This is a genomic window from Stenotrophomonas sp. SAM-B (assembly GCF_013387485.1).
In the GTDB taxonomy this organism is placed as follows: Bacteria; Pseudomonadota; Gammaproteobacteria; order Xanthomonadales; family Xanthomonadaceae; genus Stenotrophomonas; species Stenotrophomonas maltophilia_AA.
This window is the reverse complement of record NZ_JABBXB010000009.1, coordinates 1-57,671: the sequence shown is the minus strand read 5'-3', so window position 1 is coordinate 57,671 and position 57,671 is coordinate 1. Positions and strand designations below refer to the sequence as shown.

At 68.5% G+C, this 57,671-nt stretch carries 41 protein-coding genes and 1 riboswitch (1 of these 42 running past the window's edge); of the genes, 21 read left to right on the top strand and 20 right to left on the bottom strand.

From position 1 onward, the window contains the following. From HH110_RS16025 to HH110_RS16010, 4 genes are all read right to left on the bottom strand, one after another. On the bottom strand, nucleotides 1–600 hold the 5' portion of the coding sequence (locus tag HH110_RS16025) for an AsmA family protein (RefSeq protein WP_176990597.1). Its footprint begins 1,383 nt before the window's first position; the window shows 600 of its 1,983 coding nt (coding positions 1–600); its start codon is at nucleotides 598–600; its stop codon lies off the left edge, out of view. Between the two features lie 485 nt (nucleotides 601–1,085). Continuing rightward, nucleotides 1,086–1,727, bottom strand: coding sequence for a hemolysin III family protein (locus tag HH110_RS16020; protein ID WP_172407499.1), 642 nt, complete (start codon nucleotides 1,725–1,727; stop codon nucleotides 1,086–1,088). A gap of 100 nt (nucleotides 1,728–1,827) precedes the next feature. Then, the gene (locus tag HH110_RS16015; protein WP_123730457.1) at nucleotides 1,828–3,432 is read right to left on the bottom strand and encodes a peptide chain release factor 3; all 1,605 of its coding nucleotides are present in this window, start codon (nucleotides 3,430–3,432) and stop codon (nucleotides 1,828–1,830) included. Nucleotides 3,433–3,507: 75 nt separating this feature from the next. Continuing rightward, the gene (locus tag HH110_RS16010) at nucleotides 3,508–4,410 is read right to left on the bottom strand and encodes a M23 family metallopeptidase (protein ID WP_176990596.1); all 903 of its coding nucleotides are present in this window, start codon (nucleotides 4,408–4,410) and stop codon (nucleotides 3,508–3,510) included. Nucleotides 4,411–4,527: 117 nt separating this feature from the next. Continuing rightward, nucleotides 4,528–4,648: riboswitch (SAM riboswitch) on the top strand. Between the two features lie 77 nt (nucleotides 4,649–4,725). Between HH110_RS16010 and HH110_RS16005 the strand changes: the two genes are divergently transcribed. The 3 genes from HH110_RS16005 to HH110_RS15995 are packed head-to-tail and all read left to right on the top strand — an operon-like array spanning nucleotide 4,726 to nucleotide 8,062. Next, complete coding sequence (locus tag HH110_RS16005) at nucleotides 4,726–5,757, top strand: homoserine O-succinyltransferase (protein ID WP_176990595.1); 1,032 nt, start codon at nucleotides 4,726–4,728, stop codon at nucleotides 5,755–5,757. Beyond that, nucleotides 5,754–6,998: an O-succinylhomoserine (thiol)-lyase gene (locus HH110_RS16000; RefSeq protein WP_176990594.1), complete on the top strand. Its 1,245-nt coding sequence runs from the start codon at nucleotides 5,754–5,756 to the stop codon at nucleotides 6,996–6,998. The genes HH110_RS16005 and HH110_RS16000 overlap by 4 nt, the downstream gene beginning before the upstream one ends. Then, a complete protein-coding gene (locus HH110_RS15995) occupies nucleotides 6,995–8,062 on the top strand; it encodes a homoserine dehydrogenase (RefSeq protein ID WP_176990593.1) in 1,068 nt (355 codons plus the stop codon). Before HH110_RS16000 ends, HH110_RS15995 begins: the two co-directional genes overlap by 4 nt. 115 nt (nucleotides 8,063–8,177) lie before the next feature. Here HH110_RS15995 and HH110_RS15990 read toward each other — a convergent pair whose 3' ends face one another. Both HH110_RS15990 and HH110_RS15985 read right to left on the bottom strand, forming a co-directional pair. Beyond that, nucleotides 8,178–9,179: an alpha/beta fold hydrolase gene (locus HH110_RS15990; protein ID WP_176990592.1), complete on the bottom strand. Its 1,002-nt coding sequence runs from the start codon at nucleotides 9,177–9,179 to the stop codon at nucleotides 8,178–8,180. A 114-nt stretch (nucleotides 9,180–9,293) separates the two neighbouring features. After that, the gene (locus tag HH110_RS15985; RefSeq protein ID WP_123730460.1) at nucleotides 9,294–10,676 is read right to left on the bottom strand and encodes an L-serine ammonia-lyase; all 1,383 of its coding nucleotides are present in this window, start codon (nucleotides 10,674–10,676) and stop codon (nucleotides 9,294–9,296) included. 97 nt (nucleotides 10,677–10,773) lie between these two features. On the opposite strand from HH110_RS15985, the gene HH110_RS15980 reads away from it, so the two are divergent. Next, nucleotides 10,774–10,992, top strand: a complete 219-nt coding sequence (locus HH110_RS15980) for a glutaredoxin family protein (RefSeq protein WP_176990626.1) — start codon at nucleotides 10,774–10,776, stop codon at nucleotides 10,990–10,992. 205 nt (nucleotides 10,993–11,197) lie between these two features. On the opposite strand, the gene HH110_RS15975 is transcribed toward HH110_RS15980, so the two are convergent. Genes HH110_RS15975 through HH110_RS15965 form a run of 3 tightly spaced genes read right to left on the bottom strand, consistent with a single transcriptional unit; the run spans nucleotide 11,198 to nucleotide 13,049 of the window. Continuing rightward, entirely contained in the window at nucleotides 11,198–11,764 is a 567-nt protein-coding gene (locus HH110_RS15975; protein WP_176990591.1) for a YceI family protein, read from the bottom strand. A gap of 2 nt (nucleotides 11,765–11,766) precedes the next feature. Continuing rightward, complete coding sequence (locus HH110_RS15970) at nucleotides 11,767–12,339, bottom strand: cytochrome b (protein WP_176990590.1); 573 nt, start codon at nucleotides 12,337–12,339, stop codon at nucleotides 11,767–11,769. Continuing rightward, nucleotides 12,336–13,049, bottom strand: a complete 714-nt coding sequence (locus HH110_RS15965; protein ID WP_176990589.1) for a YceI family protein — start codon at nucleotides 13,047–13,049, stop codon at nucleotides 12,336–12,338. Before HH110_RS15965 ends, HH110_RS15970 begins: the two co-directional genes overlap by 4 nt. Before the next feature lie 150 nt (nucleotides 13,050–13,199). Between HH110_RS15965 and HH110_RS15960 the strand changes: the two genes are divergently transcribed. The 4 genes from HH110_RS15960 to HH110_RS15945 all read left to right on the top strand — a co-directional run bounded on the left by HH110_RS15960 (nucleotide 13,200) and on the right by HH110_RS15945 (nucleotide 27,523). After that, nucleotides 13,200–16,748, top strand: a complete 3,549-nt coding sequence (locus HH110_RS15960; protein ID WP_176990588.1) for an ATP-binding protein — start codon at nucleotides 13,200–13,202, stop codon at nucleotides 16,746–16,748. A gap of 219 nt (nucleotides 16,749–16,967) precedes the next feature. Then, on the top strand, nucleotides 16,968–20,441 hold the full coding sequence (locus tag HH110_RS15955; RefSeq protein WP_176990587.1) for a sensor histidine kinase: 3,474 nt from the start codon (nucleotides 16,968–16,970) through the stop codon (nucleotides 20,439–20,441). Continuing rightward, nucleotides 20,438–23,917 carry a two-component regulator propeller domain-containing protein gene (locus tag HH110_RS15950; RefSeq protein WP_176990586.1) on the top strand — a complete coding sequence of 1,160 codons (3,480 nt, stop codon included), beginning with the start codon at nucleotides 20,438–20,440 and terminating at the stop codon, nucleotides 23,915–23,917. Before HH110_RS15955 ends, HH110_RS15950 begins: the two co-directional genes overlap by 4 nt. Before the next feature lie 60 nt (nucleotides 23,918–23,977). Continuing rightward, nucleotides 23,978–27,523 carry an ATP-binding protein gene (locus HH110_RS15945; protein ID WP_176990625.1) on the top strand — a complete coding sequence of 1,182 codons (3,546 nt, stop codon included), beginning with the start codon at nucleotides 23,978–23,980 and terminating at the stop codon, nucleotides 27,521–27,523. A 52-nt stretch (nucleotides 27,524–27,575) separates the two neighbouring features. Here HH110_RS15945 and mdtD read toward each other — a convergent pair whose 3' ends face one another. From mdtD to HH110_RS15920, 5 genes are all read right to left on the bottom strand, one after another. Continuing rightward, on the bottom strand, nucleotides 27,576–28,979 hold the full coding sequence (mdtD, locus tag HH110_RS15940; RefSeq protein WP_176990585.1) for a multidrug transporter subunit MdtD: 1,404 nt from the start codon (nucleotides 28,977–28,979) through the stop codon (nucleotides 27,576–27,578). A gap of 545 nt (nucleotides 28,980–29,524) precedes the next feature. Next, nucleotides 29,525–30,598, bottom strand: coding sequence for a uroporphyrinogen decarboxylase (gene hemE / locus HH110_RS15935; protein WP_176990584.1), 1,074 nt, complete (start codon nucleotides 30,596–30,598; stop codon nucleotides 29,525–29,527). Between the two features lie 60 nt (nucleotides 30,599–30,658). Continuing rightward, the gene (locus HH110_RS15930; RefSeq protein ID WP_176990583.1) at nucleotides 30,659–30,910 is read right to left on the bottom strand and encodes a WGR domain-containing protein; all 252 of its coding nucleotides are present in this window, start codon (nucleotides 30,908–30,910) and stop codon (nucleotides 30,659–30,661) included. Nucleotides 30,911–30,981: 71 nt separating this feature from the next. Continuing rightward, a complete protein-coding gene (gene aroB, locus HH110_RS15925; RefSeq protein ID WP_176990582.1) occupies nucleotides 30,982–32,091 on the bottom strand; it encodes a 3-dehydroquinate synthase in 1,110 nt (369 codons plus the stop codon). Beyond that, the gene (locus HH110_RS15920; RefSeq protein ID WP_176990581.1) at nucleotides 32,088–32,630 is read right to left on the bottom strand and encodes a shikimate kinase; all 543 of its coding nucleotides are present in this window, start codon (nucleotides 32,628–32,630) and stop codon (nucleotides 32,088–32,090) included. The genes aroB and HH110_RS15920 overlap by 4 nt, the downstream gene beginning before the upstream one ends. Before the next feature lie 95 nt (nucleotides 32,631–32,725). On the opposite strand from HH110_RS15920, the gene HH110_RS15915 reads away from it, so the two are divergent. Further along, the gene (locus HH110_RS15915) at nucleotides 32,726–32,929 is read left to right on the top strand and encodes a dodecin family protein (RefSeq protein WP_121038908.1); all 204 of its coding nucleotides are present in this window, start codon (nucleotides 32,726–32,728) and stop codon (nucleotides 32,927–32,929) included. 26 nt (nucleotides 32,930–32,955) lie between these two features. Here the strand turns inward: HH110_RS15915 and HH110_RS15910 are convergent, their stop codons facing one another. Then, entirely contained in the window at nucleotides 32,956–33,783 is an 828-nt protein-coding gene (locus HH110_RS15910; RefSeq protein ID WP_176990580.1) for a kinase, read from the bottom strand. Nucleotides 33,784–33,824: 41 nt separating this feature from the next. Here HH110_RS15910 and pdxH point away from each other — a divergent pair, with 41 nt between their 5' ends. After that, the gene (gene pdxH / locus HH110_RS15905; protein ID WP_176990579.1) at nucleotides 33,825–34,424 is read left to right on the top strand and encodes a pyridoxamine 5'-phosphate oxidase; all 600 of its coding nucleotides are present in this window, start codon (nucleotides 33,825–33,827) and stop codon (nucleotides 34,422–34,424) included. On the opposite strand, the gene prpR is transcribed toward pdxH, so the two are convergent. Beyond that, entirely contained in the window at nucleotides 34,425–36,047 is a 1,623-nt protein-coding gene (gene prpR, locus HH110_RS15900; protein ID WP_176990578.1) for a propionate catabolism operon regulatory protein PrpR, read from the bottom strand. 157 nt (nucleotides 36,048–36,204) lie between these two features. On the opposite strand from prpR, the gene prpB reads away from it, so the two are divergent. The 7 genes from prpB (at nucleotide 36,205) to pbpC (ending at nucleotide 51,234) form a co-directional block, all read left to right on the top strand. Further along, the gene (prpB, locus tag HH110_RS15895; protein ID WP_176990577.1) at nucleotides 36,205–37,095 is read left to right on the top strand and encodes a methylisocitrate lyase; all 891 of its coding nucleotides are present in this window, start codon (nucleotides 36,205–36,207) and stop codon (nucleotides 37,093–37,095) included. Nucleotides 37,096–37,122: 27 nt separating this feature from the next. Then, on the top strand, nucleotides 37,123–38,280 hold the full coding sequence (gene prpC, locus HH110_RS15890; RefSeq protein WP_123730477.1) for a 2-methylcitrate synthase: 1,158 nt from the start codon (nucleotides 37,123–37,125) through the stop codon (nucleotides 38,278–38,280). A gap of 139 nt (nucleotides 38,281–38,419) precedes the next feature. Next, entirely contained in the window at nucleotides 38,420–41,035 is a 2,616-nt protein-coding gene (gene acnD, locus HH110_RS15885; RefSeq protein ID WP_176990576.1) for a Fe/S-dependent 2-methylisocitrate dehydratase AcnD, read from the top strand. Between the two features lie 56 nt (nucleotides 41,036–41,091). Next, nucleotides 41,092–42,276: a 2-methylaconitate cis-trans isomerase PrpF gene (prpF, locus tag HH110_RS15880; RefSeq protein ID WP_176990575.1), complete on the top strand. Its 1,185-nt coding sequence runs from the start codon at nucleotides 41,092–41,094 to the stop codon at nucleotides 42,274–42,276. 20 nt (nucleotides 42,277–42,296) lie between these two features. Beyond that, nucleotides 42,297–43,754 carry a bifunctional 2-methylcitrate dehydratase/aconitate hydratase gene (locus HH110_RS15875; RefSeq protein WP_176990574.1) on the top strand — a complete coding sequence of 486 codons (1,458 nt, stop codon included), beginning with the start codon at nucleotides 42,297–42,299 and terminating at the stop codon, nucleotides 43,752–43,754. A gap of 131 nt (nucleotides 43,755–43,885) precedes the next feature. After that, nucleotides 43,886–48,805 (top strand): alpha-2-macroglobulin, encoded by a 4,920-nt coding sequence (locus tag HH110_RS15870; RefSeq protein ID WP_176990573.1) that lies wholly within the window; start codon nucleotides 43,886–43,888, stop codon nucleotides 48,803–48,805. Nucleotides 48,806–48,858: 53 nt separating this feature from the next. Next, nucleotides 48,859–51,234 carry a penicillin-binding protein 1C gene (gene pbpC / locus HH110_RS15865; RefSeq protein WP_176990572.1) on the top strand — a complete coding sequence of 792 codons (2,376 nt, stop codon included), beginning with the start codon at nucleotides 48,859–48,861 and terminating at the stop codon, nucleotides 51,232–51,234. Between the two features lie 73 nt (nucleotides 51,235–51,307). Here the strand turns inward: pbpC and HH110_RS15860 are convergent, their stop codons facing one another. Continuing rightward, complete coding sequence (locus HH110_RS15860; RefSeq protein WP_176990571.1) at nucleotides 51,308–51,892, bottom strand: bacterioferritin; 585 nt, start codon at nucleotides 51,890–51,892, stop codon at nucleotides 51,308–51,310. Nucleotides 51,893–51,921: 29 nt separating this feature from the next. Beyond that, the gene (locus tag HH110_RS15855; protein WP_176990570.1) at nucleotides 51,922–52,404 is read right to left on the bottom strand and encodes a peroxiredoxin; all 483 of its coding nucleotides are present in this window, start codon (nucleotides 52,402–52,404) and stop codon (nucleotides 51,922–51,924) included. 251 nt (nucleotides 52,405–52,655) lie between these two features. On the opposite strand from HH110_RS15855, the gene HH110_RS15850 reads away from it, so the two are divergent. Beyond that, nucleotides 52,656–53,552, top strand: coding sequence for a DnaJ C-terminal domain-containing protein (locus tag HH110_RS15850; protein ID WP_176990569.1), 897 nt, complete (start codon nucleotides 52,656–52,658; stop codon nucleotides 53,550–53,552). A 124-nt stretch (nucleotides 53,553–53,676) separates the two neighbouring features. On the opposite strand, the gene pilH is transcribed toward HH110_RS15850, so the two are convergent. Together pilH and HH110_RS15840 are read right to left on the bottom strand one after the other, a co-directional pair. After that, nucleotides 53,677–54,060: a twitching motility response regulator PilH gene (pilH, locus tag HH110_RS15845; RefSeq protein WP_176990568.1), complete on the bottom strand. Its 384-nt coding sequence runs from the start codon at nucleotides 54,058–54,060 to the stop codon at nucleotides 53,677–53,679. Nucleotides 54,061–54,149: 89 nt separating this feature from the next. Next, on the bottom strand, nucleotides 54,150–55,145 hold the full coding sequence (locus HH110_RS15840) for a YhdH/YhfP family quinone oxidoreductase (protein ID WP_176990567.1): 996 nt from the start codon (nucleotides 55,143–55,145) through the stop codon (nucleotides 54,150–54,152). A 221-nt stretch (nucleotides 55,146–55,366) separates the two neighbouring features. On the opposite strand from HH110_RS15840, the gene hflK reads away from it, so the two are divergent. The 3 genes from hflK (at nucleotide 55,367) to HH110_RS15825 (ending at nucleotide 57,603) form a co-directional block, all read left to right on the top strand. Further along, nucleotides 55,367–56,488 carry an FtsH protease activity modulator HflK gene (gene hflK, locus HH110_RS15835; protein WP_121038866.1) on the top strand — a complete coding sequence of 374 codons (1,122 nt, stop codon included), beginning with the start codon at nucleotides 55,367–55,369 and terminating at the stop codon, nucleotides 56,486–56,488. Beyond that, nucleotides 56,485–57,348 carry a protease modulator HflC gene (gene hflC / locus HH110_RS15830; RefSeq protein ID WP_019186091.1) on the top strand — a complete coding sequence of 288 codons (864 nt, stop codon included), beginning with the start codon at nucleotides 56,485–56,487 and terminating at the stop codon, nucleotides 57,346–57,348. The genes hflK and hflC overlap by 4 nt, the downstream gene beginning before the upstream one ends. Before the next feature lie 69 nt (nucleotides 57,349–57,417). Further along, nucleotides 57,418–57,603, top strand: a complete 186-nt coding sequence (locus HH110_RS15825; RefSeq protein ID WP_088432982.1) for a DUF2065 family protein — start codon at nucleotides 57,418–57,420, stop codon at nucleotides 57,601–57,603. Nucleotides 57,604–57,671 lie beyond the last annotated feature (68 nt).

Below are 57,671 nucleotides of genomic sequence, written 5' to 3'. Positions count from 1 at the left end.
CGGCGGACCACTGTCGCGATCACGCGGCTTGCCGCTGTTGAGCGAGACCAGCACATCCGTCCTGCCTGCCGCGTCCTGGAACTGCAGGCGGCCATCCTCGATCAGCAACCGCTGCAGCACCGGCGGATCGCCATCGCTGGGGCCCAGGAAATCCCAGTTGCCCGGCTGATTCTTCTCCGGCGCCGTCTCCAGCAGCAGGTCCGGCCGCGTCAACCGGATTTCCGGAATCCGCACCTGCCCCCGCAGCAGCGGCCACACCCGCAGATCGATCTCCGCCCGATCCGCCGTCGCCATCTGCGGCTGCTTGGCCCACGTCGCATTGGCAAACGTCAGCCCATCACCGCGCACCGTCGTGACCCGACCGAGGTCCACATCCAGATCCCCGGTGATATGGAACTCACGCCCGGTCTTCGCCTGCACCGCCCGCTCCACCGGGCCCTTGAACCAGTTCCAATCCCACAGCGCGATCAGGATCAACAGCGCCGCAAACAGGAACACCAGAATGGCCAACCATCGCTGCCCCCGCTTGCCGGGACGACGCCAGCGCCAGCGGGAACGGAGAGGAGCATCGGACGGAGCAGGGGACGGGACAGTATTCACATCCCCATGGTTGCCCTTGCATCGTGCAGGCAACGCGAAGCATTGGTAAGCGTAGTGTCAGGGTGGCGTGTCGGCCGTCGGCGTCGCCGTTGCAGATGCCTTCGGGAGGCGCGGCGCGGTCACCATGCGCGGCCAGGCTCGGCACCCGATCCAGCCAAAGATCTTGACCTTCCCATGCGCACCAGCCAACCGTGAGCGGGGCGGTGCGGGTGGGTTGGCGGGACCATGAGCGCCATGGATGGCGCGACATGAGCCTCCAGGGGTGAGGGCGCATTGCTTGCGAGGCACTGCCTCGCATGCGACTGAACGCCCAGCCGCCAGCGGCTGGGCCGGGCCGCGGAGCGGGATTCACGGCGTGTCCCGCCAACCCACCCGTGCCGACCCAGCCTGGCGCATCCCTGAAGCCCCAGCCGCTCTCGCTGTTGCTGTTGCTGTCGCTATTGCGGGTGCCGTCGCCGATGCCCTTACCGGCAGGAAAACAGCACTCAAAGAATCTGCGCAGTCACCGCAACGAAGTGGCACACACTCCCGCCGATCACGAACAGATGCCAGATCGCATGCGAATACGGCACCGACTCCCGGTGATAGAACACCGTCCCCAACGTATAGAACACGCCGCCGGCCAACAGCCAGCCCAGCGTCCACGCATCCAGCGAATGCCACATCGGCTTGATCGCCACCATCACCATCCAGCCCATCGCGATATAGATGATCGTCGACAACAGCTTGAAACGGCCCGTATAGAACAACTTGAACACCACCCCGAACAACGCCAGCGCCCAGATCGCCGTGAACATCCCCCAGCCCCACGGACCCCCGCGCAGCCCGATCAGCGTGAACGGCGTATACGTACCGGCGATCAACAGATAGATCGCACAGTGATCGAACACCTTCAACCGGCCCTTCGCGACCGGATGCTGGATCGCGTGATAGAGCGTCGAGGCCGTATACAACAGCAGCAGGGCCACCCCGAACACGATCGCGCTGGCCAACTGCCAGCCGTCGCCATAGATGGCGGCCAACGTGATCAACACGGCGCTGCCAGCCAGGGCAGCGACGGCGCCAAGCCCGTGGGTCAAGGCGCTGGCGATTTCTTCTCGAACGGAAACGACAGAGGTCATGGCGATGATCGGTTGTGCGGGGAGGGGGAGCCCGCTCCCCCCTATCATCGCCAAGATGGGCCGCGCATGCACGCGCGGCCGTTCAGCCGACAGATCGGCCGAAGGATCAGCTGACCGACACGCTGTGCGCGGCCTCGCGCGTGGCCGCGAAGCGCACGTCCGGCGCGCGTTCCTGCGCCAGTTGCAGATTGACGCGCGTCGGTGCCAGGTACACCAGCTGGCCGGCGGCATCGATGCTGAGGTTGCCCGCGTTCTTCTCGCGGAACTCCTCCAGCTTCTTCTCGTTGCTGCAGGTCACCCAGCGTGCCGTGGTCACGCTGACCGGCTCGAAGGTCGCTTCCACGCCGTACTCGTCCTTCAGGCGGTAGGCGGCCACATCGAACTGCAGCACACCCACGGCGCCCAGGATCAGGTCGTTGCTCATCAACGGGCGGAAGAACTGCGTCGCGCCCTCTTCGGACAGCTGTGCCAGGCCCTTCTGCAGCTGCTTGAGCTTCAGCGGATCGCGCAGGCGTGCGCGGCGGAACAGCTCGGGCGCGAAGTTCGGAATGCCGGTGAAGCTGACCGCTTCGCCCTCGGTGAAGGTGTCACCGATGGAGATCGTGCCGTGGTTGTGGATGCCGATCACATCGCCCGGCCACGCTTCGGCGGCGATCTCGCGGTCGCTGGCCATGAAGGTCAGCGCATTGGCCAGCTTCATTTCCTTGCCGGTGCGCACATGGAAGGTCTTCATGCCGGCCACGAAGCGGCCCGAACACACCCGCATGAACGCCACGCGGTCGCGGTGCTGCGGGTCCATGTTCGCCTGGATCTTGAACACGAAGCCGGTCAGCTTGTTTTCCTGCGGCGCGATGACGCGGCCGGTGGTTGCACGCGGCTGCGGCGACGGCGCATGTTCGACGAAGAAGTCCAGCAGCGGCTGCACGCCGAAGTTGTTCACGCCCGAGCCGAAGAACACCGGGGTCTGCTTGCCGGCCAGGTAGGCCTCCACGTCGAACGGATGGCTGGCGCCCTGCACCAGCTCCAGCTCGTCGCGCAGGTCGGCCAGCATGCGCTCGCCGATCTTCTCGGCCAGCCCCGGTGAATCGATCGACGGGAAGATGGTCGAATCCTGGCGGGTGAAGTTGCGGCCCTGCTCGTACAGGTGCACCTCACCGCTGATCAGATGCACCACGCCCTTCAGGCGCTGGCCCATGCCGATCGGCCAGGTGACGGGCGCGCACTGGATGCCGAGCACGCTTTCCACTTCATCCAGCAGGTCGATGGGCTCCTTGCCCTCGCGATCGAGCTTGTTGATGAAGGTCATGATCGGGGTGTCGCGCAGGCGGCACACTTCCATCAGCTTGATGGTGCGTTCTTCCACGCCCTTGGCCACGTCGATCACCATCAGCGCCGAGTCCACCGCGGTGAGCACGCGGTAGGTGTCCTCGCCGAAGTCGGCGTGGCCGGGGGTGTCGAGCAGGTTGACGATCTTGCCTTCGTACGGGAACTGCATCACCGAGGAGGTGACCGAGATCCCGCGCTCCTTTTCCAGCGCCATCCAGTCGGAGGTCGCATGACGCGCGGCCTTGCGACCCTTGACCGAACCGGCCATCTGGATCGCACCGCCGAACAGCAGCAGCTTTTCGGTCAGCGTGGTCTTGCCGGCGTCAGGGTGGGAAATGATGGCGAAGGTGCGGCGGCGCGCAGCTTCGGTAGCGACTTCGGACATGGCGTGACGCGCCCGCCCGGGGCGCTTTTCATGGAGATAAGCCGCTCAGTATAGCGGGGGCGGGCGGGGCCGGGGTCAGGGCAGGGCGGATGGGCCGGCCTCGTCCCTGGTCCGGGCGAAACGCAGCTCGCCCTGCGGGCTGACGATGCGGGCCGGGATCGAGCGCAGCCGCATGCCCGCATTGACCTGCACCGCGAAGTGCAGATGCGGGGCCGCGCTGAAGCCGGTATTGCCCGACAGCCCAATGCGCTGCCCCGCCTGCACCGGCTCGCCCGGGCGCACCAGCACGCCGTTGTGCTGCAGATGGGCATATACCGCCATGCTGCCGTCCTCATGCAGCACCCGCACCAGGTTGGCCCGGCCCAGATCGTGGTCGCGGTCCTGTCCATTGCCCTGATACCCGGCCTGCACCTGCATGACGGTGCCCGCCCGCGCCGCGAGCACGGGGGTGCCTTCGGGCAGCGCGAAGTCGATGGCGTCGCGGTTCTCCGGGTCGGTGTGGCTGTACTGGCCTTGCGGGGCCTGGCTGACCTGGATGCGGGCGGCATCGAAGGGGAGCAGATAGGCCACATCGCGTGGGCGCGCCGCCGGATCCCCCGGGACGGCGGTCATGTCCAGCCGGATCGCGGTCGCACCTGCGGGGGGCTGCAGGCGGGTGACCACCACGCTGGCCGCGCCGGCGATCACCGTCTGCAGGGGCAGACCCGGCATCGCCGGGGTGCCCGCGGGGGGCCGCACCGAGACCTGGACCGGACCGGCCAGGCGGTTGTCGACCCGCGCCTGCCAGCGCTCGCCGGCGCCTTCCAGGGTCAGCACGGCGAGTCCGGGCCCCGCCGCCACCGGGGCGGGGCGGGCAGGGCTGGCGGTCGCCGGGCGGTCGATCCGCCAGCCGTTGCGCCAGTCACTGGCCGGCGCGGCGCCGGCGTTCAGCGCCGGGGCCAGGACGAGGATCAGGGTGGGCAGACGTAGGCAGCGCAAGGCTCTGGCCGATTGGGAAGGTGCCCCGAGTATGCGTGACTGATGATCATCTGGAATATATATCGCTTCATGCCGATGAAGGGATTGACATGACCCGGAAGCACTGGCATCGTGGCTCCACCATCGAGACCGGCAGAGGGACAGGCCCTTTGAAGCCGGGGCAGCCCGCAGACGCGAAAGCGACCTGCGTAGGTGCCAAATCCTGCGGAGACCGTTGGTGTCTTCCGAAAGATGGTTCGAACCGTGCACCGTGCGTGCGCTTCGAACGCGAGCTCCGCGAAAGCTCGATGGCCGCCTCCTACTTTGGATACCGCCATGAGTTTCGCCACCGCCGCCCCTGTCGCCACCGACTCTTTCGCACCGCTCAGCGTCCCCGTCGACGCCGGGCTGAACGCCGTGCGCGGCGATATCGCGGCGGTGCTGTCGATGCGTCACGGCGGGCCGCGGCCGGTGCGCCTGCGCTACGAATGCGTCGGTCGCGCCGATGCGCCGGTGGTGGTGCTGGCCGGCGGCATCTCCGCGCATCGCCACGTGGCGGCCAATGCCGAATTCCCCGAAAAGGGCTGGGCCGAAGGCCTGGTCGCCGCGGGCCGCGCGCTGGATCCGGCCTCGCTGCGCATCCTGGCGTTCGATTTCATCGGCGCCGACGGTGCGCTCGACCTGCCGATCGATACCGCCGACCAGGCCGATGCGCTGGCCTTGCTGCTGGATCATCTCGGCATCGCCCGCCTGCAGTGCTTCGTGGGCTACTCCTACGGCGCGCTGGTCGGCCAGCAGTTCGCGATCCGTCACCGCCAGCGCGTGCAGAAGCTGATCGCGGTGAGCGGTGCGCATCGCCCGCATCCGTATGCCGCGGCTTGGCGTGCGCTGCAGCGCCGTGCGGTTGCGCTCGGCCAGCTTCAGTGCGCCGAGAGCCACGGGCTGTCGCTGGCGCGCCAGTTCGCCATGCTCAGCTACCGCACGCCGGAAGAATTCGGCGAACGCTTCGACGCCGCGCCGGAAGTGGTCAACGGCCGCGTGCGCGTTGCCGCCGAAGACTATCTGGATGCCGCCGGTGCGCAGTACGTCGCCCGCACCCCGGTCGATGCCTACCTGCGCCTGTCCGAATCGATCGACCTGCATCGCATCGACCCGGCCGCCATCCTGGTGCCGACCGTCGTCGTTGCCGTGGAGGGTGACCGCCTGGTCCCGCTGGCCGACTGTGTCGGCCTGGTCGAAGGGCTGGGCCCGCGCGGCAGCCTGCGCGTGCTGCGCTCGCCGTATGGCCACGACGCCTTCCTGAAAGAAACCGATCGCATCGACGCGATCCTCGCCACCGCTTTTCGATCCCCCGGAGAAACCGCATGAGCCGTTCCGCTGGTACCGAGCCGTCCTGTAGCCGCGTCACCGCCGCCGTGCGTGCCGGCATCGACCGTGACACCGCCCACGGCGCGGTGACCCCGCCGATCGTGCTGTCCTCGAACTTCAGCTTCGATGGCTTCGGCAACAAACGCCAGTACGACTACACGCGCAGCGGCAACCCGACCCGGGACCTCCTCGGTGAAGCGCTGGCCGAACTGGAAGGCGGCGCGGGCGGGGTAATCACCTCCACCGGCATGGGCGCGATCAACCTGGTGCTCAATGCGCTGCTGCAGCCCGGCGATACGCTGGTGGTGCCGCACGATGCGTACGGCGGCAGCTGGCGGCTGTTCAACGCACTGGCGAAAAAGGGCCACTTCGGCCTGATCACCGCCGACCTGACCGACCCGCGTTCGCTGGCCGACGCGCTGGCGCAGTCGCCCACGCTGGTGTTGATCGAAACCCCGTCCAACCCGCTGCTGCGCATCACCGACCTGCGCTTCGTCATCGATGCCGCGCACAAGGCCGGTGCCAAGGTGGTGGTCGACAACACCTTCCTGTCACCGGCGCTGCAGCAGCCGATCAGTTTTGGTGCCGATCTGGTGCTGCACTCCACCACCAAGTACATCAACGGCCACAGCGATGTGGTCGGCGGGGCGGTGATCGCGCGCGATCCGGCAGTGCACGAACAGCTGGTGTGGTGGGCCAACGCGCTGGGCCTGACCGGTTCGCCGTTCGATGCGTTCCTGACGTTGCGCGGTCTGCGTACGCTCGGTGCGCGCCTGCGTGCGCACCAGGAAAACACAGCGGCCGTGGTCGAGCTGCTGGCCGCCAGCGATGCGGTCGCCAGCGTGTACTACCCGGGCCTGGCCGATCATCCCGGCCATGCCATCGCGGCCCGCCAGCAGAGCGGTTTCGGCGCGATGCTCTCGTTCGAACTGGCCTCGTGCCCGGGCGATGATCCGCATGCGGCGGTGCGCGCGTTCGTGGATGGCCTGCGCTGCTTCACCCTGGCCGAGTCGCTGGGCGGCGTCGAGAGCCTGGTCGCGCATCCGGCGACCATGACCCACGCTGCGATGACCCCGGAAGCGCGTGCGCATGCCGGGATCAGCGAAGGGCTGCTGCGCCTCTCGGTCGGCATCGAGTCGCCGGAAGATCTGGTGGCCGATCTGCAGGGCGGGCTGGAGCGCGCGCAGGTGGTGATCGATCAGCATCGTGACGTGCAGCAGCGCAAACAGGTGGATGCATGAGCGCGGTCCTGACCCTGCCATTGGCCGCCCATCGAAAGCTGGCGCTGCTCGGCACCGGGACGGTCGGCACCGCCTTCGTCCAGCGCTATGCCTCGCTGCAGGACCGCGGTGTCACCCTGCCGTCGTTCTCGTGGCTGGCCAATTCGCGTACGGCGCGGGCCTGCGAACAGACCCCCGCGCACGAGCTTGCACAGGCCAACCTGGCGGCGCGCGGCGCGGTGGCGCTGCAGCCCTGGGCGGAAGCCGAAGGCCTGCAGCGCGGCGACGTGGTGGTCGATGCGACCGCCAGTGACGACGTAGCCAATTGGCACGAACAGTGGCTGGCGCGTGGCGTGCACGTGGTGACCGCCAACAAGCTCGGCCAGGGCGCACAGCTGGCCCGTGCCCAGGCCATCGCCGACAGCGGACAGCAGGGTGCTGCGCATTACGGCGACAGTGCAACGGTGGGTGCAGGCCTGCCGCTGCTGAGCAGCCTGCGCGCGCTGGTCGCCGGTGGCGACCGCATCCATCGCGTGGAGGGCGTACTGTCCGGTTCGCTGGCCTGGCTGTTCCATCACTACGATGGCCAGCGCCCGTTTTCCGCGTGGGTGCGCGAGGCGGCCGAGGCGGGCTACACCGAGCCGGATCCGCGCGTGGATCTCTCCGGCGAGGACGTGCGTCGCAAACTGCTGATCCTGGCGCGGGCCAGCGGCATCGCGCTGCGCGCCGAGCAGGTACAGGTCGCCTCGCTGGTACCGGAGGCGCTCGCCGCGCAGTCAGCGGCGGGTACATTGGGCCAGCTTTCGTTGCTGGACGCGCCGCTGCAGGCGTACTGGCAGCAGGCGCAGGAACAAGGAGGGTGTCTACGTTTCGTCGGTGGTTTCGATCACGACGGGGCCTCGGTCGGGCTGCGTGTACTGCCGCGCGACCATCCGCTGGCCGGCGGTGCGCAGACCGACAACCGGGTGGCGATCCACAGCGACCGGTATCACGCCCAGCCGCTGCTGATCCAGGGGCCGGGCGCCGGCGCGGACGTCACCGCCGCCGCGTTGCTGGACGACGTGCTGGCGATCGTGCGGCGCTGATTGCCGCGCGATCCCACCCAGGCACACGGTAGCGCCAGGGTGGGCTGGCTGCGTCGGCGGAGAACGCTGAGGACGACCGCTGCCACGCATGGCGTGGCACTACCGGTGTGTCGACTCAGTCGTGTTGTGAGAGCGCCTTCAGCAATGCCGCATTGAACCGGGCTGGATCCTGCACCTGCGGCGAGTGGCCCAGATCCTCGAAGGTCACCAGGGTGGCGCCCGGAATCGCCGCCGCCGCCGCCTTGCCCAGTGCCGGGTAATTGCCCAGCGTGGCTTTCAGCGCCGGCGGCGCCAGATCACGGCCGATCGCGGTGCGGTCGGTCTGGCCGATGAACAACGTGGTCGGCACGGCCAGCGTCGGCAACTCATAAACGACCGGCTGGTTGAACACCATGTCCGAGGTCAGCGCCTGGCTCCACGCCACCGCCTGTTTGCCGGGGCCGTCGTACATGCGCGACTGCATGCGCACCCACTGCTCGTACTCGGGCTTCCACTGGCCGTTGTAGTAGACGTCGAGCTGGTACTTCCTGATGCTGTCGAAGCTGGTCTTCAGCTCGCCCGCGTACCAGGCATCGATACTGCGCCACGGCACGCCCTTGGCCTTCCAGTCTTCCAGTCCGATCGGGTTGACCAGCGACAGGCTGAGCAATCGCTGGGGATACATCAACGCGAAGCGCGCCGCCACCATGCCGCCCATTGAATGGCCGACGATGTGCAGCTTGCCTTCGCCATAGCCCAGATGCTCCAGCAGCGCTTCCGTATTGGCCGCCAGCTGGCCGAAGGAGTACTGGTAGCGCTCGGGCTTGCTCGATTTGCAGAAGCCGACCTGGTCCGGCGCGATCACCCGGTAGCTGGCCGCGCTCAGTGCCGCGATGGTGTCCTTCCAGGTGGCCGCGCAGAAGTTCTTGCCGTGCAGCAGCACGACCGTCCCGGCGAAGCCTTTGCCACCGGCGGGCACGTCGATGTAGGCCATCTCCAGCGGCTGGCGCTGGGATTCGAAGCGGAAGATCTTGACCGGGTACGGGTAGTCGAAGCCTTCCAGCCGCGGGCCGTAGGTCTCGGCGGCGAGGGTGGTCAGCGGCAGGCAGGCGAGCAGGGCGGCGGCCAGGATGCGCATGGCAGTCTCCGGAACAGGGGAGTCCTGACTGTACCGGAGCGGCCGTGCAGGCGGGCCGATGATGCGAACGGCAGCAGCCGACCCACGGTCGGCTCTACCGTCGGAGGCGGTCGATCAGCACTCGATGACGTTGACCGCCAGCCCGCCGCGGCTGGTTTCCTTGTACTTGTCCTGCATGTCACGCCCGGTGTCGCGCATGGTCTTGATGACCTTGTCGAGCGACACTTTGTGCTTGCCATCGCCGCGCATCGCCATGCGCGAGGCGTTGATCGCCTTGACCGCGCCCATCGCGTTGCGTTCGATGCAGGGGATCTGGACCAGGCCACCGATCGGGTCGCAGGTCAGACCGAGGTTGTGTTCCATGCCGATCTCGGCGGCGTTCTCGATCTGGCTCGGATTGCCGCCCAACGCGGCGACCAGGCCGCCGGCCGCCATCGAGCAGGCCACGCCCACTTCGCCCTGGCAGCCGACTTCGGCACCGGAGATCGAGGCGTTTTCCTTGTACAGAATGCCGATCGCCGCCGAGGTCAGCAGGAAATCGAACACGCGCTGTTCGTTGGCGCCGGGGCAGAAGCGGTCGAAATAGTGCAGCACCGCCGGCAGTACGCCGGCTGCGCCGTTGGTCGGCGCGGTGACCACGCGGCCGCCGGCGGCGTTTTCTTCGTTCACCGCCAGCGCGTACAGGTTGACCCAGTCCAGCGTGGTCAACGGATCGCGCATCGCCGCTTCCGGCTTGGAGGACAGTTCGCGGTACAACGCCGGTGCGCGGCGCGAGACATGCAGGCCGCCGGGCAGGGTGCCCTCCTGGCGGATGCCGCGCTCCACGCAGGCCTGCATGGCGCTCCAGATTTCGCGCAGGCTGTCGCGGATCTCGTCCTCGGTGCGCCAGCACTTCTCGTTCTCGAACATCATCTGGGCGATGCTCAACCCGCTGCGGGCGGTCTGCGCAAGCAGTTCGTCGCCGCTCTTGAAGGGGTAGGGCAGCGGGGTTTCATCGGGCACGATGCGGTCATCGGCCGCATCGTCCTGGTTGACCACGAAGCCGCCGCCGACGGAGTAGTAGTCGCGCGTGGCGATCACCTGCTCATCGGCGCCATAGGCGGTGAAGCGCATGCCGTTGGTGTGGTACGGCAGCTTCTGGCGCTTGTTCAGGCCCAGGTCGCGCTTCTCGTCGAAGGCGATCTCGTGCTGCCCCATCAGGCGGATGCGCTTGCTGCTTCGGATGCGCTCGAGCGTCTCCGGGATGATGTCGGGGTCGATCAGGTTCGGGCGCTGGCCCTCCAGCCCGAGCAGCACGGCCTTGTCGGTGCCATGGCCGCGGCCGGTCAGCGCCAGCGAGCCGTAGACATCCGCGCGGATGCGCACCACGTCCTGCAGGTGGCCCGGATCGAGCAGCCAGCGGTGCACGAAACGTTCGGCAGCCTTCATCGGTCCCACGGTGTGCGAAGAACTCGGGCCAATGCCGATCTTGAAAACGTCGAACGTGCTGACAGCCATGATTGCCAAACTGCGGGTATCGGATGGAGCGCTATTCTATGCGCTTCGTGCCGTCGGCTCTGGCTGCGGCGCAACATTTCCCAAGGCGGGTGGGCCGGTGTTTACCTTGTACCAGCGTGATGACTGCCATTTGTGCGACCAGGCCCTGGCGGTGCTGGCCCAGGCCCGGGTGGCCGATCTGGACAGTGTGTTCATCGATGACGATGCCGCGCTGGAGGCCCGCTACGGGCTGCGGGTGCCGGTATTGCGCGACGCGCAGGGGCGGGAGCTGGAGTGGCCGTTCGATGTGGCGGGACTGCGGGCCTGGATCGGCTGAGACCAAGCGTGCCAACGGGCGCCTGACGTCGGTCGTCGGTGCCCGATGCCGCTCGGCGGTGCCTGAGTCGGTAGTGCCGGCCGCTGGCCGGCTCCCCGGCGTCGATCACCGCGCGAGGAGGCGGCCAGCGGCCGGCACTACCGATGATGTGCGCGAGTCGATCAACGCGCGAGATGCCGGCCAGCGGCCGGCACTACCGATGGCATTACTTCGCTTTCAGGACCACTTTGGTGCTGATCGCGGTCTCGTTCGGGATCGTTTTGGTGTCGGCCCAGTCGCCGCCGCCCACGCCGAAGTCGAGGCGCTTGACCGTGGCCTTGCCGGCCAGCACGGGCTGCGCGCCCGGGGTCCAGGTGAAGGTCAGGGTGACCGGCTTGCTCACGCCGCGCAGTTCCAGCGTGCCGTCGGCGGCGTACTGGTTGTTGCCGAGCGAGCGGAACTTGGTGGCGCTGTACTTGGCCTGGGCGAACTTGCCCACGTTGAAGAAGTCCGCGCCCTGCAGGGTCGAATCGCGGTCGCTGTTGCCGCTCTTGGCGCCGGCCAGCGGGATGGTCACTTCCAGCTTGGCATCGTCCAGCTTGGCCGGATCGAAGCTGATCTTGGTATCGAAGCCCGGGAAGGTGCCGGTGAACACTTCGCCGTCGTACTTGGTGGCAAACGCCAGTACCGAGCCAGGCGCCTGCACGTAATCGGCGGCCAGGACCGGGGCGGTGGCCAGCAGGCCGGCCAGGGCGGCGGCGACCGCGGCGGGGGAGGTGAGCTTGATGTTCATGGTCAATCCTTCTGGGGGGAGGCAAGCCAGCGCTGCGGGAGCATGCGCGCAAGCGTGGCATCGCGTTGGTAAAAATGGTGATAAAGCGCGGCACCGGCATGGGCCACGACCACGGCGATCAGCAGCCAGAAGCCCCACTCATGGATGGCGTGCGAGATCTGGGTGACGCGTTCGTCCGGTGGGCTCAGCTTCGGCACATCGACCAGGCCGAACCAGCGGAACGGGCGCAGGCCGCTGGCCGAGTCGTACAGCCAGCCCGACAGCGGAATGCCGAACATCAGCACGTACAGCAGCCAATGCGTGGCCGAGGCGATGCGCTCCTGCCAGGTCGGCGTGCCCGGCACCGGATGGGGTGCGCCGGCGTACAGGCGCCACAGCAGGCGGGTCACGACCAGCGCCAGCACGGTGATGCCGATCGATTTGTGCATGGTGTAGACCCAGAAGTACTTCGGGGTCTTGGGCAGTTCGCCCATGGTCAGCCCGACGATGCCCAGGGCGAGGATCAGCACGGCGATCAGCCAGTGCAGGGTCTGGCTGACGCCGCCCCAGCGGGTTGGAGTGTTCTTGGCGGTCATGGCGTGGTCTCCTGGACCGGCTGTGGGGTATCTGAGTCGATGGGCGCGGCGGGAGTTCCCGGCGCATCGGTGGGCGCGGCATCGGCCGGATCGTCGGCGTTGCGATCACGCACGGCTTCGGCCTCGATCCGCAGCTGCACCTCGTCGCCGATCATCGAGGCCCAGCCATCCACGCCGAAAGCACTGCGGCTGAGCGTAGCGGTGGCCGAGAAGCCGGCGGTACGGCGGAACGGTGGCAGCGGGTGGCGTTTGAGCGCATTGAGGGTCACCGCCAGGGTGACTTCGCGGGTGACGCCATGCACGGTGAGCTGGCCGATGACGTTGGCGTGGGTCGGATCGATCGGTTCGACCCGGGTCGAGACGAACCGCGCTTCGGGGAAGCGCTCGCCATCGAGCAGGTTGCGCGCGAGCGTGGCCGTATTCCATTTGGCGTCGCCGAGGTCCAGGCGCTGGATCGGCACGGTGACGTCCAGACGCGCCGTGCGCCAGTCGTCCGGATCGAACACCAGCACGCCTTCGCTGCCGGACACGGTGCCGAGTGCATGCGAGAAGCCGGCATGTTCGACCGCGAACAGCACGCGGGTGTGCACCGGATCAAGTCGATAGCGGTCTGGGGCGGCGATGGCCAGCAGCGGGGTGGCCGCCAGCAGCAGGGCAAGGGTCAGGCGCGTGAGCAAGGCGCTGGCTCCGTCAGGGTCTGGGGCGATCATACGCACAGCCGTGTGCCGGGATGCAGCGCATGGCTGCAACAGATCGTGGTGCGGCCGACAACAGCCGTTCCATCCACGACAGCCCGCCCAGAATGCGGACACCGTCCTGATCGCTGTGTGACAATCCGCACCAACAGGGAGACCGGATCGATGAGCACGCGCCGCTGGGGTGCAGGCATCGTGCTGTTGGGGCTGTGGTTGTGCGCAGTGCCGTCAGTGTTGGAAGCCGCAGGGACATCGGCAGAAACGCCACGCTTGCGCCGCCTTGGCGCGGCCGAGGGCATGCCCTCGCGCATGGTGCTGGCCTTGGCCCAGGATCGGCAGGGGTATATCTGGGCCGGGACCGATGATGGCCTGGCCCGCGTGGATGGCGTGGGCCTGCGGGTCTGGCGGAATGATCCGGCCGACCCGGGTTCGCTGCCTGGCAACGAGGTGGAAACGCTGCTGATCGATCCACTGGATCGCGTCTGGGTGGGCAGCAACGGGGTCGGCCTGAGCATGCTCGGTCCCGACCGCACCGCGTTCACCCGCTTTCCTGCGTTGGGCGAGGCCTGCGAAGGCCAGTTCTGGTCGCTGGCATATGCCTCGCAATCGTTGTGGATCGGCACCAATCAGCACGGCATCTGCCGGCGCGGCGAGGACGGCACCCTGGTCAGGTACCAGGCCGTCCCGGATGATCCGCGCAGCCTGCCCGACAACACCATCTACAGTCTGTTGGCCGATCCGCAGGGACGGGTCTGGGTGGGCACCTCCAACGGCGTGGCCCGCTGGGATGGCGATGGCTTCACCCGCATCGCGCCGGCGCTGCTCGGCGGCAAGAGCGTGTTCCGCCTCACCCGTGAGCCCGACGGCACGGTCTGGGCGGGAACCGAAGGCGGCCTGTTCCGGATCGATGCCGATGACCAGGTCCGGCCCGCGCCCTGGACGCTCAGTGCGGACGTGCGCGCGGCCACCGTCATCCACGATCGCAACGGCGGCTACTGGCTGGGGACGGCCGATGGCCTGTACCGCGGGGATGCGCGCACGGCACGCTTGCTTGCGGGCGATGCCGGCAGTGGTTTCCTGACCGCCCGCAGTGGCGTGCTGGACATGCTGCAGGACCACGAAGGCGGCCTGTGGGTGGCGATGCTGACCCAGGGGCTGGCGTATCTGCCACCGGACTGGAAGCGCTTCTCCAGCTGGTACCAGCTCGACGGCAAACCGCTGGACAGCGTCTATCTGCTCGGCGCGGCAGCGCTGGACGACACCTACTACATCTCCGGTGCGCACGGCCTGTACACGTTGGATGCGCAGGGCCAGCTGCGGCAGATTGCCGACGACACGCAGATCGGGGTCGGTGCGACGTGGTCGCTGCTGCCACGCGAGGACGGTGCGGTATGGCTCGGTCGCGCCGGTCGATTGAGCCTGTACCAGCCCGCGACGCGCACGCTGCGCGAATGGAAGATCGGCGGCGGCGCCGATGTGCGCCAGCGCATCGACCTGATCCGCCAGGCGCCGAACGGCGAGCTGTGGCTGTCGGTGATGAACTTCGGCATCCAGCGCCGCGATGCGCAGGGCCATGTGCTCGATACCATCCGCAACGATCAGAACCGCGGATTGACCGAGAATCCGGTCGAGCAGATGGTGTTCGATCCGCGCGGGCAGCTCTGGGTGATGGGCGATGCGATGGGCCTGATGCGGTGGCGCAACAACCGCTTCGAGCAGGTGCCGGGCATCTCCCGCGGCAGCATCTACGATGCGGCGTGGACCGGCCCGGATGAACTGTGGCTGGCACGCCAGGGCGCGCTGGAGCGTTATCGCTGGGATGGCCTGAGCATGAGCCTGCGCGAACGCGTGGGGGCGGCTGAGGGTCTGCCCGCGGTATCGATGGGCGGCTTGGCGCTGGGCAGCGATGGGCAGGTATGGGCGACCACGCCGCGCGGCCTGATCCGCTGGAACAGTGCCGAGCGGCGGCTGCGCCTGTATGGCGAGCGCGACGGCCTGCCGGATGTGGAGTTCAGCAATCGCCCGCCGGTGCAGGCGCGCGACGGGCGCGTTCTGGCGGTGACCGCGACCGGGCTGGTCGGCTTCGATCCGGATGCGGCGGACAGGGTGCTGCCGCCCTCGCAGCTGGTGATCGACAGCGTGCAGGTGCGCCGCGACGATGCCGAAGGCCAGCAGATGCTGCCGACCCAGGCGCCCATCGTGCTGGGACCGCAGGACCGCGACCTGATCGTGTCCGCCCGCCTGCTGTCCTTCGCCAATCCGCAGGGCAACCGCTACCGCTACCGGGTGTCCGGCTACGACCAGAACTGGGTGATGCAGGCCGCCGATGGTGAGCGGATGCTGTCGCGCCTGCCGGCGGGGCATTACCGCATCGAGGTGCAGGCGGCGACATCGCAGGGTGCGTGGACGCCGCCAAGCACGCTGGAGCTGGAGGTGCGCCCGCCGTGGTGGCGCAGTGGCTGGGCGATCGTGGGCTACGTGCTGCTCGGCCTGGTCGGCATCGCGGCGCTGGCCTACGTGGCGCGGGCACGCCTGCGCCGTCGCCAGCAATGGCAGTTGACGGTGCACAAGCAGCAGTTGGCCGAGCAGGCCTCGCAGGCGAAGAGCCGGTTCCTGGCCACGCTGGGGCATGAAGTGCGCACGCCGATGACCGGGGTGCTGGGCATGAGCGAGCTGCTGCTGTCCACGTCGCTGGACGAGGTGCAGCGCGGCTATGCCGGCTCGATCCAGCACGCCGGCAAACACCTGCTGAGGCTGGTCAACGATGCGCTGGATCTGGCCCGGATCGAGGCGGGGCGGCTGGAGCTGGATCTGCGGCCGTTCGACCTGATGTCGTTGCTGGACCAGGTCGAGGCGTTGATGGAACCGATGGCCCATCACCGTGGCCTGGCCTTCGAGCGCAGCTTCAATCTGCCCGGCCCGGTGCAGGTCAGTGGCGACGAAATGCGCGTGCGCCAGATCCTGATGAACCTGCTCGGCAATGCGATCAAGTTCACCGAGCACGGTCACGTCGGGCTGGGCGTCGAGCTGGCCGACGACGGCCGCACGATCATCTTCGAGGTGTCCGACACCGGGCCGGGGATCAACCAGGATCAGCAGGAGCGGCTGTTCCATCGCTTTGAGCAGGCCGACGGTCCGCGGACCGCCTCGCGCTATGGCGGCAGCGGCCTGGGCCTGGCGATCTGCCAGGAACTGGCCGTGGCGATGGGCGGCCGCATCCAGATCGACAGCCGGCTGGGCGATGGCGCCCGCTTCACGGTATCGCTGCCGCTGCCCTGGACCGTGCAGCCGCTCGGCACGCCGCGGGATCCGGGTCAGGAAACGCGCACGCAGCTGCCGCCGCTGCGGATCCTGCTGGTCGAGGACGATGCCACCGTGGCCGACGTCATCGCCGGACTGCTGCGCTCGCGCGGGCACGAGGTGGTGCATGTGCTGCACGGCCTGGCGGCGTTGTCGGAGGTGGCGGCCGGCAGCTTCGATGTGGGGCTGCTCGATCTGGACCTGCCGGCGCTGGATGGCCTCGCGATTGCCGGGCAGCTGCGCGCCATGGGCTATGAACTGCCCTTGATCGCGGTGACCGCACGCTCGGATGCCTACGCCGAGCAGCAGGTGCTGGCGGCCGGATTCAATGGCTTCCTGCGCAAGCCGGTGACCGGCGACATGCTGGTCGACGCGATCGCGCTGGCGCGCGCGGGAAAGTCAGCGCGGTATTGAAACGCCGCGCGCTGTTGCGATTGCCGATTCGTCTCGAATCTTCATTGTTGATCTGAAAGTTCATTGATCAGGCTGTGACGTGGTCCCGGTCTGGGCAGCCACGTTCGCGCGACATCGACGTACCGTGCTGTTCAAGCAACGGAGGCGGTCGGGGTGCGCGTGGCAGGAGGCCGATCCGAACCGGTGGGCAGTCGCTGGGTGGGGGTGATGCTGGGGGTCATGCTCTGGCTGCCGACGCTCGCCGCCGCCAGCGCCCTGGTCACGCTGCCGTGGCCGCGGCCGATGGGGCCGGCGGATGCGCTGCCGACTTCGGCCATCCGTGCGATCGGCGAAGACCGCGTCGGCTACCTGTGGTTCGCCAGCGATGATGGCCTGCTGCGCTTCGATGGCCATCGCTTCCGCGCGTGGCGCCGTGAGCAGGGACTGCCGGACGTGGACCTGCGCGCGCTGCATGTCGATGGACAGGATCAGCTCTGGCTGGCGACGGCCTCGGAGGGGCTGGTGACGGTGTCCACCGATCGGCGCGTGATCCAGCCGGTGCCGGGCGACGGAACCGTGGTGCTGCCACGCATCGGGATCGTGCACATCACCAGCACGCCGGAGGGGATGCTCTGGGTCGGTACCAACGGCGATGGGCTGTTCGCGCGGCACGCCGATGGCCGTTGGCAGGTCGTGCCGCTGCAGCCGCATGGGATCCCAGTGGCCCAGGTGACCGCGTTGGCCACCGATCGCGATGGCCGGCTGTGGGTCGGCACGCCGGAGGGCGCCCTGCGGCGCGAGGGCAGCCGCTTCGCCGTCCTGCCGTTGCCGCGGGGTGAGCGCGGAGACATTCAATCGCTGTGGCCCGATCCCGGCGGCGGCGTGTGGGCGAAGACGCGACGGGGCGTGCATCGCTGGACTGCCGACGGGGTACTGCTGCCCCCGCCGGCACATCCGGACATGCCGGTGCTGCGTAGCACGGAGGGAGAACTATGGACCACCGGGTCTGCGGGCCTGCTGCGTCATCCGCCTGGCCAGGCGCCGCAGCCGGTCCCGTTGCGTGGACACGATGGCGGTGCGCTCGGGGCCGCCGTGGTGGGTCAAGCGCTTGAAGACCGGGTCGGCGGCCTGTGGTGGATCGGTCGCGGCCAAGGGGTATGGCATCTGCCCGCGCGCTGGCGTCAGTTCACGCTGCTGCCGGGCGCACGCGACGGCGGACCGGGGTTGGACGGCGACCATGTCCTGGCCCTGGTGCCCTCCGGCGACGCGCGGGTGTGGGTGGCCAGCGAGAGCGGCAGCGTGCAGCGTGTGGACCTGCGTACCGGGCACAGCGACCGGGGCTTCGACTACCGCCCCGTGCGTCTGCGCACGGGTGCGGTGGGCATGGCCGAAGATCGCCGCGGCCAGGTATGGGTCACCAGCGGCAACACGTTGTCCCGTTACGTGCCCGGCACCGGCCGGTTGCGGCACTGGTTGCTGGGGTGGGAGGGCGGTACGGGCGCGGTGGACCTGCAGGCCTGCGCCGACGGCTCGCTCTGGCTGGCCCGTGCCGACCGCATCCAGCGACGCGATGCCGAGGGCGCGCTGCAGATGTCCGCCGTGCCACAGACACTGGGCCTGGTGCCGCCGGTGCACGGCCCGCAACTGCTGTGTACCGACGATGGCGATCTGTGGGCGGTTGATCGCAGCGGCGTGAAGCGCTGGTTGCCCGCACAGGAACGCTTCGCCTCGGTCGAAGGCGCACCGCGCGCTGAGGTGGGCGCGATCGCACGCGGTGGGGATGGCCACTACTGGGTCAGCAGTCCGTCCGTGCTGCGCCGCTATCGGTGGGATGGGCAGCAGCTGCGCATGACGCACACGTTTGGTCCGGTGCAGGGCTACCCGCAGCTGCTCGCGCGGGCGCTGGTGGTCGACGCGCGCGGCGTTGCGTGGGTCGGCGACGCGCGTGGGCTGGTCCGCGTCGATCCGCATGGGGGCGGGGTACGCCGCTTCGGCAGCGACGATGGGCTGCCGGCGCATGACGTGTTGCCACGTCGGCTGGTGCGGACTGCCGGCGACCATATGGTCGCGGCGGTGCATGAGGGCGGTGTTCTGCTGTTCGATCCGGTGGCCGTACTGCGCCCGGCGCGAACGCCGGGTCTGGTGATACACGCCCTTACCGCCCGTCGGGGCAACGCGCAGATCACCCTGCCGGTCGGCACCGGGCCAATACCGTTGTCGGGGGCGGACCGGCACATCCGCGTCGCCGCGCGCCTGCTCAGTGGCGGCGACCAGGCCCACGTACGCTACCGGTTCCGGCTGCAGGGGCTCGATCCGGAGTGGCAGGAAAGCGGTGCCGCCGGGCTGCGCGTGTTCGAGCGTCTCCCGCCAGGTCTGCAGACGCTGGACGTACAGGCCCGGCAGGGCGACGGGAGCTGGTCGCCGTCTCGCCGGATCACCTTGCAGGTCGCGCCGGCGTGGTGGCAGACGCCGCCGGCGCGGTGGGCCGCCGCGGCTACCGCGATCGGCGTGGCATGGCTGGGAGGATGCGCCTATCAGGCGCGTCGGCGACGGCAGCGACGCTGGCGCTGGCTGCGCGGCCGGCAACAGCGTGCCGATCGCGCGTCCGTGCAGCGCACCCGCTTCCTCGCCGCGCTGGGCGAGCGCATCCGTGTGCCGATGACCGCCGTGCTGGGCTGGAGCGAACTGCTGCTGCGTGCGCCGCTGGCTCCGGAGGAGCGCAACCGGATCAACAGCCTCCATTACGCCGGCGAACACCTGTTGCGCTTGATGGACGATGCACTGGACATGGCCAGTATCGAATCCGGGCAGTTGCAACTGCAGCCGGCACCGTTCGCGCTCCAGGATCTGATCGAAGAACTGCATGCGCTGTTGTTGCCGGTGGCGCAGGGCAAGGCGCTGGTGCTGGAGTGGTCCAGCACGGTGCCGGCGTCGGCCTGCTTCATCGGCGATGCACGACGCCTGCGCCAGATCCTGCTCAACCTGGTGGGCAATGCGCTGAAGTTCACCACGCAGGGCGCGGTCCGGTTGGAAGCGCGGTGGGCGGACGGGCGCGATGGCGTGCTGCTGCGGGTGCTCGATACGGGGCCCGGCATGACCCCCGCGCAATGCCAGCGCCTGTTCCAGCGCTTCGAACAGGCCGACGGTGCACGGACGGCCGCGGGCCATGGCGGCAGTGGCCTCGGGCTGTCCATCTCCCGCGATCTGGCGCTGGCCATGGGCGGCGACATCACGGTCAGCAGCCGTCCCGGCGAGGGAACCTGCTTCGAGGTCTGCCTGCCCCTGCCGCACGTCGATGGCGGCGCCGCAGGCACGCCGTTGTGCGCGCGTGCCGAACCGATCGGTGCCGGACAGCTGCGGGTGCTGGTGGTGCATCCGTTGCCGGTGGTCGGCCAGGTGCTGCCGGCAGCGCTGGCATCGCTGGGGCATTCGGCGCGGTATGTAGCTGGGCTCGATGACGTCCCGCCGGGGGCGGGCGAGGGCATGGGCTGGGATGTGATCGTGGTCGACCCCGACCTGTGCGCTGGCGGTGAGCGGGCCGGTACACGGTTGTCGCGATGCTCGCCGGGTGTGCCCCGGGTCGCCTTGACCCCGCGCGCGGATGCGGGCGCCCAGCGCGAAGCCATGGCAGCCGGTTTCGATGTGTTTCTGCGGCTCCCGGTGAGCCGGGCGGCGCTGGCCGATGCCCTGGCGCGCTGCAGGCGCGTCGCATGAAGCGATGGGTCTGTGCGCTGCTGGTCTGGCTGTTGCAGGCGCTGCCCGCACTGGCGCTGCCGAGCCACGGCGCGCGCGTCACCACCGTGGATGGCCTGCCGTCCAATGTGGTGCATCAGATCGTGGAGGACCGGCAGGGTTACCTCTGGTTCGCGACCAGCGATGGCCTGGCCCGCTACGACGGGGGCGGCTTCCGGGTGTGGCGCATGGAGCACGGCCTGGCCGACAACGAGGTGCGCAGCATGGCGCTGGACGCCCGCGACCAGCTCTGGATCGGCACCGCCAATGGCTACCTGCAGCGACTGTCGGCCGATCGCCAGCGGTTCGAGCGCTGGGCGGGACCGCCCGCGCCGGCGGCCGCGACCAGTCCGGTGCTGGCGATCCAGCCGATGGACGCGGGCGACGTCTGGTTTGGTACCCGCGACGCGGGGCTGTTCCGGCTGGGGCGCGACCGCCGGCTGCGTCAGTACCTGCCAGGCGCTGGCGGCGGCCTGCCATCGGCACGGGTGGAGCACCTCGCGGCCGATCCGCAGGGCGGGGTATGGATCGGCAGTGCGGCGGGACTGGCGCGGTGGCACGACGAACGGTTGCAGACGCCGGCGATGCTGGGCGCGTCCACGCTGCCGGTGACGGCACTCGGGCGGGATGCACAGGGCTGGCTGCGCTCGAGTACCGCCGACGGCACCGAGGTGCGACATCTGCCCACGTTGCAGCCCGCACCACGGCCGCGCGAACCGGCACGGTGGCTCGGCTCCAGCCGTGCCGGTGGAGACTGGTTTGCCGACGGCGGGCAGCTGTGGTGGCAGGACCGGCACGGCCGGGACCACCATGCGATCACGCTGCCCCACCTGCACGGGCGCAGCACGCCGCACATCGTGCGGGTGATCGAAGACCGGCAGGGACGCGTCTGGTTGCTGGGCAGCCATCAGGGGGTCTGGCGGCTCGGCGCGCAGTGGCGACACCTCGAGCGCTTCATCGCACCGGCCGATCCACTGGCCGGTGCGCCGGGCGGGCTCGCCGCTGCAGCCGACGGACAGGCCTGGCGGGCGCGCGGCGGATGGCTGGGCAAGGTCTCGCCGGTACACGGATTTTCGCGGGGGCGCTGGTCCTACACGCACGATCCTTCGCGTCCCGATCGCCACGGGGTGGTCGAAGACGGACAGGGCAGGGTGTGGGTGTTCGCGGCCCCGTGGTTGACCCGGATCGATCCGGTGCGGGGGCAGCGGCGGCGCTGGCGGGTGGGCGCGGACGATACCGGATCGGCGGTGTCGACGCAGGCCGCGCTGGCGGCCTGCGATGGCCGGTTATGGCTGGCCGGTAACGGGCGGCTGCAGCAGCGGGCGGACGACGGACGGGTGCTGGTCGAGCGCACGTACGACGCGGCGCGACTGCGTCCGGGCGGCACTGCGTTCGTCCTGCAATGCGACCCGGCCGGGCAGCTGTGGCTGGGCGACAGCGAGGGGCTGAAGCAGTGGCAACCGGCGCACGCTCGCTTCGATCCCGTGCCGGGCGGCCCGCGCCGCGCGGTCGGGGCGCTGCATCTGGCCGCCGATGGCCAGCTCTGGGCGGGCGACCCGGACGGCTGGACCGTCTACCGGCGCGCATCGGTTGGCCTGCAGGGGGCCATCCGGGTCGACGCCGCGCAGGGGCTGCCGGCGGCGGTGCCGCGTGGATTGGCCGATGCGGGCGACGGGGCGATGTGGGCCACCACCGCGCGTGGCGTGGTGCGGTTGGCACCCGACCGCCGCAGCGCCCGGCTGTATACAGTCGATGATGGGCTGCCGCCGATGGTGTTCGACCTCGGCATGCTCGCGGTCGGCGGCCACCTGCTGGCGATGGATCTGGCCGGCGACGTGCTGGCCCTGGATCCGGCCGGCATGATCGCGACCACGGTCGCTCCGCTGCTGGTCATCGACCGTGTGCAGGTCCGTCGCCAGCGGCGATGGATCGAGCTGCCGGCCGGCGATCCGCTGCGGCTCAACGCCGACGATCGCGACATCCAGTTGTCGGCGAGGCTGCTGTCCGGCGGCCAGCGCGGCATGACCGACTACCGGTTCCGGCTGCGCGGGCAGGATCCGGCGTGGGTCCGCGCCGGACGACGCGGGACGCGTGGCTTTCCAAGCCTGCCGGCCGGTGCACACGTGCTCGAGTTCCAGGCGCGTGGCGTGGGCGGCCAGTGGACGCCACTGCAGCAGGTGCGGCTGCAGGTGGACCACAACGGCTGGGCCCATCCTGGCGCATGGGCGCTGTTCTGGCTGGTCGCCACCGGCAGTGCCGTGTTGTTGGCAGCGGCCGTGCGGCGCCACCAGAAGCGGGCGAACGCCCGGCGCGCGGCGGCACGCCGGCAGGCGCGCGCCGAGCGGGCGGCGCAGGCCAAGCAGCAGTATCTCGCCACGCTCGGCCACGAAGTGCGGACGCCGCTGACCGGTGTGCTGGGCATGAGCGAACTGCTGCTGTCCGGTCCGCTGTCCGGGCACGCGCGGGAGCAGGTGCTGCACATCGAGCAGGGAGGGCGCGCCTTGCTGCAGGTGGTCGACGAAGCGCTGGAGACCGCCCGGCTGCAGGCCGGAAAAATATGTCTCCAGCCACGCCGTTTCGCCATCGGGCCCTGGAGAATGGACATGGAGGCCGCGCTGGCCGCCTGTCTGGAGCTGCACGGCTGCCGGCTGTCGCTGGGCCCGCCACTGCCGGCGGGTGCCTGTCGCGTCGGCGATCCGGACCGGCTGCGACAGGCCGTACACCTGCTCGCGCGCGGGCTCGCCCTGCAGGTCGGGGCGACCCGCGTGACCCTGCGCATGGCGTGGCTGCCGGGTGGCACCGGCCTGCTGCTGGATGTCATCGCGGTGCCCGGTGCGCTTCCATCGCCTGCGCTGGCCGCAGTGCGCGAGATGCTGGCCGACGTGGACGTGCTGGCCGCTGCGATGCAGGGAGGCCTGCGCGTGCTGCAGTTGCCTGATCATCGCTGGCAGGCCGTGTTGAGCGTACCGCTGGCCGGTTGCGCAGTGCGGATGCCGGAGCCGGAGCCGGTAGTGGTTGAGCACGATGGCCTGCAGGTCCTGCTGGTGGAAGACGATCCTCTCGTGGCCGAGGTCGTCATCGGCCTGCTGCGCATGCGGGGGCACGCGGTGGTTGCCGCCGGGCACGCGCTGGCGGCGTTGACCGCCCTGGCCCGGCCCGGCACGCAGCTGATGCTGCTGGATCTGGATCTGCCCGGCATGGACGGGCTGTCGCTGCTGCGCCTGGTGCGCCAGCGCGACCACCGCCTGCCGGTCCTGGTGCTCACGGCCCGCCGGGAGCCGGATCTGGAGGCCACGGTCGCCGCTGCCGGGGCCGACGGTCTGCTGCACAAGCCGCTGCAGGGCGGTGCACTGCACGCGGCGATACAGCGGATCATGGCAAGTGACGTGGATCGTGCCGGCCCGGGGAACGGTTTACTATGCGGGGCGTTGCCCGGTGACCGGGGTGGTCGGGGGTGACAGGCCCATTCCGGGCGGCAGCAGTGAATCCACGGACAGACCCGGGAGAGCCATCAGGTGTTGCGTGTGCTGTGGCCGTTGCTGATCGGCCTGTGTGTGCTCTGGCCGGCGGTCGCGCTGGCCCAGCCGGTACCGCCGACGCCGCGGCAGCTGACCGTGTTCGATGGTCTGCCGTCCAACACCGTCAACCGCATGGCCGAGGATCGCTACGGCTACCTGTGGATCGCCACCAACGATGGCCTGGCCCGTTACGACGGCCGCAACTACCGGATCTGGCGCGCCGAGGATGGCCTGCGCGACAACCATGTCTGGAGCGTGCACGTGGATGCGCGCAACCAGTTGTGGATCGGCACGGAGAATGCCGGCCTGGCGATGATGTCGGCCGATCGGCGCGAAATCCGCTTCTACGACCGCAACAGCCATCCCGAGATCGGCAGCAACACGATCTGGAGCGTGGCCTCCACGCCGGATGGCGCGATCTGGTTTGGTACCTACCAGGGCGGGCTGCATCGGCTCGAGCGCGACGGGACGCTGACCCGCTTCATGCCCGAGCCCGGCAATCCACGCAGCCTGCCGGCCGCCTCGGTCGGCTATCTGACCACCACGCTCGATGGCACGTTGTGGATCGGTTCGCAGGCGGGCCTGGCGCGCTGGACCGGGCACGATTTCGAACCGGTGCCGAGCACGCAGTTGTCGGCGCGGGTCATCACCGGGCTCACCGCCGAGCCGGACGGCAGCCTGTGGATCAACAGCAATGCCGGGGTCACCGTGCGCCGCCCGGACGGTCGCTTCGCGCCGGCGCCGTGGACGGTTGCCGAAGGTGATCAGATCCTGGGAATGATGCTGCGCGACGAACAGGGCGGTTACTGGCTCGACACGCGCTCCGGGTTGGGTCGCGCCATGAACGGGCAGTTCCAGCAGGTGCCGCTGTACAGCGCGATCGCCCGTGGGCAGGTACGGCCGAACTGGACCGGCGCCTACGAGGATCGCGAGGGGGGCATCTGGTTGGCCAGCACCAACGGCGGCCTGTGGCACCTGCTGCCGCGCTGGTGGCAGTTCTCGGTGCTCTCGCGGCTGGAAGACGATCCAGCGTCGCTGCGCAACGCGTATGTGCTGGGCATGGGTGCGGCCGCCGACGGGGGCGTGTGGACGGTGGGCACGCATGGCGCGCTGGACAAGCTCGACCCGGTGAGCGGAAAGATCGAGCAGCACCGGACCTGGGTGGATGGTACGCAGTGGCTGCAGTCGGTACTCGAGGATCCGCGCGGGCAGGTCTGGATCGGTTCCTGGGATGCGCTGCTGCGCTACGACCCCCGCGAGAAGCGGATCCGGCGCTGGGGGCGCGATGCGGCGGTCGATGCGGCCATGGAGGGCCCGATCGAATCCTTGGTGCTGTGCGATGGCCAGCGCCTGTGGACAGCGTCGGCCAACGGTTTGCAGCAACGCGATCTCGACGGGCGCGTGCTGCATCGGGTCGCGTTGGGCCATGCCGGGCTGAAGCTCGGTCAGAGCGTGCTGGACATCCAGTGTGGGCCGCAGGATCGCCTGTGGGTCGCCACCGGGCAGGGTCTGCTGGAATGGGTGGCGGCGGAATCGCGTTTCACGCCCCTGCCCGGCGGACCTTCGGCAGGCGTGTATGCCATGGCGCTGGCCGGCGATGACAGTGTGTGGCTGTCCGAAGAAGGCAAGCTGTCGCACTACGGCTGGCAGGGCGATCGGCTGACCCTGCAGGAAGTGATCGGCAGTGGTGCGGGCTATCCGGCGATCACCGCGACCGGCCTGGTGGTCGACCGGCAGGGCGTGATATGGGCGGCCAACGCGCGTGGGCTGGTGCGGGTCGATCCGCAGGCCGCCAGCGTGCGCCAGTATGGCGTGCACGATGGCCTGCCCAGCCAGGAATTCCGTCGCCGCACACTGACCCTGACCGCGAGCGGGCGCATCGTCGGCGGCACGCCGGCCGGCGTGGTGATATTCGATCCCGCGCAGGTCAAGCCGGCCACGCGCCGTGCGCCGCTGGTGATCGAGCGGGTCGAGGTGCGCCGCGGCGAGCGCGTGCTGGACCTGACCCATGCGGTGCCGCTGGACATCGCCGATGGCGACCGCGACCTGCGGATCGTAGCGCGGCTGCTGTCGTTCGCCGACTCCACGTCCAACAACTACCGCTACCGCCTGGCCGGCTACGATCCCGATTGGGTTGAAGTGGGGCCGGGGGGCGAGCGTCTGTTCTCCCGCCTGCCGCCGGGCCGGTATCGCCTGGAGGTGCAGGCGCGCTCGGCCGACCAGATCTGGTCGCGCGTGCAGGTGCTGGAGTTCCGGGTGCTGCCGCCGTGGTGGCGCAGCCTGTCGGGATTGTTGCTGCTGACCTCGATCGTGCTGCTGCTGCTCAGTCTGTTCGCCTGGCTGTACCGGCGCCGGCTGCAGCGCCGGCATGCCTACCAGCTGGCGCTGCAGAAGCAGGAGCTGGCCGAGCAGGCCTCGATGGCCAAGACGCGTTTCCTGGCGAACCTCGGCCACGAAGTTCGGACGCCGATGACCGGGGTGCTGGGCATGAGCGAACTGCTGCTGTCCTCGCCGTTGAACGCGCAGCAGCGCGGCTATACCGAATCGATCCGGCATGCCGGTGAACATCTGCTGCACCTGGTCAACGATGCGCTGGACCTGGCGCGGATCGAATCGGGGCGGCTGGAACTGCAGGCGCAGCCGTTCCAGCTGCAGCGGCCGATCGACGATGTCTGTGCCCTGATGGCCGCGCTGGCGGGGCAGAAGGGACTGCGGTTCGTGGTCGACAACACGGTGGCGCCCGGTACCCGCACCATCGGCGATGAACTGCGCGTGCGGCAGATCCTGCTCAATCTGCTCGGCAATGCCGTCAAGTTCACCAGCCACGGCGAAGTGCGTCTGACGCTGCGCGCGATCACGCCCGGCCGCGGGCTGCATATCGAAGTGTCCGACACCGGGCCGGGCATCAGTGCCGATCAGCAGGAGCGGCTGTTCCGTCGCTTCGAGCAGGCCGATGGCGCGCGCACCGCGGCGCAGTACGGCGGCAGTGGGCTGGGACTGGCGATCTGTCGCGAACTGGCGCTGGCGATGCAGGGACAGATCGGCGTGCAGAGCCAGCTCGGCGTGGGGACCCGCTTCACAGTGACGCTGCCGTTGCCGCTGGAGCCGGGCACGACTGGCGCGCCCGGCGCCGCCGAGGGCGCGCAATGGGTGTTGCCGCCGCTGCGGATCCTGCTGGTGGAGGACGATCTGACGGTGGCTGAAGTGGTCAGCGGATTGTTGTCTGCGCGCGGGCATGAGGTGGTGCATGCCGAGCACGCATTGTCGGCGTTGCGCGAGGTCAGCGAGGCGCCGTTCGATGTGGCGCTGATGGACCTGGACCTCCCGGGCCTCGGCGGCATCGCGTTGGCCGGGCATCTGCGCAGCCAGGGCTTCGAGATGCCTCTGATCGCGGTGACCGCGCGGACGGATCCGTCGATCGAGCAGCAGGCCCGCGATGCCGGCTTCGATGCGTTCCTGCGCAAGCCGGTGACCGGCGACCTGCTGGTGGAGGCGATCGCGCGGGTCCTGCACGCCCCCGGTAACAGCGGACCACTGGTCCGCTGAGGGTGACCAGTTGCTGATCGCAAACCGCAGACCGCTGAACGTCTGCCCGCGGCTATTCGGCGACTTCTTCGACGTCGCGCGGCGAGGGCCGCGTATCCGGCAGCTGCCAGAAGATCAGCGTGGAGGTCAGGGTGATGGCGCCGACACAGACGAAGGTCGCGTGCAGCGCGGCGGTGGCGCCGTGCGAGGCATCAAGGTGATTGAAGGCGGCCAGCAGGCTGCCGGCGGCGGCTGCACCGAACCCGGTGGCGAGCATCATCACCATCGAGAGCAGGCTGTTGCCGGCGCTGGCGAAATCCCGGTCGAGATCGCGCAGGGTGACGGTATTCATGACGGTGAACTGCAAGGAGTTGACGGCCCCGAACAGCGCCAGCTGGACGATGCGGATCCACAGGGGCTGGCCCGGTGTCATGAAGATGAAGCTCGCCATCGCCAGGCCGACCAGCACGGTATTGACCATCAACACGCGGCGATAGCCGAAGCGTTCGACCAGTTTGACCGCGTAGCGTTTGGAAACCATGCCGGCGGCTGCCACGGGGATCATCAACAGCCCGGCGTTCATCGGGCTCATGCCCATGCCGACCTGCAGCAGCAGCGGGATGAGCAGTGGCATGGCGCTGCTGCCGATGCGCGAGAACAGGTTGCCGAGAATGCCGATGCGGTAGCTGGGGACGTGGAAGAGGGCGAGCGAGAACAGCGGCGCCGTCGAGTTGGCGGCGTGCAGCCAATAGCCGACCAGGGCGGCGAGGCCGGCGACGGTCATCAGCATGACCAGGGCATGGGGGGTGGCCATGCCGGAGATGCCGTCCAGCGCGAGCGAGAGCACGACCATGCCGAAGGCGAGCATCAGATAACCCGCGATGTCGAAGCGGGTGCGGTGTTCGGCGTAGTGGTCGGGCATGAGTTTCATGGCCGCGACGTAGCCGATGATGCCGATCGGAAGGTTGATCAGGAACACCCAGTGCCAGGAGGCGACTTCCACGAGCCAGCCGCCGAGCGTGGGCCCGATGAGCGGGCCGATCAGGGCGGGGATGGCGATGAAGCTCATGGCGCGGAGGAATTCTTCGCGGGAGACAGAGCGCATGACGGCGAGGCGGCCGACCGGCAGCAGCATGGCGCCGCCGATACCCTGCAGGACGCGGGCGCCGACCAGCTGGTGCAGGGTCTGGGCGAGGGCGCAGGCGAGCGAGCCGAGGGTGAACAGGATGATGGCGACGAGGAAGGTGCGTCGTGTGCCGAAGCGGTCGGCGATCCAGCCGGAGGCGGGGATGAAGGTGGCGACGGCAAGGGCGTAGCTGAAGACGACGGACTGCATCTGCAGGGGGCTTTCGCCGAGGCTGCGGGCCATGGCCGGGAGGGCGGTGTTGACGATGGTGGAGTCCAGCATCTGCATGAAGATGGCCAGCGATACGAGCCACAACAGGGGCCGGATCGAGGCGTAGCTGCTGGTGGTCATGGTGCGGGCCTTCGTCAACGAGGGCGATATGATCGCCGATGTGGGATCAGGGTGTGGTCAAGAGCCGGAGCCGGAGCCGAAGCCGAAGCCGAAGCCTTGGGTTGGTCGGTGTCGCGGAGAGGGTGCGCCACGGGTGGGTTGGCGGGACACGCCGTGAATCCGTCCCTGGAGGCTCATGTCGCGCCATCCATGGCGCTCATGGTCCCGCCAACCCACCCGTGCCACACCCAGGACACTGGGCTGGCTGCCAGGGAAAGTGCGGTAGATGCAGGAAATCAGACGCTCGTCTTGATGCCGCGAGTGGACGTGATGCCGGCGATGAGTGCGATGCCGGGAATGGGCGTGATGCTGGCAATGAACGCGATGACCGGAATGCCATGGGGAAATCCACGCCATGCGTGGATGGCCGCGCGCAGCGCGGAGATGATCGGGGCCGATCAGCTGTTGACGGCATGCTCCGTCCGTCTCGAGGGTGCAGACGAGCGCAGGCGTTTCTGGATGCAGAACGCCTGCGTCGGCCATGGCCGGCTACCTGCCGACGCCGATCAGCGTCGGCTCAAGCGATGCACTGCTTCCACCAGGACCTGCACGTGCTCGGGATTCATGTCCGGGGACATGCCATGGCCGAGGTTGAAGACGTGGCCTTCGCGGGAGCCGCCGTTGCCTTGGGCGTAGCTGTCGAGTACCTGCCCGGCGGCGCGTTCGATGGCGGCCGGGTTGCCGTAGAGGGTGGTGGGGTCGAGGTTGCCCTGCAGGGCGACGCGGCCGCCGGTGCGCGCGACGGCGTCGGCGAGGTCGAGGGTCCAGTCGACGCCGAGCGCGTCGGCGCCCGTGTCCGCCAGGGCGCCGAGGTGCAGGCCGGTGCCTTTGCCGAACAGGATCAGCGGGGTGCGCTCGGCACCTTCGCCGCGCTCGAGTTCCTGCGCGATGCGGGTCAGGTAGCGCAGGGAGAATTCGCGGTACATGGTGGGGCTGAGTACGCCACCCCAGGTGTCGAAGACCTGCAGGACCTGGGCGCCGGCCGCGCGTTGGGCGGCGAGGTAGGCGATCACGGCGTCGGTGACGACCGAGAGCAGCTGGTGCAGGGCGGCCGGTTCGTTCAGGGCCATGGCCTTGATGCGGGCGAAGTCCTTGCTGCCGCCGCCTTCAACCATGTAGCAGGCCAGCGTCCACGGGCTGCCGGAGAAGCCGATCAGGGGCACGCTGCCGTCGAGTTCGCGGCGGATCACGCGGACGGCGTCCATCACGTAGCGCAGCTCGGTTTCCATGTCCGGCACGGCCAGTTTGGCGATGGCGGCGGCGTCGCGCACCGGATGGCGGAACTTCGGGCCTTCGCCTTCGACGAAGTACAGCTCCAGGCCCATCGCGTCGGGGATGGTGAGGATGTCCGAGAACAGGATCGCGGCGTCGAGGTCGAAGCGGCGCAGCGGCTGCAGGGTGACTTCGCAGGCGATGTCCGGGTTCTTGGCCATGGCCAGGAAGCTGCCGGCCTTGGCGCGGGTGGCGCGGTACTCGGGCAGGTAACGGCCGGCCTGGCGCATCAGCCAGACAGGGGTGCAGTCCACCGGTTCGCGGCGCAGGGCGCGCAGCAGGCGATCATGGCGGGAGGGGCTGGTCACGGAACGCTTCCTTGGGATCTGGTGGCGCAGGGCCGGAGGGGGTGTGGCGGAGGTGGCCGCTCAGGGCGGCGCAGCGCCGCTGGTGTAGGTCACGTCGTAGCCGCGATGCAGGTGTGCGTCGCGTGCTTTCTCGAATGCAGCCAGCGCCAGGTCTTCCTGCAGGTACAGCTCGCGGCGCAGTTGCCCGCGCCCGCCGATCGGGCCGGACTCGTGCAGCAGCTCCCAGCCACCGAACAGGTCCGGTTGCAGGGTGAGCTGGAGATAACGGGCCGGATCGGCACCGCGGGCATGTTGGTGCAGGAAGACGCGCATGCCTCGATTGTAGCTGTGAACGCCGGACGCGGCCGTCAGCGACGGCGCGGGTGCGGCGTAACGTCGCAGGCTCAGCCGGCGGCGAGCACGCGCAGGACGTCGGCCTCGTCGACGTCGGCGACGACCTCCGCGCGGCCGATGCCACGCCACAGCACCAGGCGGAGCCGGCCGGCGACGTTCTTCTTGTCCAGCCGCATCCGGGCCAGCAGCGCTTCGGGCTGCAGGCCGGTGGGAATGGCGACCGGTAGTTCGTAGCGCAGCAGCAGTTCGCGCAGCTGCCCGGTGTCGGCGTCCCCGCTCATGCCCAGCTGCGCGGACAGCCGTGCGGCCAGGATCATGCCGACGGCGACGGCTTCACCGTGGTTGAGGTTGTCGTTGCCCGGTGCGCCGTAGCCCTGTTCGGTCTCGATGGCGTGGCCGAAGGTGTGGCCAAGGTTGAGCAGGGCGCGCTCGCCTTTTTCCAGCGGATCGCGCGCGACGATCTCGGCCTTGTGCTCGCAGCTGCGCGCGATCGCCTGGGCCAGCGCGGTGTCGTCGCCCGCCAGCAGCGCGGTGTGTTCGGCCTGCAGCCACCGGAAGAACAACGGGTCGCGGATCGCGCCGTACTTGATCACCTCGGCCAGGCCGGCACGCAGCTCGCGCGGCGGCAGGGTGCGCAGCGCGGCGGTATCGGCGATCACGGCGCGCGGCGGGTGGAACGCACCGACCAGGTTCTTGCCTTCGGGAATGTCCACTGCGGTCTTGCCGCCGACCGAGGAGTCGACCATCGCCAGCAGTGACGTCGGCAACTGCACGCAGTCCACGCCGCGCATCCAGCAGGCGGCTGCGAAGCCGGCCAAGTCGCCGGCAACGCCGCCACCGAGCGCCATCACGCAGGCATCGCGGGTGGCGCCGAGGGTGGCCAGTGCGGTGATCGCATCGCCGAAGTGGGCCAGCGTCTTGGAGGCTTCACCGGCGGGCAGCACCAGCTCACCGATCAGCAGATCCGGGCGGACGGCCAGCAGCGCCGACTTCACTCCGGCCAGATACAGCGGGGCGACCGACGAATCGCTGAGCAGCAGCACATGGCGGCCGCGCACGTGGCGGGCCAGCAGCTCGCCCTGACCGAGCAGGCCCGGGCCGATGTGGATGGTATAGGGGGTGTCGCCGCTGACGGCGACGGTACGCGGGGAGGCGGTCATTCGGGTGTTTCCTGTCGCTGCCACTGCGCGGCCAGGCGCAGCACCAGCTGCGCGGTGGCCTCGGCGGGCGTGTAGAGATCGGTATCCAGGGTGAGATCGGCCAGGCCCTGGTAGAGCGGGTCGCGGGCAGCGGCCATCTCGTGCAGGACCTGCTCGCGGTCCGGGCGCTGCAGCAGCGGGCGGCCGCGGTCGCGGGCCAGCCGCTCCAGCTGGGCCGGCACGCTGACCCGCAGGTAGACCACGAAACCGCGCCGCGCGATCGCCGCGCGGTTGTCCGGGTCCAGCACGGCGCCACCGCCGGTGGAGACCAGCTGGCCGTGCCCGTCCAGCAGCGCGTGCAGGACCTCGCGCTCGTGCTGGCGGAAGCCGGCCTCCCCGGAGTGCTCGAAGATCGCCGGGATGCTGGCGCCGGTGCTGTCCACGATGGCCTGGTCGGCATCCACGAAGTCCAGCGTGAAGCGCTCGGCCAGCCGGCGCCCGATGCAGGTTTTGCCGGCGCCCATCGGGCCAATCAGGATGAGGTTCGGAGCGGGATTCATTACCCTCGATCCTAACATCTCCGTGCCATCGCCTTTACGCGGCGGCCCCCATGGTGGGGCGGCGCGGAGTATCCCGCGCGCCACTGGAGCGACCCATGTCCGTAGCCAAAATCATCGAGATCAACGCCTCCTCCAAGACCAGCGTCGAGGACGCGGTGCGCAGCGGCCTGAAGAAGGTGTCCGAGACGGTCAAGGGCATCCAGGGCGCCTGGATCAATGAAACCAAGGTCGTCACCGATGGCGAGGGCAATATCACCGAGTGGCGGGTGAACCTGCGGGTGACTTTCCTGGTCGGCTGAGTGCTGCGTTTCCGTCGATGCCGCGGTCAGCGCGGCGCGACGATCCGGCGCTGTTCGTCCAGGGCGATCACGGTATCGGCCAGCGCCGGCAACGTACGCAGCGCCTGCCGGCTGACCCGTTCGTAGTACTGCACGAAGCGCTCCAGCTGGGCGCGGCTCATGCTGCTGCGGTCGGGTTGGGCGGCCTGCAGGTTCTGCTCCTGCTGCCAGCGCCAGCGCGGGATCACCGAGAAGTCCGGGGGCTGCAGGAACCACAGCCGGTCGCAACGCTGCCACAGCGCGGGGTAGTCCTGCGCGAGCGCGTGATTGCACCAGCGACGCCAGCGGCCGTCGGCATCGGCGTCGCGTTCGAGTGCGTTGAGGGGAGGATCCAGGTCGGCCTCGTCCTGTGCCGGCGTGCCGAGGAACCAGCCTTCGAACACCAGCAGGTCGAGCGGACGGTCGATGCGCGGCCAGTCCTTTTCGGGCTGGCGCTCGTCGGCCAGTTTGTCGAAACGGGGCAGGGCGACCGGGCCGCCGGCCGCGACCGCGTCCAGGGTGGCGTGGGCCAGGGCCAGATCGTGGGTGCCCGGCGGGCCGCGGGTCAGCAGCAGCGGGTGCACCTGTCGCGCCAAGCGCTGGCGCTGGGCGCGGGTCAGGTAGACATCGTCGATGGAAAGCATCGCCGCGTGCAGGCCGCGCGATTCGGCCAGTGCCACTACCTGGGCGGCCAGCGTCGATTTGCCGCTCCCCTGCAGGCCGCTGATCGCCAATACTGGGATGGCCGCTGCGCAGCTCAGTGCGTCGTCCAGCGCCTGTGCGACCAGTGCATCCGGAAAACCTTTCGTCGGGGGCATGTACGCAGGTGCAGGCATGCAGCGACAATAAACCCAAACCGCGTGACAAGAAAACCGCCATGACCGATCTGTATGCCGAAGCGTTGTCCACCTTTGCCGGGCTGTTTGAAGAAGCCAAGGCAAGCCGCGAAGTCGAACCGAATGCGATGACGGTGGCCACGGCCGACCCGAACGGCCAGCCCTCCGCGAGGACCGTGTTGCTGAAGGCCTTCGACGAACGCGGGTTCGTCTTCTACACTCACCTGGACAGCCACAAGGGGCGTGAACTGCAGGCCAATCCACGGGCCGCGCTGCTGTTCCTGTGGCGCAGCCTGCGCGAAGCCGGCATCCAGGTGCGGATCGAAGGCGGGGTGGCGAAGGTCAGCGACGCCGAGGCCGATGCGTACTTCGCCTCGCGCCCGCGCATGAGCCAGATCGGCGCCTGGGCGTCACTGCAATCGAAGACGTTGGCCTCGCGCGAAGAATTCGACGCGCGCGTGGCTGCTACCGAGGCCAGTTTCGAAGGCCGCGACGTGCCGCGTCCGGAAGGCTGGAGCGGCCTGCGCGTGGTGCCGCAGCGGATCGAGTTCTGGTACGGCGCGCAGTTCCGCCTGCATGAGCGCTGCTGCTACGAGACCGGTGTTGACGGGCAGTGGAGCAAGCGGATGTTGTTCCCGTAATCAGGCCGGCGGAAGCTCGCGCAACCACCGCCACAGCGTCGTCCGCGATACGCCCAGCTGCGCGCACGCCTGCTCGCGGTTGCCGCCGCAGTCGGCCAGCAGTCGCCGCAGCGCGGCCGCATCCGGCCGCGCCGCCGAGGCAGCGGTGAGGGCTGCGGGGGCGCCGGCGCCTGGAACCGCCAGTGGCTGCTGCGCCGCGTGCAGTTCCGGCAACCACTGCAGCATCTGCGGCAACGTCAGCTCGCCCGGCTGTTGCTGCCAGTGGATGCGCAGGCGATCGACCATGTTGCGCAGCTCACGCACGTTGCCCGGCCACGCGTAGTCGTGCAGTCGCGCCATCGCCTCGGCGGACAACGGTGCGTCCGTACCGGCGAGCTGCCGGAAGAAGTGGCTCACCAGCAAGGGGACATCCGCGCGCCGTTCGTGCAGCGTCGGCAGCGCGATGCGCAGCGCGGCCAGGCGGTAATACAGATCGCGGCGGAAACGTTGTGTGTCCACCAGCGATTCCAGCGTCTGCAGCGTGGCCGCGACCACGCGTACGTCCACCGGCGTCGGCTCGGTGGCGCCGACGCGCAGCACTTCGCGCTCTTCCAGTACCCGCAGCAGCCGGGTCTGCAACGGCAGCGGCAGTTCGCCGATTTCATCCAGGAACAGGGTGCCGCCCTCAGCGGCTTCGACCAGACCGACACGCCCGCCGCGCCGCGCGCCGGTGAACGCACCTTCGTTGTAGCCGAACAGCTCGGCCTCCAGCAGCGACTCGCTGATCGCCCCGCAGTTCAGCGCGACGAGGCGGCCGCGTCGACCGCTGGCGGCGTGCAGTTGCCGCGCCACCAGTTCCTTGCCGGTACCGGTGGCGCCGGTCACCAGCACCGTGCTGTCGTAAGGCGCATACAGCGCGATGTGCCCGCGCACCTGCTGCATCGGCGCGCTGTCCCCGAGCAGGGCGTGATCGGCGTCGCGTGGCCTTGCCGGTGTGCGCCGCCGCGGTGACGGCGCACCGGAGCGCGCGAGGGTCTGGGTCAGCTCCAGTGCGTGCTCGAACGCCTGTCGCACCGAATCGGCCGAGTACAGCAGTACGCCGGGCAGCCCGACCTGTTCGGCATGGTCGATCGCCATGCCGGTGCCGACGATCACCTCGATGCCGTTGGCGCGCAGGTCGGCGATGCAGTCGCGCGCATCTTCGCGGGTGACGAAGCGGCGGTGCTCGATATCCAGCCCGAAGCTGTGCTGGAAGCTGCCGAACGTCGGCACGTCGGTGGCGTGCGTGACCAGACCGATCCGCGGGGCGATCCGGCGCGCGCGCGCCAGCGCTTCCATCAGGTCGAACCCATTGGCCTGGATCGGGACCAGCGGCACCTCCAGCCGGCTGCGCAGGTAGGCCGCGTTCGAGCCACCGGCGATCACCACATCGCAGTGTTCGCGGCGCAGGCGCTGGCCGATGACATCCACTGCCTCCTCGAAACCGAGGTTGATCGGCACGATGCGGGCGCGGCGGTCGAACTCGGGGATCACGTCCCCCAGCAGGCCGGTCAGGCGCGACACGCTGACGGTCCAGATCACCGGCAGTTGGCCGGCATCGGGATCGGACAGGCGGGCGCGGTGGCGGGGCAGGCTGATCGACATGGTCCTCTTTCAATGTTTCAGTTGCAGCCATGTTACAGATGTTTCAATGTTTCAAGGTGAAACGTCGCAGTCACCTCGCTGCCTCAATGAAATCAGACACTTGCCACCTGGCACGGCCCTTGCGCTTATCAACCGGTCAATCACGATGGAATGCCGCATGAGCACCCCCGTTTCTTCCGCTGGCGCCCGTTTCCGCGCCGCACTGGCCGCCGAATCGCCGTTGCAGGTGATCGGTGCGATCAACGCCAACCACGCGCTGCTGGCCAAGCGCGCCGGCTACCGGGCGATCTACCTCTCCGGCGGCGGCGTCGCGGCCGGCTCGCTGGGCCTGCCGGACCTGGGCATCAACACCCTGGAAGACGTGCTGATCGACGTGCGCCGCATCACCGATGTGTGCGACCTGCCGCTGATGGTGGATATCGACACCGGTTTCGGCCCGAGCGCGTTCAACATCGCGCGGACGGTCAAGTCGCTGATCAAGGCCGGCGCGGCCGCCTGCCATATCGAAGACCAGGTCGGCGCCAAGCGCTGTGGTCACCGCCCGGGCAAGGAGATCGTGTCGCAGGGCGAGATGGTGGACCGGGTCAAGGCCGCCGCCGATGCCAAGACCGATCCGGACTTCTTCCTGATCGCACGCACCGATGCCATCCAGGTCGATGGCGTGGAGGCCGCGATCGAACGCGCCATCGCCTGCGTCGAGGCCGGTGCCGATGGCATCTTCGCCGAGGCCGCCTACGATCTGGAGACCTACCGCCGCTTCGTCGATGCGGTGAAGGTGCCGGTGCTGGCCAACATCACCGAGTTCGGCGCCACGCCGCTGTTCAGCCGCGACGAGCTGGCCTCGGCCGGCGTCGCCATCCAGCTGTTCCCGCTGTCCGCGTTCCGCGCTGCCAACAAGGCGGCAGAGAACGTGTATGAGACCATCCGCCGCGAGGGCCACCAGCGTAATGTGGTGGAGGCGATGCAGACCCGCGAGGAACTCTACGACCGTATCGGTTACCACGCCTTCGAGCAGCAGCTCGATGCGTTGTTCGCCGCCAAGAAGTAAGACCGCACACTGTTTTCTGGAGGGATCATGAGCGACACCACTACCGCCCCCGGCTTCAAGCCGAAGAAATCCGTCGCCCTGTCGGGCACCGCCGCCGGCAACACCGCGCTGTGCACCGTCGGCCGCAGCGGCAACGACCTGCATTACCGCGGGTATGACATCGCCGATCTGGCCAACACCAGCGAGTTCGAGGAAATCGCGCATCTGCTGGTCCACGGCAAGCTGCCGACCCGCGCCGAGCTGGTCGCCTACAAGACCAAGCTGAAGTCGCTGCGTGGCATCCCGGCCGCGGTCAAGGCCGCGCTGGAAGAACTGCCGCCGTCCGCGCACCCGATGGACGTGATGCGCACCGGCGTGTCCGTGCTCGGCTGCGTGTCGCCGGAGAAGGACGACCACAACCATCCGGGCGCCCGCGACATCGCCGACAAGCTGATGGCCTGCCTGGGTTCGATGCTGCTGTACTGGTACCACTGGAGCCACAACGGCCGTGCGATCGACGTGGAAACCGACGATGACTCCATCGGTGGCCACTTCCTGCACCTGCTGCACGGCGAGAAGCCGCAGGATTCGTGGGTCAAGGCGATGCACACTTCGCTGATCCTGTACGCCGAGCACGAGTTCAACGCCTCGACCTTCGCCTGCCGCGTCATCGCCGGCACCGGCAGTGACATGTACAGCGCGATCACCGGTGGCATCGGTGCGCTGCGCGGTCCCAAGCACGGCGGCGCCAATGAAGTGGCCTTCGAAGTGCAGAAGCGCTACGACAGCCCTGACGATGCCGAGGCTGACATCAAGGCCCGCGTCGAGCGCAAGGAGGTCGTGATCGGTTTCGGCCACCCGGTCTACACCGTCAGCGATCCGCGCAACAACATCATCAAGGAGGTGGCGCGCGACCTGTCCGCCGAGCAGCAGAACGTCAAGATGTACGACATCGCCGAGCGCCTGGAATCGGTGATGTGGGACATCAAGAAGATGTTCCCGAACCTGGACTGGTTCAGCGCGGTCAGCTACCACATGATGGGCGTGCCGACGGCGATGTTCACCCCGTTGTTCGTGATCGCCCGCACCTCCGGTTGGAGCGCGCACATCATCGAGCAGCGCATCGACGGCAAGATCATCCGCCCGAGCGCGAACTACACCGGCCCGGAAGACCAGGCCTTCGTGCCGATCGACCAGCGCAAGTAAGACAGACGTACCGCACCCGTCCGCGGGTGCTTTGCGGAACAGGCCGGCGCGATGCCGGTCTGCTCCGTTGCGGCGTCGCTACTCCTTCTTCGCCGGTGTCACGACGCCCCGGCCCGCCAACAAGCAGCTATCGCCAGCCATGAATACTCAGTACCGCAAGAACCTCCCCGGCACCGCGCTGGACTATTTCGATACCCGTGCCGCCGTCGACGCGTTGCAGCCCGGTGCCTATGCCACGCTGCCGTATACCTCGCGCGTGCTGGCCGAAAACCTGGTGCGCCGCTGCGACCCGGCCACGCTGGAGCCCTCGCTGCGCCAGCTGATCGAACGCCGCCAGGACCTGGATTTCCCGTGGTTCCCGGCCCGCGTGGTCTGCCATGACATTCTCGGCCAGACCGCCCTGGTCGATCTGGCCGGCCTGCGCGATGCCATCGCCGATGCCGGCGGTGATCCGGCGCAGATCAATCCGGTGGTCCCGACCCAGCTGATCGTCGATCACTCGCTGGCGGTGGAATTCCCGGGCTTCGACAAGGCTGCGTTCGAGAAGAACCGCGCCGTCGAAGACCGACGCAATGAAGACCGGTTCCACTTCATCAACTGGACCAAGAAGGCGTTCAAGAACGTCGACGTGATTCCGCCGGGCAACGGGATCATGCACCAGATCAATCTGGAGAAGATGTCGCCGGTCGTGCAGGTGCGCGATGGCGTGGCCTTCCCGGATACCTGCGTGGGCACCGACAGCCACACTCCGCACGTGGACGCGCTGGGCGTGATCGCGATCGGCGTCGGCGGCCTGGAAGCGGAGAGCGTGATGCTCGGCCGTGCCTCCTGGATGCGCCTGCCCGACATCATCGGCGTGGAGCTGACCGGCCGCCCGCAGCCCGGCATCACCTGCACCGACGTGGTGCTGGCGCTGACCGAATTCCTGCGCAAGGAGCGCGTGGTCGGCGCGTGGATCGAGTTCTACGGGGAGGGCGCCAACGCGCTGACCATCGGTGACCGCGCCACGATATCCAACATGACGCCGGAATTCGGTGCCACCGCGGCGATGTTCTACATCGACCAGCAGACCCTGGACTACCTGCGCCTGACCGGCCGCGAAGATGCCCAGGTCGCGCTGGTGGAAACCTACGCCAAGGCCACCGGCCTGTGGGCCGACGATCTGGTCACCGCGCAGTACGAGCGCGTGCTGCAGTTCGACCTGTCCACCGTGGTGCGCAACATGGCCGGCCCGTCCAACCCGCACAAGCGCGTGGCGACCACCGACCTGGCCGCCCGCGGCATCGCCGATGAAGGCAAGCTGGCCTCGGGCAAGCTGGAGCAGGCCGAGGGCCTGATGCCCGATGGCGCGGTGATCATTGCCGCGATCACCAGCTGCACCAACACCAGCAACCCGCGCAACGTGATCTCCGCGGCGTTGCTGGCGCGCAACGCCAACCGTGCCGGCCTGACCCGCAAGCCGTGGGTGAAGAGCTCGCTGGCGCCGGGGTCCAAGGCCGTGCAGCTGTATCTGGAAGAGGCCGGCCTGCTGACCGAGCTGGAACAGATGGGCTTTGGCATCGTTGCCTTTGCCTGCACCACCTGCAACGGCATGAGCGGCGCACTGGACCCGAAGATCCAGCAGGAAGTGATCGACCGCGACCTGTATGCCACCGCCGTGCTCTCGGGCAACCGCAACTTCGATGGCCGCATCCACCCGTATGCCAAGCAGGCTTTCCTGGCCTCGCCGCCGCTGGTGGTGGCGTATGCGATCGCCGGTACGGTGCGCTTCGATATCGAGAAGGACGCGCTTGGCCATGACGCCGACGGCAACCCGATCACGCTGAAGGACCTGTGGCCCAGCGATGCCGAGATCGATGCGGTGGTCAAGGCCAGCGTCAAGCCGGAACAGTTCCGCAAGGTCTACGACCCGATGTTCACCTTCAAGGTGGAACACGGCGCCCCGATCAGCCCGCTGTACGACTGGCGCCCGCAGAGCACCTATATCCGCCGCCCGCCGTATTGGGAAGGCGCGTTGGCCGGTGCGCGCAGCCTGACCGGCATGCGACCGCTGGCGGTGCTCGGCGACAACATCACCACCGACCACCTGTCGCCGTCCAACGCGATCATGGCCAGCAGCGCGGCCGGTGAATACCTGGCGAAGATGGGCCTGCCCGAGGAAGACTTCAATTCCTACGCGACCCACCGCGGCGATCACCTCACCGCGCAGCGTGCCACCTTCGCCAACCCGAAGCTGATCAATGAAATGGCCGTGATCGACGGCCAGGTCACGCAGGGCTCGCTCGCGCGCGTGGAGCCGGAAGGCCAGGTCACCCGCATGTGGGAAGCGATCGAAACCTACATGTCGCGCAAGCAGCCGCTGATCATCATCGCCGGCGCCGACTACGGCCAGGGCAGCTCGCGCGACTGGGCCGCCAAGGGCGTGCGCCTGGCAGGCGTGGAAGCGATCGCCGCCGAAGGCTTCGAGCGCATCCACCGTACCAACCTGATCGGCATGGGCGTGCTGCCGCTGGAGTTCAAGGAAGGTGTCAACCGCAGGACGCTGGGCATCGACGGCACTGAGACCTTCGATGTGCTCGGCGACCGCGTGCCGCGCGCCGAGCTGACCCTGGTCGTCCACCGCCGCAACGGTGAACAGCTGCGGGTGCCGGTCACCTGCCGCCTGGATACCGCCGAAGAGGTCTCGATCTACGAGGCCGGTGGCGTGCTGCAGCGGTTCGCCCAGGACTTCCTGGAATCGGCGCAGGTCGCCTGATCCCACCCGAATCACGACGGCCCGGCAACGGGCCGTCTTTCCATCAGGACTTCGATATGGCGTTTCTCCCCCAGCTCCGCATTCCCGCCACCTACATGCGCGGTGGCACCAGCAAGGGTGTGTTCTTCAAGCTGACCGACCTGCCTGCCGCGGCGCAGGTGCCGGGTCCGGCGCGTGACGCGCTGCTGATGCGCGTGATCGGCTCGCCTGATCCGTATGCCAAGCACACCGATGGCATGGGCGGCGCGACTTCCAGTACGAGCAAGTGCGTGATCCTCTCCGCACCGTCGGTGCCGGAGCACGACGTGGATTATCTGTACGGCCAGATTTCGATCGAGACCGCCTTCGTCGACTGGAGCGGCAACTGCGGCAATCTCAGCACGGCGGTGGGCCCGTTCGCGATCAGCAACGGGCTGATCGATCCGGCGCGGATTCCGCACAACGGCGTCTGCACCGTGCGCATCTGGCAGGCCAACATCGGCAAGACCATCCTGGCGCACGTGCCGATCGTGGATGGCCAGGTGCAGGAAGAAGGCGATTTCGAGCTGGATGGCGTGACCTTCCCGGCCGCGGAGATCCAGCTGGAGTTCCTGGATCCGTCCGATGAGGGCGAGGGCGGGGCGATGTTCCCGACCGGCAACCTGGTCGACACGCTCGACGTGCCCGGCGTGGGCAGCTTCCAGGTCACGATGATCACCGCCGGCATTCCGACCATCTTCCTCAATGCCGCGGATCTGGGTTACACCGGCACCGAACTGCAGCCGGCGATCAATGAGGACAAGGCCGCCCTGGCGCGATTCGAGGCGATCCGCGCGCACGGGGCGGTGCGCATGGGCCTAATCGAGACCATCGAACAGGCGGCGACCCGCCAGCACACGCCCAAGGTCGCCTTCGTCGCGCCGGCGCAGGACTACGTGTCCTCCAGTGGCAGGCAGATTGCCGCCGGCGAGATCGACCTGCATGCGCGCGCACTGTCGATGGGCAAGCTGCACCACGCGATGATGGGTACGGCGGCCGTTGCCATCGGTACCGCCGCCGCGATTCCGGGCACGCTGGTGAATCTCGCCGCCGGCGGTGGTGAGCGTGAATCGGTGAGCTTCGGTCATCCCTCCGGCACCTTGCGCGTGGGTGCACAGGCGATGCACGTTGACGGTCAGTGGACGGTCACCAAGGCCATCATGAGCCGCAGCGCCCGCGTATTGATGGACGGTGCGGTACGGGTGCCTGCCACTACCTTGTAATACCCAACAGGAGAATCGCGATGTCCGGTCACGACAGCCACGGCAACCAGCGCCCGCCATGGGACACGGTCCTGACCGACATCGTCGATTACGTCCGCGACTACCAGGTCAGCTCGCCGCAGGCGTACACCACCGCGCGGCACTGCCTGATCGACACGCTGGGCTGCGGGCTGGCGGCGCTCTCGTTCCCGGCCTGCAGCAAGCTGCTCGGGCCGCTGGTGCCCGGCATGCGGGTGATCAATGGCGCACGCGTGCCCGGTACCCGCTTCGAGCTCGATCCGGTGCAGGGCGCCTTCAACATCGGCGCAATGATCCGCTGGCTGGATTTCAACGACACCTGGCTGGCGGCGGAGTGGGGCCATCCCTCCGACAACCTCGGCGGCATCCTCGCCACCGCCGATTGGCTCAGCCGCAATGCCGAGGCGCTGCGCCGGGCGCCGCTGACCATGCGCGATGTGCTGGCCGCAATGGTCAAGGCGCATGAGATCCAGGGCTGCCTGGCGCTGGAGAATGCGTTCAACCGGGTCGGGCTGGACCACGTGGTGCTGGTCAAGGTCGCCTCCACCGCGGTGGTCTCGCACATGCTGGGCCTGGATCGCGAGCGCATGCTCAATGCGCTGTCGCTGGCCTGGGTCGATGGGCAGTCGCTGCGCACCTACCGGCACGCGCCCAACACCGGCTCGCGCAAGAGCTGGGCGGCCGGTGATGCCACCAGCCGTGCAGTGCGCCTGTCGCTGATGGCCGCGGCCGGGGAGATGGGCTATCCGAGTGCGCTGACCGCGCCGACCTGGGGCTTCTACGATGTGTCCTTCGGCGGGCAGCCATTCCGCTTCCAGCGGCCTTACGGCAGTTACGTGATGGAGAACGTACTGTTCAAGATCAGCTATCCGGCCGAGTTCCATGGCCAGACCGCGGTCGAGGCGGCGATGCAGCTGCACGCGCAGATGCGCGCCAGCGGCAAACGCAGCGAAGACATCGCGCAGATCACCCTGCGCACCCAGCAGGCCTGTCTGCGCATCATCGACAAACCCGGCCCGCTGCATAACCCGGCCGACCGCGACCACTGCGTGCAGTACATGGTGGCGATCGGCCTGATCTTCGGCCGCCTGGTCGCCGAGGACTACGAGGACGACGTGGCGGCCGATCCGCGCATCGATGCGCTGCGGGCGAAGATCACCTGCGTGGAAGATCCCCGGTTCACCGCGGATTACATGGACCCGGACAAGCGCAGCATCGCCAACGCGCTGCAGGTCACCTTCACCGATGGCAGCACGATGGACGCGGTGGTCGAGTACCCGCTGGGCCATGCCCGCCGCCGTGCAGAGGGCATCCCGCTGCTGGAGGACAAGTTCCGCCGGCACCTGGCCGGGGTGTTCCCGACCGTGCAGCAGCGCCGGATCCTGGAGGCGTCACTGGACCCGGTGGCGCTGGAGGCGATGCCGGTGCACGAGTATGTGGACCTTTACGTGGCCGGGTAGACGCCGACCGCTGGTCGGCTGCCCTTCGCCGTGGCCCCGCCCGCCGCCCATGACGCCCGGATCGCCCGGGGTCGCCCGCGAACGGGCGGGGACGGCCCGTATACTGGCGGCCTTGTTCAAGGAGTGACGTCATGGCTAGCCGCAGTCGGTTCGGGCAGTGGAGCTGGAAGGGAATCGCGGGCCTGGCGCTGGTCGCCGGCCTGGCCATCGGCGTCGGGGGCTGCAAGCGCAACGACAGCGGCCAGCTGCCGGCACCGTCCGGCGCGCCGATCACGGCCAAGGCCGAGGCGGTCACCGAGTTCACCCTGGTCCGGGCCTACCCCGATCAGAAGAGCGACGGCCTGTCGCTGGCGCTGGAGTTTTCGCGCCCGCTGGTCGGCACCCAGGACTTCGACACGCTGGTCCGTTTCGCCGAGAAGGTCGGGACCGAGGACAGCAGCTGGTCGCTGTCCGATGACGGCAAGACCCTGCGCTATCCGTTCGTGGAGGCGGCCAAGGAATACTCGCTGATCGTCTCGCCCGACCTGCTTGCCGCCGATGGCAGCCGGATCGGCAAGGAGCTGCGCCAGAAAGTCTTCACCGGTGAGCTCAAGCCGGTGGCCGGGTTCGCCTCGCAGGGCAGCGTGCTGCCGGCCAAGGACAGCCGCGGCCTGCCGGTGGTCTCGGTTAATGTGCCGGAAGTGGACGTGGAATTCCTGCGCGTGCGCGAGAAGGAACTGCCGAACTTCTTCAGCCAGTACCAGCGTGGCGGCCGCCGCGGCAGCTGGGAGCTGGACAGCGATTACGGCGACAAGACGCCGATGTCGCAGCTGGCCGAGCCGGTCTACGTGAACCGCTTCGTGATCGGCGGCAAGCAGAACGAGCGCGTGCTCACCTACCTGCCGACGCAGGACATCAAGGAGCTGCAGCAGCCCGGCCTGTATTTCGCGGTGATGAAGCGCAGCGGTTCGTTCGAAGGTGAGTACGACACCGCCTTCTTCACCGTCAGTGACATCGGCCTGCATACGCGCGCCTACAAGGACAAGCTGTTCGTGCACACGGCCTCGCTGCAGAGCGGGGCGTCGCTGAAGAAGATCGAGCTGCGCATCCTGGATGGCAAGGGCGAGGTGGTGCTCAAGGGCGCGACCGACGGCAACGGCAATGCGCTGCTCAATTACACGCTGGATGCCAGCCATGTGCTGATCGCCAGCAGTGGCGGCGATACCTCGATGCTGCCGTTCAACCAGCCCGCGCTGGACCTGAGCGAGTTCGCCGTCGCCGGGCGCGACAATGCCTGGTTCGACGTGTTCACCTGGTCGGGCCGCGACCTGTACCGCCCCGGCGAGACCGTGCGCATTTCCGCGCTGCTGCGCGACAACGACGGCAAGCCGGTGAAGCCACAGCCCGTCTTCCTGCGCCTGAAGCAGCCGGACGGCAAGACCTTCCGCGAGACCCGCCTGACCCCGGGCGAGCAGGGCTACATCAGCTTCGAGCAGCTGATCCCGGCCGAGGCGCCGACCGGGCGCTGGCAGGTGGAGTTCCGCACCAATCCGGCCAGCAAGGAAGCTATCCAGGGCATGACCCTGCGCATCGAGGAGTTCCTGCCCGAGCGCATGAAACTGGACCTGGACAGCGCACAGAAGACGCTCAAGCCGGGCGAGCCGCTCAAGCTGCAGGCCGACGCCGCGTATCTGTACGGCGCGCCGGCCGACGGCAACCGCTTTACCGCACGCTTGGCCGTGGCGGCCGAGCAGTCGCCGGTGGAGTCGCTGCCGGGCTATTTCTTCGGCGATCCGACCACCGCGCTGCCGCGCGAGGCGCGCGACGTCATCGATACCGAATTCCCGGCCGACGGCAAGCTGCGCCAGGACGTGGAACTGCCGGCCGAGGTCAAGCCGACCGCGCCGATCGCCGTGGTGCTGTCCGGCAGCGTGTTTGAAACCGGTGGCCGCACCGTGACCCGCACCCTGAAGCGGGTGATGTGGCCGGCCGCGGCCCTGGTCGGCGTGCGCCCGCTGTTCGATCCCAAGGATGGCGCGGATGCCAACAGCAACGCGCGTTTCGAACTGATGCGCGTGGACGCGGCGGGCAAGCCGCAGCCGGCCAAGGGCCTGAAGGTCACGCTGGTGCGCGAGCTGCGCGATTACCACTGGACCTTCAACGACAACCGCTGGGATTACGATTTCACCCGCCGCTTCGAGAACAAGGACACCCGCACCGTCGATGCCGGCAGCGCGGCGGTCGGTGTTGATGTCCCGGTGGAGTGGGGTGAGTACCGGCTGGACGTGTTCGACCCGGCCACCGGGCTGACCAGCCGCTATCCGTTCAACGCCGGCTGGAGCTGGAACGACGACAACCGCGGCCTGGATGCGCGCCCGGACAAGGTCAAGCTGGCGCTGGACAAGACCGGGTACAAGGCCGGCGATACCGTGCGCGTCACCGTGACCCCGCCGCATGCCGGCAAGGGCGTGCTGATGGTCGAGAGCGACAAGATGCTCTACGTCCAGGACATCGACGCCAAGCCGGGCAGCACCTACGACATTCCGGTCACGGCCGAGTGGGAACGCCACGACGTCTACATCACCGCGCTGGTGTTCCGTGGTGGCAGTGCGCCGAGCAAGATCACTCCGGCCCGTGCGGTCGGCGTGGTGCATGTGCCGATGGACCGCAAGTCCCGCCAGATCGCGGTCGGCCTGGTGGCACCGAAGCAGATGCGCCCGGAGCAGACGCTGCCGGTGACCGTCAGTGCCCCGCAGCTGGCCGGCAAGGTCGCGCATGTGACTGTCTCGGCGGTGGATGTGGGCATCCTCAACATCACCCGCTTCCCGGTTCCCGATGCCGCCGCGCACTTCTTCGCGCAGCGCCGCCTGGGCGTGGATGCGTATGACATCTACAGCCGCGTGATCGAAAGCTTCGACGGCAGCAGCGGCAAGCTGAAGTTCGGTGGCGACATGGCACTGGCCGCGATGCCCCAGGCCAAGCGTCCGACCGCGCGCGTGCAGACGGTGGATCTGTTCTCCGGCCCGGTGAAGCTCGATGCCAAGGGCATCGCGCGGATCGCGCTGAAGGTGCCGGATTTCAACGGTACCCTGCGCGTCTCGGCGCTGGTGTACGCCGATGACCAGTACGGCAAGCGCGATGTGGAGACCGTGGTGCGCGCGCCGATCCTGGCCGAAGCCAGCATGCCGCGCGTGATGGCGCCCGGGGATACCAGCACGGTCACCCTGGACGTGCAGAACTTCACCGGCACGCCGGGCGAGTTCAAGGTGCAGGTCGATGGCATCGGGCCGCTGACCCTGGGCGACGCCAGCCGCACGCTCAAGCTCAACGCCGACGCCAAGAGCACGCTGAGCTTCCCGCTGACCGCGCGCGAGGGCTACACGGTGGCCAAGGTCCGTGTGCGCGTGGACGGCAACGGCTTCAAGGTCGATCGCCGCTATGACCTGCCGGTGCGCGCGGCGTGGCCGCAGGTGCTGCGCGCACAGACCCGCACGCTGGATCCGCTGGCCGCCGTCACGATGGAAGCCGGACTGGCCGATGGCCTGATGACCGACTCGGTGACCGCGCGCATGCTGGTCAGCGCGCTGCCGCCGATTCCGTTCGCCAGTGCCTTGAGCGGTGCACTCAACTATCCGTATGGCTGCGCCGAACAGACCACCAGCAAGGGCTATGCCGCGCTGATGCTGGATGAAGCGACCTCGGCCATGCTGGGTGCGGACGGGCTGGATGCCAAGACCCGCCGCGAGCGCATGGAAGGTGCGTTCGGCCGCCTGGCCTCGATGCAGGTAGCCAACGGCAACTTCTCGATGTGGGGCGACGACGGCTACATCAATCCGTGGCTCACGCCGTACATCGCCGAGTTCCTGCTCGACGCCAAGGACGCCGGCTTCGCGGTACCGGACAACGTGCTGCAGAAGGCGCTGAACCGCCTGAGCGAAGATCTGCTGTCCGGCGGCAACCAGTTCTATGGCGAGGACCGCCGCGAGAACCTGAAGTTTGCCAACCAGGCCTATTCGGGCTACGTGCTGGCCCGGGTCAACCGCGCGCCGCTGGGTACCCTGCGTGCGCTGTATGACAACGAGCGCAGCAAGTCGCTGACTGGCCTGTCGCTGGTGCACCTGGGCATCGCGCTGTCCCTGCAGGGCGACCACAAGCGCGGTGATGCGGCCATTGCCGCCGGCTTTGCCAAGAGCGCGGACGACCGTCCGGCCTACTTCGGCGATTACGGCAGCGCGGTGCGCGATGACGCGTTGATGATCGCGCTGCTGCACGAACGCAAGCTGTCCAAGCCGGCCTACGATGCACGCGCGGTCGATCTCGGCCGCGCGCTGGACGCCCGCCGCAACAGCGGCTGGATGTGGTTGAGCACCCAGGAGCAGGTGGCGCTGGCGCGCATGGGCAAGGCGCTGTCGGCCAACCAGAAGAAGCTGGTGTCCGGCGAGCTGGTGGTCGGTGGTGAGAGCGAGAGCATCTCGGCGCGCCGCATGTTCGGCCGCAGCTTCGACTACGCCGCGCTGGCCAAGGGCGTGCGCTTCAGCCCGCAGGGGGAGCCGCCGATGTTCGCCAGCCTGGAAGTGGCCGGCATTCCGCGCAACCCGCCGGAACCGGACAGCCGCACGCTCGGCGTGGAGCGCAGCTGGTACACCACCGACGGCAAGCCGTGGACGCCGCGTCCGCTGAAGGAAGGCGAGGCCCTGATCGTGCGGGTCAGCGTCACTCCGAACGTGGACATGCCCGATGCCCTGCTGACCGATCTGCTGCCGGCCGGGCTGGAGATCGAGAACTTCAACCTGGGCGATGCCAAGCAGTGGGCCGATGTCGTCGTCGACGGGTTGAGCGTCAACGATCGTGGCGATGCGGCCAACATCAAGCACGAAGAGTTCCGCGACGACCGCTATGTGGCCGCGCTGAAACTCTCGCGTGGCAGCACCGCCAAGGTGTTCTACCTGGTGCGTGCGGTCACGCCGGGCACGTATCGCGTGCCGCCGCCGCTGGTGGAGGACATGTACCGTCCCGACCTGCGCGGCGTGGGTCGCAGTCTCCCGGCCTCGCTGACCGTGGTGCAGCCCTGATCGCAGGGCGGGCCGTCGCGATGACGGCCCGCCTGCCTCGCTGCTGAATGGACATGACGTCTCTTTTTTCCAAGCGGTCGTGGGCCTCCGTACGACGCAACGTGCTGCCCTGCCTGCGTTGGGGCACGGCGGCGGTGCTCGCGCTGCTGCTGGTGATGGATCTTGCGTTCCCGCCACCGCTGCCCAGGCAGCGCGACACCAGCACCCTGGTCGTCGCGCGCGATGGCACGCCACTGCGCGCCTTCGCCGATGCCGACGGGGTGTGGCGCTACCCGGCCTCCGCCGACAGCGTCTCGCCGCTGTACCTGCAGGCGCTGCTGAACTACGAAGACCGCTGGTTCTGGCGGCATCCGGGCATCAATCCGTGGGGACTGCTGCGCGCCGGCAAGCAATGGCTGTTCGAACAACGGATCGTCTCCGGCGGCTCGACCCTGACCATGCAGGTCGCCCGCATCCTCGATCCGCATACGCGCACGCCATGGGGCAAGACCAAGCAGCTGCTGCGCGCGGTGCAGCTGGAACTGCACCTGAGCAAGGCGCAGATCCTGGCGCTGTATCTGGAGCGCGCGCCCTACGGCGGCACCATTGAAGGCGTGGAGGCGGCGAGCTGGGCCTATCTGGGCAAGCCGGCCTCGCAGCTGTCGCATGCCGAGGCGGCGTTGCTGGCGGTATTGCCGCAGTCGCCGAGCCGGCTGCGTCCGGACCGGCACCCGGAAGCGGCGCAACGTGCGCGGGACAAGGTGCTGGAGCGGATGGTGTCGCTCGGCGTGTGGTCACGCGAGGAGGTCGATGATGCGCGCATCGAGCCGGTGGTCACGCGTGCCCTGCAGCCCCCGCTGCATGCAGCGTTGCTGGCCCAGCGCCTGCGCTCGGCGCAGCCGCGGGTGGCGCGGATCGAGAGCACGCTGGATATCGGCCTGCAGCGCACGCTGGAGGAACGCGTGTCGTCGTACTTCTCGCAGTTGCCCGAGCGCACCTCGGCCGCGCTGCTGGTGGTGGACAACCGCACGCTGGAGGCGCGTGCCTATGTCGGCTCGGTCGCCTTCGGCGACAAGCAACGGCTCGGCCATGTGGACATGGTCCAGGCCTGGCGCTCGCCGGGCTCGACGCTGAAACCGTTCCTGTACGGCATGGCGCTGGATGATGGCCTGATCCATTCGGAAAGCCTGATGGTGGATGCGCCACAGAGTTTCGGCGGTTACCGGCCGGGCAACTTCGATGCGGCCTTCAACGGGCCCGTCAGTGTGGCCACGGCGCTGCGGTTGTCGCTGAACGTGCCGGCCGTGGACCTGCTGGACCGGGTCGGCTCGGCGCGCTTCGCGGCACGCCTCTCGCATGCGGGCATCAACCTGCGCTTTCCGCACGGCACTGCACCGAACCTGTCGCTGATACTGGGCGGTACCGGCGCGAGGCTGGAGGATCTGGTCGGTACCTTTGCCGCGTTCAATCGCAACGGCATCGCCGGGCGGGTGCGGTACACCGCCGAGGATGCGGTGATCGAGCGTCGCCTGATGTCACCGGGCGCGGCCTGGATCACCCGCGAGATGCTCGAATCCAATCCCCGCCCGGGCTATGGCGCGGGCACCTTCGACGTCACCGGCCGCCCGCGCGTGGCCTGGAAGACCGGCACCAGCTATGGCTACCGCGATGCCTGGGCGATCGGCACGACACGGCATTACACGGTCGGCGTCTGGGTCGGGCGCCCGGATGGCACGCCGCTGCCCGGGCAGTACGGCGCGGTGACCGCGTTGCCGCTGATGTTCGAGGTGATCGACAGTCTGCCGCGCCAGGCCGGCGATGCCAGTGCGGCGCCGATGCCGACGAGCGTGGCGCAGGCCGATATCTGCTGGCCCACCGGGGGTCTGGCCGAGCAGACGGCGCCCGCGCTGTGCCAGCGGCGGATGCCGGCGTTCGTGCTGGACGGGGCGGTACCGCCGACCTTCGCCGAGCGCGATGCGCGGCTGTGGCAGCCGGGGCTGCAGCGCTTCCAGGTGGATTCGCGCACGGGGCTGCGGCTGTCGCCGGAGTGCAGCCGCCCGCATGAGACGGAGTCGCGTGAGATCGCACGCTGGCCGGCGTTGTTGTCGCCGTGGCTGCCGCAGGCGCAGCGTCAGGCCTCACAACTGCCCGCACTTTCGCCGGATTGCAGCGCGGATGGCCGCGATAGTGGCGGCACCCTGCACATCGAGGGGCTGAACGACCGCGCCACCCTCGCACGCGCGCCGAATGCCGAACACGGCGTGCGCCTGCAACTGCGTGCGCTGGGCAATGAGACCACGGTGGACTGGCTGCTGGATGATCGCTGGATCGCCCGCACCGAAGGCGCGCGGCTGTTCCAGCGCGATTTCGACGAGGTGGGCGAGCACACGTTGACAGCGTTGGCCGCCGATGGTGCCTGGACACAGGTCCGGTTCCGGATCCTGCGCTGACGCGGGTAGTGCCGGCCGCTGGCCGGCACTGAAGTGCGTTCGGACTCTGCGAGGAGCCGGCCAGCGGCCGACGTTACTCGCCGATCCAGCCGTCGAGCAGATCGGCGAATTCGTCGGCGTGCTCTTCTTCCTGCGCGAGGATCTCTTCGAGGATGCGCTTGGTCGTGGTGTCCTTGTCGCCGACGAAGTTGATCATCTCCCGATAGCTGTCGATCGCGATGCGCTCGGCAATCAGGTTCTCGCGGACCATGTCGCGCAGGTCGCTGCCTTCCTTGTACTCGGCATGCGAACGTGCGGTGAGCGTATCCGGATTGAGATCCGGCTCGCCGCCGAGCTGCACGATGCGCTCTGCCAGCTTGCCGGCGTGCGCCTGCTCCTGCTGTGCGTGCTCCAGGAACTCGGCCTTGATCGAATCGGCGAGCATGCCCTTGGCCATGAAGTAATGGCGGTAATAGCGCAGCACGCACACGTACTCGGTGGCGAGCGCATCGTTGAGCAGCTTGATCACCGCCTCGCGGTCGGCGCTGTAGCTGTCGGTGATCGCGCCGTCTTCGATGTCCTTGCGGGCCTTGGCGCGCAGGGTGGCGGTATCGCTGATGCCCGGCGGACGGGCGGTGTTCGGGGCGGTATCGGGGGTGTTCTTGGCTGGCTTGGACATGGCTGGCCGGATTCCTCTGTTGCGTGGGTCTAGCGGGGGAGATGCTCCAGCACGTACTGCGCCGAAGACACCTCGAATTTTCCGGGTTCCTCGATGAAGGTTTCGCGCACGACACCGTCTTCGACGTACAGCGCGAAGCGGCGCGAGCGGATGCCCATCCCGGAGCTGCTGGCATCCATCTCCAGGCCGAGGGCCCGGGTGAACTCGCCATTGCCGTCGGACAACAGCTGCAGGCCGTCGGGCACCTGCTGGCTCTCGCCCCAGGCCTTCATCACGAACGGATCGTTGACCGCCATGCAGAACACTTCGATCCCGCGGTGGCGGAACTCGGGGAACTGCTCGATGAAGCCGGGCAGGTGCCGAGCCGAACAGGTCGGGGTGAATGCGCCGGGCACGCCGAACAGCACCGCTTTGCGCGCATCGAACAGGGCATGGGTGTCGATGGTCTCCATGCCCTCGCGGATGCGCTTGAGGGTGACTTCGGGAATGCGGTCGCCAACGTGGATGGTCATGCGGACTCCTTGGACACAGGCAGGGTAGTGAGGGGCATGGGATGGCCATGTCAACACGTTGAAAACCGGACGTGCAGACCCATCTGGAGCGGGAGAGGCGGGCTACCGGGGGCAGCGTAGCCGGCCGGGATGTCCGCCGCATTGCGCAGGATCATTCGCGCCCGGCGTCACGGTGGGCCGGTCCGCAGCGGCTAGAATTGCGCGGACGGCGCCCGCCCACGCGGGTGGCCGAACTTAGTCGAGGTGTTTGGATGGAATTCAAGGATTACTACGCCACGCTCGGGGTGGAACCCACCGCGGGCGATGCTGAGATCAAGACCGCTTACCGCCGCCTGGCGCGCAAGTACCACCCGGATGTGAGCAAGGAAGCGGGGGCGGAGGACAAATTCAAGGCGGTCAACGAGGCTTATGAGGCGCTGCGCGACCCGCAGAAGCGCGCGGCCTATGACCAGCTGAAGGCGCAGGGCTACCGGCCCGGCGAAGAGTTCCACACCCCGCCGAACTATGGCGGTGGGCAGGGCTACGATTTTGAAGAGGTGTTCGGGGGCGGCGCCGGTGGCGGCGGCTTCAGCGACTTCTTCGAAAGCCTGTTCGCGCGCCAGCGGGGCGGCGGTGGCGGCCGCGCCAGCGGATTCGGCGGCGCCAGCCAGGGCCCGCAGCCCACCCGCGACACCCGCGCCAAGCTGTCGGTGCCGCTGGAGGCCGCTTACCAGGGCGACAGCCTGCGCATCAACGTGGGCGGCAAGCAGCTGGATGTGCGCGTGCCCAAGGGCATCCGCCCCGGCCAGGTGATCCGCCTGACCGGGCAGGGCACCGGCGGTGGCAACCTGCTGCTGGAAGTGGAATACGCCGAACACCCGCAGTTCGAGGTGGACGGGCGCAACATCCTGTACACCCTGCAGGTCACCCCGTGGCAGGCCGCGCTGGGGACCAGCATCAGCGTGCCGACCCTGGGCGGTGCGGTGGAGTTGAAGGTGCCGGCCGAGTCCGACGCAGGCCGCAAGCTGCGCCTGCGCGGCCGGGGCCTGCCGGGCAACCTGGATGGCGACCAGATCGTGGAGCTGGAGATCATCGCGCCGGCGCCGACCGACGAAGCGCAGAAGAAGGCCTACAAGGCGCTGGCCAAGGCGTTCGGCGAGAAGGTGTGAGGCAAGGCGTTGCGCGGCGTCCCGGTCATCGTTGCGTACCGACCAACGGTCGGCATCTACCGGGTCGGCCGCGATTGCCTTCGCGGTAGAAGCCGACCGTTGGTCGGCTCATCGTGCCATCGGCTCACGCCGTCGGCGGTTCCTGGTGGCTGAAAACGCGCTCCAGCACCTCGGACAGCTCGTCCTCGGAGAACGGCTTGGTGATGTAGGCCTTGGCGCCCTGCCGCATGCCCCACATGCGGTCGGTGTCCTGGTCCTTGGTGGTCACCAGGATCACCGGGATGTGCTTGGTCGAGGCATCGCGTGCCAGGGTACGGGTCGCCTGGAAACCATTGAGGTTGGGCATCACCACGTCCATCAGCACCAGATCGGGCAGCTCGGCCTTGGCCGCTTCCACCCCGGCCGCGCCATCGGTGGCGGTCAGGATTTCGTGCCCGAGTTTTTCGACGATCCGCTGTATCCCCAACAGCTGCGACGGTGAATCGTCGACGATCAGAATGCGTGCCATGTTGTTCCCCGTGTGATGCCCGCAGTGTAGTGCGGGCCTCGTACCGTCGTGAAGCGCCGGACGTGCCGTCCGTCGCCCGGCTGCCACGCTCAGTCGATTCGTACCACCGTGCGGCCGTGGTTGCCGCCTGCGAGCAGGGCATCGAACGCTGCCGGCAGGCCATCCAGCCCGACTTCGCCCGTGCAGATCGTCTCCAGATGCGCCGGTTTCCACGCGCCGCCCAGCTTCGCCCAGACTGCTTCGCGCAGATCACGCGGTGCGCTGGAGGACGACACACCGATCAGCGACACGCCGCGGATGATGAAGGGCATGACCGTCATGTCCAGCGCCGGGCTCGCGGCCAGGCCGGCGCTGACGACCGAGCCGTAGGGCACGGTCTGGGCCAGCAGGCTGGTCAGCATCGCGCCGCCGGCATTGTCCAGGCCGCCGCCGAAGCGTGCCGATTCCATCGGCCGGGTGGTCGCCAGCACGTCCCGCGGCAGGACCTCGCGGGCACCCAGTCCACGCAGGTAGTCGGCCTGGTCGGCCTTGCCGCTGATCGCATGCACCTCGAAACCGGCCCGGGTGAAGATGTCCACCGCCAGCGAGCCGACCCCGCCGGTCGCTCCAGTCACGGCCAGCGGCCCGTGGGCGGGGGTCTGCCGGTTGTCCAGCATCCGCACCAGGGCCAGCGCAGCGGTGAAGCCGGCCGTGCCCAGGATCATCGCCTCACGCGGGGTCAGTCCCGTCGGCTGCGGGATCACCGCGCTGGCGGCCAGGCGCACATATGGGCTGTAGCCGCCATCGCGGGTCTCGCTCAGCCCGCAGCCAGTGGCCAGTACCGCATCGCCCTCGCGGTAGGCCGGATCGGTCGAGGCGACCACGGTGCCGGCCACGTCGATGCCGCCGACGAGCGGGAAGCGGCGCAGGATCCTGCCCTTGCCGGTGCCGGCCAACGCATCTTTATAGTTGACCGAGGACCAGTGCGCGCGGATCACCACCTCGCCCGGGTTGAGCTGGTCCAGGCCGATCGGTTCCAGCCCGGCGTGGTAGCCGGTATCGTCCTGGTGGATGCGGAAAGCGTTGAACCGGTCGGGAATTGCCATGAAGATGCCTGACGGGGGAAAACACCACCTTACCCGCTGCTCCGGCGCGCGGGGACCCTCACGGACCTTCGCGGATGCGGTTATGAATCGTTCCCCGAGATGCGTGACCCCTTCCAATCCTGTCAATCTGCCCCATCTAGTAGAATCGACAGCGATTTAACGTTTTAACGGTTGACGGTGCGGGAATGGCCCGCAGGCAACCTTACCTTGATGGAGCGTGCATGGCCTGGAATACACCCGGCGGCAACAAGGGCGGACAAGGCCCCGACGAGAATCGACGTGGGCCGTTCGGTCCTCGCGGTGGCGGCAATGGCGGCGGTTGGGGCGGTTTGCCCGGTCCGCTGAAAGACCTGTTCGATGGCGGCATCCTGCGGTGGGTGGCAGTGGCTGCGGTGTTGCTGCTGCTGTTCTCCAGCTTCCAGCTGATCGGCGAACAGCAACGCGGCGTCGTGCTGCGCTTCGGTCAGTTCCATCGCATCCTGCAGCCAGGCCCGAACTTCAAGCTGCCGTGGCCGCTGGAATCGGTGACCAAGGTCAATGCCACCGAGATCAAGACGTTCAGCAGCCAGGTGCCGGTCCTGACCCGCGACGAGAACATCGTCAACGTCTCGCTCAACGTCCAGTACCGCATCGACGATCCGCGTCTGTATCTGTTCGGCTCGGTCGATGCCGACCAGGTGCTGGAACAGACCGCGCAGAGCGCCGTGCGTGAGCAGGTCGGTCGTGCGGACCTCAACAACGTGCTGAACAACCGTGGCCCGCTGGCCGTGGCGGCCGAAGAGCGCCTGCAGGCCTCGCTCGGCAGCTACCGTACCGGTCTGTCGGTGACCGGTCTGACCCTGCCCGATGCCCGCCCGCCCGAGGAGGTCAAGCCGGCCTTCGACGAGGTCAACGGTGCCCAGCAGGTCAAGGAGCGTCTGATCAACGAAGCCCAGGCCTACGCGGCCAAAGTGGTTCCGGAAGCGCGCGGCCAGGCCTCGCGGGCCCGTACCACCGCCGAAGGCTACAAGCAGGCCGTGGTCGCCAAGGCCGAGGGTGATGCCTCGCGCTTCAGCCTGCTGCAGGTCCAGTACAAGGATGCCCCGGAAGTCACGCGCAAGCGCCTGTGGCTGGAAACGGTGCAGAAGGTGCTCTCGGAGAACCGCAAGATCATCGGTGGCGATGGCCGCCAGCTGATCTACGTGCCGATGCCGGGCGACAACCGCACCAGCACCAATGCCGCTCCGGCGGTGACCCCGGAAGTCATGCTGCCGTCGCTGCCTGCCAGCACGGCCGTCGATGGCGTTCGCAATGCGGAGCGTCCGACGACGCGCCCGACCGGTCGTGAGGAGGGCAGCCGATGAGAAGTTCACTGTGGATTGGTCTGGCCGTAGCGGTCCTGCTCGGCCTGTTGGGTTCGGTCTACGTGGTCCGTGAGGACCAGACCGCGATGGTGTTGAACCTGGGCAAGGTGGTCCGTGCGGACATCAAGCCGGGCCTGCACTTCAAGGTGCCGCTGGTGGAAACGGTGCGCGTGTTCGATCGCCGCTTCCAGGTGCTCGACACCGCCCCGGCGCGTTACTTCACCGCCGAGCAGAAGGACGTCAGCGTCGACTTCTTCGCGATCGGTTATATCTCCGACGTGCGCGCGTATTTCCGTGCGACCGGCGGCGATGCCCGCGTGGCGAATGCCCGCCTGGCCCCGATCATCACCGACTCCCTGCGCAACCAGATCAACTCGCGTTCGTTGCAGCAGCTGGTGTCCGGGGATCGCAGCGAACTGATCGCCAACCAGCTGACCGGCATCAACGAGTCGGTCAAGGCGCTCGGCATGCAGATCATCGACCTGCGCATCAAGCAGATCGACCTGCCGACCGACAGCCAGGTGATCAACGATGTGTACGAACGCATGCGCGCCCAGCGTAAGCAGGAAGCCGCCAAGCTGCGCGCCGAGGGTGAGGAGCAGTCGCTGACCATCCGTGCCCAGGCCGACCGCGAGAGCACCGTGATCGTGGCCGAAGCCGAGCGTGATGCCCAGCAGCTGCGTGGTGCCGGCGATGCCGACGCCGCCCGCATCTACGGCAAGGCCGGCTCGGCCGACCCGTCGTTCTACGCCTTCTACCGCAGCCTGGAGGCCTACCGTGGCTCCATGACCGACGGCAACGGCGTGATCGTGCTCGACAAGAACGACCCGTTCCTGCAGTACCTCAAGAGCGATCGCTGAGGCCGCAGGCGGTAGTCATCCACGGGGACCCGGTGCAGACCGGGTCCCCGTTTTGTTTGTGGAGATGTCATGAAAGATCTGTTCTCGGCCCTGTGCCTGGTCGCCGTGCTCGAAGGCCTGTTCCTGTTCGCCGCCCCGTTGGCCTGGAAGCGGATGGCCGAGCAGCTGCTGATGCTGCGCAGCAGCGCCCTGCGTGCCTGGGGCGGGGTGATCCTGCTGGCCGGGCTGACCACGCTGTGGTGGTTGAAGCACTGAGCGGGTTCCCGCCATGCCCTGTCTGGTAGTGCCGGCCGCTGGCCGGCTCCCGGGATGGCCTGGAGCCG

Excerpts from the sequence above, each read along its gene's own strand:
- pbpC (WP_176990572.1), top strand. The coding sequence starts at position 48,859 with ATGACGTCTCTTTTTTCCAAGCGGTCGTGGGCCTCCGTACGACGCAAC.
- HH110_RS15860 (WP_176990571.1), bottom strand. The coding sequence starts at position 51,892 with ATGTCCAAGCCAGCCAAGAACACCCCCGATACCGCCCCGAACACCGCC.
- HH110_RS15990 (WP_176990592.1), bottom strand. The coding sequence starts at position 9,179 with ATGCGCATCCTGGCCGCCGCCCTGCTCGCCTGCCTGCCGCTGACCACC.
- HH110_RS15840 (WP_176990567.1), bottom strand. The coding sequence starts at position 55,145 with ATGGCAATTCCCGACCGGTTCAACGCTTTCCGCATCCACCAGGACGAT.
- pdxH (WP_176990579.1), top strand. The coding sequence starts at position 33,825 with ATGACCGATCTGTATGCCGAAGCGTTGTCCACCTTTGCCGGGCTGTTT.
- HH110_RS15955 (WP_176990587.1), top strand. The coding sequence starts at position 16,968 with ATGCTCTGGCTGCCGACGCTCGCCGCCGCCAGCGCCCTGGTCACGCTG.
- HH110_RS16000 (WP_176990594.1), top strand. The coding sequence starts at position 5,754 with ATGAGCCGTTCCGCTGGTACCGAGCCGTCCTGTAGCCGCGTCACCGCC.
- mdtD (WP_176990585.1), bottom strand. The coding sequence starts at position 28,979 with ATGACCACCAGCAGCTACGCCTCGATCCGGCCCCTGTTGTGGCTCGTA.
- HH110_RS15995 (WP_176990593.1), top strand. The coding sequence starts at position 6,995 with ATGAGCGCGGTCCTGACCCTGCCATTGGCCGCCCATCGAAAGCTGGCG.
- hflC (WP_019186091.1), top strand. The coding sequence starts at position 56,485 with ATGAGAAGTTCACTGTGGATTGGTCTGGCCGTAGCGGTCCTGCTCGGC.
- acnD (WP_176990576.1), top strand. The coding sequence starts at position 38,420 with ATGAATACTCAGTACCGCAAGAACCTCCCCGGCACCGCGCTGGACTAT.
- hflK (WP_121038866.1), top strand. The coding sequence starts at position 55,367 with ATGGCCTGGAATACACCCGGCGGCAACAAGGGCGGACAAGGCCCCGAC.
- prpB (WP_176990577.1), top strand. The coding sequence starts at position 36,205 with ATGAGCACCCCCGTTTCTTCCGCTGGCGCCCGTTTCCGCGCCGCACTG.
- HH110_RS15965 (WP_176990589.1), bottom strand. The coding sequence starts at position 13,049 with ATGATCGCCCCAGACCCTGACGGAGCCAGCGCCTTGCTCACGCGCCTG.
- HH110_RS15920 (WP_176990581.1), bottom strand. The coding sequence starts at position 32,630 with ATGAATCCCGCTCCGAACCTCATCCTGATTGGCCCGATGGGCGCCGGC.
- HH110_RS15910 (WP_176990580.1), bottom strand. The coding sequence starts at position 33,783 with ATGCCTGCACCTGCGTACATGCCCCCGACGAAAGGTTTTCCGGATGCA.
- HH110_RS15930 (WP_176990583.1), bottom strand. The coding sequence starts at position 30,910 with ATGCGCGTCTTCCTGCACCAACATGCCCGCGGTGCCGATCCGGCCCGT.
- HH110_RS15875 (WP_176990574.1), top strand. The coding sequence starts at position 42,297 with ATGTCCGGTCACGACAGCCACGGCAACCAGCGCCCGCCATGGGACACG.
- HH110_RS16015 (WP_123730457.1), bottom strand. The coding sequence starts at position 3,432 with ATGTCCGAAGTCGCTACCGAAGCTGCGCGCCGCCGCACCTTCGCCATC.
- pilH (WP_176990568.1), bottom strand. The coding sequence starts at position 54,060 with ATGGCACGCATTCTGATCGTCGACGATTCACCGTCGCAGCTGTTGGGG.
- prpC (WP_123730477.1), top strand. The coding sequence starts at position 37,123 with ATGAGCGACACCACTACCGCCCCCGGCTTCAAGCCGAAGAAATCCGTC.
- HH110_RS15950 (WP_176990586.1), top strand. The coding sequence starts at position 20,438 with ATGAAGCGATGGGTCTGTGCGCTGCTGGTCTGGCTGTTGCAGGCGCTG.
- HH110_RS15825 (WP_088432982.1), top strand. The coding sequence starts at position 57,418 with ATGAAAGATCTGTTCTCGGCCCTGTGCCTGGTCGCCGTGCTCGAAGGC.
- prpR (WP_176990578.1), bottom strand. The coding sequence starts at position 36,047 with ATGTCGATCAGCCTGCCCCGCCACCGCGCCCGCCTGTCCGATCCCGAT.
- HH110_RS15975 (WP_176990591.1), bottom strand. The coding sequence starts at position 11,764 with ATGAACATCAAGCTCACCTCCCCCGCCGCGGTCGCCGCCGCCCTGGCC.
- HH110_RS15870 (WP_176990573.1), top strand. The coding sequence starts at position 43,886 with ATGGCTAGCCGCAGTCGGTTCGGGCAGTGGAGCTGGAAGGGAATCGCG.
- HH110_RS15970 (WP_176990590.1), bottom strand. The coding sequence starts at position 12,339 with ATGACCGCCAAGAACACTCCAACCCGCTGGGGCGGCGTCAGCCAGACC.
- prpF (WP_176990575.1), top strand. The coding sequence starts at position 41,092 with ATGGCGTTTCTCCCCCAGCTCCGCATTCCCGCCACCTACATGCGCGGT.
- aroB (WP_176990582.1), bottom strand. The coding sequence starts at position 32,091 with ATGACCGCCTCCCCGCGTACCGTCGCCGTCAGCGGCGACACCCCCTAT.
- HH110_RS15850 (WP_176990569.1), top strand. The coding sequence starts at position 52,656 with ATGGAATTCAAGGATTACTACGCCACGCTCGGGGTGGAACCCACCGCG.
- HH110_RS15855 (WP_176990570.1), bottom strand. The coding sequence starts at position 52,404 with ATGACCATCCACGTTGGCGACCGCATTCCCGAAGTCACCCTCAAGCGC.
- HH110_RS15985 (WP_123730460.1), bottom strand. The coding sequence starts at position 10,676 with ATGGCTGTCAGCACGTTCGACGTTTTCAAGATCGGCATTGGCCCGAGT.
- HH110_RS15915 (WP_121038908.1), top strand. The coding sequence starts at position 32,726 with ATGTCCGTAGCCAAAATCATCGAGATCAACGCCTCCTCCAAGACCAGC.
- HH110_RS15960 (WP_176990588.1), top strand. The coding sequence starts at position 13,200 with ATGAGCACGCGCCGCTGGGGTGCAGGCATCGTGCTGTTGGGGCTGTGG.
- HH110_RS16005 (WP_176990595.1), top strand. The coding sequence starts at position 4,726 with ATGAGTTTCGCCACCGCCGCCCCTGTCGCCACCGACTCTTTCGCACCG.